At 71.0% G+C, this 54,839-nt stretch carries 54 protein-coding genes and 2 tRNA genes (1 of these 56 running past the window's edge); 28 read left to right on the top strand and 28 right to left on the bottom strand.

The window, feature by feature from the left end; genetic code table 11:
• The 6 genes in view from MKK55_RS12955 to MKK55_RS12930 are tightly spaced (at most 36 nt apart) and all read left to right on the top strand, a layout consistent with a single transcriptional unit that may run on beyond the window.
• Positions 1-343 carry the 3' portion of a DNA cytosine methyltransferase gene (locus tag MKK55_RS12955; RefSeq protein ID WP_243935118.1) on the top strand. Its footprint begins 1,664 nt before the window's first position, so 343 of the gene's 2,007 nt are visible here — the last part of the coding sequence; the start codon falls outside the window, past its left edge; it ends in the stop codon at positions 341-343.
• A gap of 4 nt (positions 344-347) precedes the next feature.
• Positions 348-779, top strand: a complete 432-nt coding sequence (locus MKK55_RS12950) for a hypothetical protein (RefSeq protein ID WP_243935116.1) — start codon at positions 348-350, stop codon at positions 777-779.
• Positions 776-1,147: a DUF4031 domain-containing protein gene (locus MKK55_RS12945; RefSeq protein WP_243935114.1), complete on the top strand. Its 372-nt coding sequence runs from the start codon at positions 776-778 to the stop codon at positions 1,145-1,147. The genes MKK55_RS12950 and MKK55_RS12945 overlap by 4 nt, the downstream gene beginning before the upstream one ends.
• 36 nt (positions 1,148-1,183) lie before the next feature.
• Positions 1,184-1,429 (top strand): hypothetical protein, encoded by a 246-nt coding sequence (locus MKK55_RS12940; RefSeq protein ID WP_243935112.1) that lies wholly within the window; start codon positions 1,184-1,186, stop codon positions 1,427-1,429.
• A complete protein-coding gene (locus MKK55_RS12935) occupies positions 1,419-2,453 on the top strand; it encodes a tyrosine-type recombinase/integrase (protein WP_243935110.1) in 1,035 nt (344 codons plus the stop codon). Before MKK55_RS12940 ends, MKK55_RS12935 begins: the two co-directional genes overlap by 11 nt.
• The gene (locus MKK55_RS12930) at positions 2,453-2,809 is read left to right on the top strand and encodes an HNH endonuclease (RefSeq protein ID WP_243935108.1); all 357 of its coding nucleotides are present in this window, start codon (positions 2,453-2,455) and stop codon (positions 2,807-2,809) included. The genes MKK55_RS12935 and MKK55_RS12930 overlap by 1 nt, the downstream gene beginning before the upstream one ends.
• Before the next feature lie 88 nt (positions 2,810-2,897).
• Here MKK55_RS12930 and MKK55_RS12925 read toward each other — a convergent pair.
• A tRNA-Leu gene (locus MKK55_RS12925) sits at positions 2,898-2,982 on the bottom strand.
• 145 nt (positions 2,983-3,127) lie between these two features.
• On the bottom strand, positions 3,128-3,436 hold the full coding sequence (locus MKK55_RS12920; protein WP_147728794.1) for a FliM/FliN family flagellar motor switch protein: 309 nt from the start codon (positions 3,434-3,436) through the stop codon (positions 3,128-3,130).
• A gap of 76 nt (positions 3,437-3,512) precedes the next feature.
• Here MKK55_RS12920 and lipB point away from each other — a divergent pair, with 76 nt between their 5' ends.
• A complete protein-coding gene (lipB, locus tag MKK55_RS12915) occupies positions 3,513-4,244 on the top strand; it encodes a lipoyl(octanoyl) transferase LipB (RefSeq protein WP_243935105.1) in 732 nt (243 codons plus the stop codon).
• A 3-nt stretch (positions 4,245-4,247) separates the two neighbouring features.
• Here lipB and MKK55_RS12910 read toward each other — a convergent pair whose 3' ends face one another.
• Both MKK55_RS12910 and sseA read right to left on the bottom strand, forming a co-directional pair.
• Complete coding sequence (locus tag MKK55_RS12910) at positions 4,248-6,383, bottom strand: carbohydrate porin (RefSeq protein WP_243935102.1); 2,136 nt, start codon at positions 6,381-6,383, stop codon at positions 4,248-4,250.
• 145 nt (positions 6,384-6,528) lie between these two features.
• Entirely contained in the window at positions 6,529-7,377 is an 849-nt protein-coding gene (gene sseA, locus MKK55_RS12905) for a 3-mercaptopyruvate sulfurtransferase (protein ID WP_243935097.1), read from the bottom strand.
• A 474-nt stretch (positions 7,378-7,851) separates the two neighbouring features.
• Between sseA and MKK55_RS12900 the strand changes: the two genes are divergently transcribed.
• Positions 7,852-8,085 carry a hypothetical protein gene (locus tag MKK55_RS12900; RefSeq protein ID WP_243935092.1) on the top strand — a complete coding sequence of 78 codons (234 nt, stop codon included), beginning with the start codon at positions 7,852-7,854 and terminating at the stop codon, positions 8,083-8,085.
• Between the two features lie 91 nt (positions 8,086-8,176).
• Here MKK55_RS12900 and MKK55_RS12895 read toward each other — a convergent pair whose 3' ends face one another.
• The 4 genes from MKK55_RS12895 to MKK55_RS12880 form a co-directional block, all read right to left on the bottom strand.
• Positions 8,177-8,851, bottom strand: a complete 675-nt coding sequence (locus MKK55_RS12895) for a hypothetical protein (protein WP_243935090.1) — start codon at positions 8,849-8,851, stop codon at positions 8,177-8,179.
• Positions 8,852-9,040: 189 nt separating this feature from the next.
• Complete coding sequence (locus MKK55_RS12890) at positions 9,041-12,211, bottom strand: multidrug efflux RND transporter permease subunit (RefSeq protein ID WP_243935088.1); 3,171 nt, start codon at positions 12,209-12,211, stop codon at positions 9,041-9,043.
• A gap of 63 nt (positions 12,212-12,274) precedes the next feature.
• Positions 12,275-13,624, bottom strand: a complete 1,350-nt coding sequence (locus tag MKK55_RS12885) for an efflux RND transporter periplasmic adaptor subunit (RefSeq protein WP_243935171.1) — start codon at positions 13,622-13,624, stop codon at positions 12,275-12,277.
• 240 nt (positions 13,625-13,864) lie between these two features.
• Positions 13,865-14,179: a hypothetical protein gene (locus tag MKK55_RS12880; RefSeq protein WP_243935087.1), complete on the bottom strand. Its 315-nt coding sequence runs from the start codon at positions 14,177-14,179 to the stop codon at positions 13,865-13,867.
• A gap of 330 nt (positions 14,180-14,509) precedes the next feature.
• Between MKK55_RS12880 and MKK55_RS12875 the strand changes: the two genes are divergently transcribed.
• Both MKK55_RS12875 and MKK55_RS12870 read left to right on the top strand, forming a co-directional pair.
• Positions 14,510-15,073, top strand: a complete 564-nt coding sequence (locus MKK55_RS12875) for a L,D-transpeptidase (protein ID WP_243935086.1) — start codon at positions 14,510-14,512, stop codon at positions 15,071-15,073.
• A gap of 180 nt (positions 15,074-15,253) precedes the next feature.
• The gene (locus MKK55_RS12870) at positions 15,254-17,404 is read left to right on the top strand and encodes a putative bifunctional diguanylate cyclase/phosphodiesterase (RefSeq protein WP_243935085.1); all 2,151 of its coding nucleotides are present in this window, start codon (positions 15,254-15,256) and stop codon (positions 17,402-17,404) included.
• Between the two features lie 31 nt (positions 17,405-17,435).
• On the opposite strand, the gene MKK55_RS12865 is transcribed toward MKK55_RS12870, so the two are convergent.
• Positions 17,436-18,479, bottom strand: a complete 1,044-nt coding sequence (locus MKK55_RS12865) for a MaoC family dehydratase (protein ID WP_243935080.1) — start codon at positions 18,477-18,479, stop codon at positions 17,436-17,438.
• Between the two features lie 108 nt (positions 18,480-18,587).
• The gene (locus tag MKK55_RS12860; protein WP_147751992.1) at positions 18,588-18,890 is read right to left on the bottom strand and encodes a YggT family protein; all 303 of its coding nucleotides are present in this window, start codon (positions 18,888-18,890) and stop codon (positions 18,588-18,590) included.
• A gap of 118 nt (positions 18,891-19,008) precedes the next feature.
• Here MKK55_RS12860 and MKK55_RS12855 point away from each other — a divergent pair.
• Positions 19,009-19,084, top strand: a tRNA-Ala gene (locus MKK55_RS12855).
• A gap of 257 nt (positions 19,085-19,341) precedes the next feature.
• On the opposite strand, the gene MKK55_RS12850 is transcribed toward MKK55_RS12855, so the two are convergent.
• Together MKK55_RS12850 and MKK55_RS12845 are read right to left on the bottom strand one after the other, a co-directional pair.
• A complete protein-coding gene (locus MKK55_RS12850; protein ID WP_243935078.1) occupies positions 19,342-19,971 on the bottom strand; it encodes a class I SAM-dependent methyltransferase in 630 nt (209 codons plus the stop codon).
• Between the two features lie 119 nt (positions 19,972-20,090).
• Positions 20,091-20,336, bottom strand: coding sequence for a DUF6894 family protein (locus MKK55_RS12845; RefSeq protein WP_243935076.1), 246 nt, complete (start codon positions 20,334-20,336; stop codon positions 20,091-20,093).
• Positions 20,337-20,446: 110 nt separating this feature from the next.
• Here MKK55_RS12845 and MKK55_RS12840 point away from each other — a divergent pair, with 110 nt between their 5' ends.
• On the top strand, positions 20,447-21,910 hold the full coding sequence (locus MKK55_RS12840) for an SNF2-related protein (RefSeq protein ID WP_243935072.1): 1,464 nt from the start codon (positions 20,447-20,449) through the stop codon (positions 21,908-21,910).
• 172 nt (positions 21,911-22,082) lie between these two features.
• Positions 22,083-23,216 (top strand): GGDEF domain-containing protein, encoded by a 1,134-nt coding sequence (locus tag MKK55_RS12835; RefSeq protein ID WP_243935071.1) that lies wholly within the window; start codon positions 22,083-22,085, stop codon positions 23,214-23,216.
• Positions 23,217-23,264: 48 nt separating this feature from the next.
• Here the strand turns inward: MKK55_RS12835 and MKK55_RS12830 are convergent, their stop codons facing one another.
• Positions 23,265-24,356, bottom strand: a complete 1,092-nt coding sequence (locus tag MKK55_RS12830; RefSeq protein WP_243935070.1) for a catalase family protein — start codon at positions 24,354-24,356, stop codon at positions 23,265-23,267.
• Between the two features lie 483 nt (positions 24,357-24,839).
• On the opposite strand from MKK55_RS12830, the gene MKK55_RS12825 reads away from it, so the two are divergent.
• From MKK55_RS12825 to MKK55_RS12815, 3 genes are all read left to right on the top strand, one after another.
• Positions 24,840-27,851: a PAS domain-containing protein gene (locus MKK55_RS12825; RefSeq protein ID WP_243935068.1), complete on the top strand. Its 3,012-nt coding sequence runs from the start codon at positions 24,840-24,842 to the stop codon at positions 27,849-27,851.
• Positions 27,852-27,974: 123 nt separating this feature from the next.
• Positions 27,975-29,708, top strand: a complete 1,734-nt coding sequence (locus MKK55_RS12820; RefSeq protein ID WP_243935066.1) for a sensor histidine kinase — start codon at positions 27,975-27,977, stop codon at positions 29,706-29,708.
• 182 nt (positions 29,709-29,890) lie between these two features.
• A complete protein-coding gene (locus tag MKK55_RS12815) occupies positions 29,891-30,457 on the top strand; it encodes a DNA-3-methyladenine glycosylase (protein WP_147842073.1) in 567 nt (188 codons plus the stop codon).
• Between the two features lie 106 nt (positions 30,458-30,563).
• On the opposite strand, the gene MKK55_RS12810 is transcribed toward MKK55_RS12815, so the two are convergent.
• The 4 genes from MKK55_RS12810 to MKK55_RS12795 all read right to left on the bottom strand — a co-directional run bounded on the left by MKK55_RS12810 (position 30,564) and on the right by MKK55_RS12795 (position 34,066).
• Positions 30,564-31,043 (bottom strand): Lrp/AsnC family transcriptional regulator, encoded by a 480-nt coding sequence (locus tag MKK55_RS12810; protein WP_147842072.1) that lies wholly within the window; start codon positions 31,041-31,043, stop codon positions 30,564-30,566.
• A 148-nt stretch (positions 31,044-31,191) separates the two neighbouring features.
• Positions 31,192-31,674, bottom strand: a complete 483-nt coding sequence (locus tag MKK55_RS12805) for a glutathione peroxidase (RefSeq protein ID WP_147842071.1) — start codon at positions 31,672-31,674, stop codon at positions 31,192-31,194.
• Positions 31,671-32,834 (bottom strand): M20 aminoacylase family protein, encoded by a 1,164-nt coding sequence (locus MKK55_RS12800; protein ID WP_147842070.1) that lies wholly within the window; start codon positions 32,832-32,834, stop codon positions 31,671-31,673. Before MKK55_RS12800 ends, MKK55_RS12805 begins: the two co-directional genes overlap by 4 nt.
• Before the next feature lie 5 nt (positions 32,835-32,839).
• Positions 32,840-34,066 carry a GNAT family N-acetyltransferase gene (locus MKK55_RS12795; RefSeq protein ID WP_243935064.1) on the bottom strand — a complete coding sequence of 409 codons (1,227 nt, stop codon included), beginning with the start codon at positions 34,064-34,066 and terminating at the stop codon, positions 32,840-32,842.
• A 125-nt stretch (positions 34,067-34,191) separates the two neighbouring features.
• On the opposite strand from MKK55_RS12795, the gene MKK55_RS12790 reads away from it, so the two are divergent.
• Positions 34,192-34,500, top strand: a complete 309-nt coding sequence (locus tag MKK55_RS12790; RefSeq protein ID WP_313898966.1) for a type II toxin-antitoxin system RelE/ParE family toxin — start codon at positions 34,192-34,194, stop codon at positions 34,498-34,500.
• A gap of 10 nt (positions 34,501-34,510) precedes the next feature.
• Positions 34,511-34,831, top strand: coding sequence for a HigA family addiction module antitoxin (locus tag MKK55_RS12785; RefSeq protein ID WP_243935062.1), 321 nt, complete (start codon positions 34,511-34,513; stop codon positions 34,829-34,831).
• A gap of 16 nt (positions 34,832-34,847) precedes the next feature.
• On the opposite strand, the gene MKK55_RS12780 is transcribed toward MKK55_RS12785, so the two are convergent.
• Both MKK55_RS12780 and MKK55_RS12775 read right to left on the bottom strand, forming a co-directional pair.
• Positions 34,848-35,606, bottom strand: coding sequence for a glycerophosphodiester phosphodiesterase family protein (locus MKK55_RS12780; protein ID WP_243935060.1), 759 nt, complete (start codon positions 35,604-35,606; stop codon positions 34,848-34,850).
• Positions 35,606-36,079 (bottom strand): RidA family protein, encoded by a 474-nt coding sequence (locus MKK55_RS12775; protein ID WP_243935058.1) that lies wholly within the window; start codon positions 36,077-36,079, stop codon positions 35,606-35,608. The genes MKK55_RS12780 and MKK55_RS12775 overlap by 1 nt, the downstream gene beginning before the upstream one ends.
• 302 nt (positions 36,080-36,381) lie before the next feature.
• On the opposite strand from MKK55_RS12775, the gene MKK55_RS12770 reads away from it, so the two are divergent.
• The 6 genes from MKK55_RS12770 to MKK55_RS12745 all read left to right on the top strand — a co-directional run bounded on the left by MKK55_RS12770 (position 36,382) and on the right by MKK55_RS12745 (position 41,897).
• Positions 36,382-37,575: an aspartate aminotransferase family protein gene (locus MKK55_RS12770; protein ID WP_243935054.1), complete on the top strand. Its 1,194-nt coding sequence runs from the start codon at positions 36,382-36,384 to the stop codon at positions 37,573-37,575.
• Between the two features lie 58 nt (positions 37,576-37,633).
• Entirely contained in the window at positions 37,634-38,608 is a 975-nt protein-coding gene (argF, locus tag MKK55_RS12765) for an ornithine carbamoyltransferase (protein WP_243935053.1), read from the top strand.
• Between the two features lie 128 nt (positions 38,609-38,736).
• Positions 38,737-39,033, top strand: coding sequence for a DUF1778 domain-containing protein (locus MKK55_RS12760; RefSeq protein ID WP_243935052.1), 297 nt, complete (start codon positions 38,737-38,739; stop codon positions 39,031-39,033).
• On the top strand, positions 39,030-39,518 hold the full coding sequence (locus MKK55_RS12755) for a GNAT family N-acetyltransferase (protein WP_243935048.1): 489 nt from the start codon (positions 39,030-39,032) through the stop codon (positions 39,516-39,518). The genes MKK55_RS12760 and MKK55_RS12755 overlap by 4 nt, the downstream gene beginning before the upstream one ends.
• 64 nt (positions 39,519-39,582) lie before the next feature.
• Positions 39,583-40,605 (top strand): Hsp33 family molecular chaperone, encoded by a 1,023-nt coding sequence (locus MKK55_RS12750; RefSeq protein WP_147727009.1) that lies wholly within the window; start codon positions 39,583-39,585, stop codon positions 40,603-40,605.
• A 140-nt stretch (positions 40,606-40,745) separates the two neighbouring features.
• A complete protein-coding gene (locus tag MKK55_RS12745) occupies positions 40,746-41,897 on the top strand; it encodes a hypothetical protein (RefSeq protein ID WP_243935046.1) in 1,152 nt (383 codons plus the stop codon).
• Positions 41,898-41,959: 62 nt separating this feature from the next.
• Here MKK55_RS12745 and speG read toward each other — a convergent pair whose 3' ends face one another.
• From speG to apaG, 3 genes are read right to left on the bottom strand one after another with little or no spacing between them, the layout of a single operon-like run.
• Complete coding sequence (gene speG / locus MKK55_RS12740) at positions 41,960-42,526, bottom strand: spermidine N1-acetyltransferase (protein WP_147844564.1); 567 nt, start codon at positions 42,524-42,526, stop codon at positions 41,960-41,962.
• Entirely contained in the window at positions 42,523-43,692 is a 1,170-nt protein-coding gene (argE, locus tag MKK55_RS12735; protein ID WP_147844563.1) for an acetylornithine deacetylase, read from the bottom strand. Before argE ends, speG begins: the two co-directional genes overlap by 4 nt.
• A 42-nt stretch (positions 43,693-43,734) precedes the next feature.
• Positions 43,735-44,127, bottom strand: coding sequence for a Co2+/Mg2+ efflux protein ApaG (gene apaG / locus MKK55_RS12730; protein WP_147729503.1), 393 nt, complete (start codon positions 44,125-44,127; stop codon positions 43,735-43,737).
• Between the two features lie 162 nt (positions 44,128-44,289).
• On the opposite strand from apaG, the gene MKK55_RS12725 reads away from it, so the two are divergent.
• On the top strand, positions 44,290-44,787 hold the full coding sequence (locus tag MKK55_RS12725) for a hypothetical protein (protein WP_243935045.1): 498 nt from the start codon (positions 44,290-44,292) through the stop codon (positions 44,785-44,787).
• Between the two features lie 54 nt (positions 44,788-44,841).
• Positions 44,842-45,993, top strand: a complete 1,152-nt coding sequence (locus MKK55_RS12720) for a 2'-deoxycytidine 5'-triphosphate deaminase (protein WP_243935043.1) — start codon at positions 44,842-44,844, stop codon at positions 45,991-45,993.
• An 11-nt stretch (positions 45,994-46,004) separates the two neighbouring features.
• Here the strand turns inward: MKK55_RS12720 and MKK55_RS12715 are convergent, their stop codons facing one another.
• From MKK55_RS12715 to MKK55_RS12690, 6 genes are all read right to left on the bottom strand, one after another.
• A complete protein-coding gene (locus MKK55_RS12715) occupies positions 46,005-47,600 on the bottom strand; it encodes a gamma-glutamyltransferase family protein (protein WP_243935041.1) in 1,596 nt (531 codons plus the stop codon).
• 9 nt (positions 47,601-47,609) lie between these two features.
• Positions 47,610-48,524, bottom strand: coding sequence for an ABC transporter ATP-binding protein (locus MKK55_RS12710; protein WP_243935039.1), 915 nt, complete (start codon positions 48,522-48,524; stop codon positions 47,610-47,612).
• Entirely contained in the window at positions 48,524-49,555 is a 1,032-nt protein-coding gene (locus MKK55_RS12705) for an ABC transporter ATP-binding protein (RefSeq protein WP_147858752.1), read from the bottom strand. The genes MKK55_RS12710 and MKK55_RS12705 overlap by 1 nt, the downstream gene beginning before the upstream one ends.
• Positions 49,556-49,560: 5 nt before the next feature.
• Entirely contained in the window at positions 49,561-50,394 is an 834-nt protein-coding gene (locus tag MKK55_RS12700; protein WP_243935170.1) for an ABC transporter permease, read from the bottom strand.
• 86 nt (positions 50,395-50,480) lie between these two features.
• Positions 50,481-51,425: an ABC transporter permease gene (locus MKK55_RS12695; RefSeq protein ID WP_147728789.1), complete on the bottom strand. Its 945-nt coding sequence runs from the start codon at positions 51,423-51,425 to the stop codon at positions 50,481-50,483.
• On the bottom strand, positions 51,425-52,930 hold the full coding sequence (locus MKK55_RS12690) for an ABC transporter substrate-binding protein (RefSeq protein ID WP_243935035.1): 1,506 nt from the start codon (positions 52,928-52,930) through the stop codon (positions 51,425-51,427). The genes MKK55_RS12695 and MKK55_RS12690 overlap by 1 nt, the downstream gene beginning before the upstream one ends.
• Positions 52,931-53,557: 627 nt before the next feature.
• Between MKK55_RS12690 and MKK55_RS12685 the strand changes: the two genes are divergently transcribed.
• Positions 53,558-54,523, top strand: coding sequence for a glycosyltransferase family 2 protein (locus tag MKK55_RS12685; RefSeq protein ID WP_243935034.1), 966 nt, complete (start codon positions 53,558-53,560; stop codon positions 54,521-54,523).
• Positions 54,524-54,695: 172 nt separating this feature from the next.
• Positions 54,696-54,839 (top strand): NAD-dependent epimerase/dehydratase family protein (locus tag MKK55_RS12680; RefSeq protein ID WP_243934422.1); only part of this gene is annotated, 144 nt, incomplete at its 3' end.

Raw genomic sequence — 54,839 nt, 5'->3', positions numbered from 1 at the left:
CGACGCGCCGATCGGTGCCGAGACGACCAAGCCCCGGCACGGCGTCGTCACGGTCACGATCCAGGGCCAGCCCTACGCCATCGTCGACATCGGCATGCGGATGCTGACGCCGCGCGAGCGCTTCAACGCGCAGGGCTTCCGGCCCGACTACACGATCGATCGCGGCGAGCTCGCTGACGGCACCATCGTCCCGCTGACGCTCGAAGCCCAAGGCCGGATGTGCGGGAACAGCGTCTGCCCGGACATGGCCCGAGCCCTCGTCGCCGCGAACTACGCCGATCCCATCCAGAACGCTCGCCCACGGCCCGGCCCGGTCGCGATGCCCCTCTTCGCCGCGGAGTAAGGTGATGGTCGCCTACAGCTTCAAGAAGCGGTTCGGCCCGCCGATCCTCGCCGGGACGAAGGCGCAGACGATCCGTGCTGACCGCAAGCGGCACGCCCGTCCGGGCGAGCAGCTGCAGCTCTTCACTGGCATGCGGACGAAGCACTGCCGGCGGTTGGGCGAGACGGTGTGCATCGCGGTGCAGCCGGTGCGCCTCGTGTTCGCCGAGCGCGGCATCCCGGAGGCCTTCCAGGTCGACCACGTGCCGATCGGGCCGATGGCGATGGTGGCGTTCGCGCAGGCCGACGGGTTCGTCGACCTGGACGACATGCGCCGCTTCTGGTGGTCCGAGCACCCGCCCGAGGACGGTGACACCCTCGTCTTCGAGGGCTTCCTGATCCGCTGGCAGCCGCTCGTTCCGACCGACGCGTTCGACATCGCGGCGAGGGCGGCATGAGCGTCTACGTCGATCAGCCCATCTTCCCGTTCGGCCGGATAATGATGTGTCACCTGTGGGCCGACAGCCTCGACGAGCTGCTGGCGATGGTCGATCGCATCGGCGTGCAACGGAAGTGGATCCAGGGTCACCCGACGTTGTCGTTCGGCAAGCACCGCAACGCCTCATGGGTCCACTTCGACATCGCCAAGGGCAAGCGTACCCGCGCGATCGAAGCTGGCGCCATCGAGACCGACACGTACGGCGCCGTTTACTGGCAGGCCCAACGCGAAGGGAACACGGCGAAAATCGCGATGATCGACGGAGTTCGGGCCAGGCGGCGCGAGGTCGAGGTCGCAGCAGCCGAGGAGGCGCGGCTTGATGGATGAGGCGCGCAGGATCATCGACCGTGATGGGGGAGGGCGATGACGACGCTGCCCCTCGGCATGCTGCCGCGCGGCCTCACCCGAGAACAGGCCGCCGAGTACTGCGGGTGCGATTCCCTCGCCGCGTTCGACGATTGGGTGCGCCGGAGCATCGTGCCGAAGGCGATCCCGGGCACCGCTCGCTGGGACCGCAAGGCGATCGACCGCGCCCTTGATCGCCGGTCCGGACTTCTCGAAGCTGCCGACTCATCCTTCGAAGAGTGGGCGGCGAGCCATGCGGGTTAAGCTGAAGGGCATCAACACCGTCCGCTACCCGGCGGCCGATGGGTCGACGGTGACCTACTACTACCACCGCGCGACCGGCCGACGCCTGCAAGGCGAGCCCGGCACCGCGGAGTTCCAGGCGTCGTTCGAGGAGGCGGGGAGGGCGTCGTCCCAGGAGCGCGGCGCCGGCACCGTGTCGTGGCTGATCCGGCAGTACTGCGACTCGCTCCAGTGGAAGAAGCTCGCCGAATCCACCCGCGCGATCGGCGCGCTCAACCTGAAGGCCGCCGAGGCCAAGTGGGGCACGACCCCGCTCAAGCACGTCGAAAACCCGCGGAGCCGGCCGCTCTTCCTGCGCTGGCACGACAGCCTCGCGGAGACGCAGCCGCGGGCGGCCGACAACAAGCTCGCAGCACTCGCCCGCGTCTTCTCGTGGGGCTACGACCGCGGGCACGTCACTCATAATCCGATTGCCACCTTCGAGCGGGCCTACGGCAACAGCCGCGCCGAGCTCATCTGGCTGCCCGAGCACGTCACGGCATTCGAGGCCGCCGCCGGGCCCGAGATCGAGTTGGCGCTGCTGCTCGCACTCCACACCGGCCAGCGGCAAGGCGACCTGCTGCGTCTCCCGTGGTCGGCCTACGACGGACACGCGATCACGATGCGTCAGGGGAAGGGTGGCCGGAAGGTCTGGATCCCGGCGACGATCGCCCTCCGGGACGCTCTCGATACCGCGCCACGTCGAGCGACGATGATGCTGACGAAAGCTGACGGCGTCGCCTGGTCGAAGAGCGCCTTCCATCACGCCTGGAAAGCGACGTTCGCGAAGGCCGGCATCAGCGACGACCTCCACTTCCACGACCTGCGCGGCACGGCCGTGACGATGCTGTCGGAAGCCGGCTGCACGCCGCAGGAGATCGCCACCATCACGGGCCACACGCTGGCCTCGGTGAACAAGATCCTGGAGGTCTACCTGGCGCGGACGAAGGCGCTGGCGCAGAGCGCGATCGTCAAGCTCGATGCCCACCGCAGGAACGCGCGCTGATGGCCGAGGTGGCGCTACGCTGGAAGGCTGAAAAGAACCGTGGGCTGTTCGCGATCGTGGATGACGCGGACCTCCCGCTGGTCATCGGCCATAAGTGGCGCGCGCATCGGGTGAAGGGGTCGCACACGGTCTACGCTAAAACGTGGACGCGCAACGGCACCATCTTCATGCACCACCTGATCGTTGGCCGGCGACGCGGCAAAGAGGTCGACCACCGAGACGGTAATGGGCTGAACAACAGGCGCACGAACCTGCGCCACGTCACCCATCAAGAGAACCTGCAATCGTGCTTCGACATGCGCCGAGAGCGTCAATTTCAGGCGTGGTACGATGAGAAGCTGCAGGAGCTAAGTTGAACTTGGTTTGCAAGAACTTCTGCAAAAGACCGGGTGGCTCGCTGCCAGCATCCGGGACGCTTTGGGGAAAACACCAACAATAACAAGTTGGTGCGGCCAAGAGGACTCGAACCTCCACCCCTTGCAGGACTAGCACCTCAAGCTAGCGCGTCTACCAATTCCGCCATGGCCGCATCGGCACCCGTCGGGTCCCGTTCGCTTCTCCGAGATCCGGGTCCGCTGCGGCGGCCGGCGTCTCGGGTGAGCGGCGCAGCGGATACCAGATCGATCCCGATCCGACAAGCGCCGCAGCGCAGCAATTCGGTGCCGCGGCCGAAGTTATGATGCCGGCTCCAGGCGGCTTTCCAGGAACGGCACGGCGCCGTCGCCGATGGTGACGCCCGGCGTGCGCACCGAATCCGCCTTGCGGATCAGCTCCGTCACCTCGATCGAGATGCGGTTGCCGGTCACCACGATCTGGCCGCGGGCCACGGGATGGTCGTTGGCGAGGATCTCGACCAGGTCGGTCTCGGTCGCCTCCAGCTCGATCACCGCGCCGCGTCCCATGCGCAGCAGCATGTGCAGCGGCATGCGGGAGCGCCCGAGCACCACCGTGAGATCGACCTTGAGGTCTTCCAGAACCGCCACGCGTCCACCGCCCCCATGCGCCTTGCCACCGGCACGGACCGGTGGAAGGAGAGCATTCCCGACGAAGGGTGAAGCCTTGGTAAACGCCGCGCACCGTCTCGCGATCGCGCCCGACACCTTCCTGCCGCGGGCGGGCTCTCCGCCGGTGGGCTGGCGGATCAGCGATGCGCCGGTCGCCTACGACGCGGCCGTCGCGTGGATGGAGGCCCGCGCCGAGGCGATCGCGCGCGGGCTGGCGCCGGAATGCGTCTGGCTGCTGGAGCACCCAGCGCTCTACACCGCCGGCACCTCGGCCCGCGAGGCCGACCTCGTCGCGCCGGCGCGGCTGCCGGTGTACCGGACCGGGCGGGGCGGGCAGTACACCTATCACGGCCCCGGCCAGCGGGTCGCCTACGTGATGCTCGACCTCAACCGCCGCCGCACGGACCTGCGCGCCTACGTCGCCTGCCTGGAAGCCTGGATCATCGCGACGCTCGAGGCCTTCAACGTCCGGGCCGAACGCCGCGAGGACCGCGTCGGCGTGTGGGTGCGGCGGCCGGAGAAGGGCCAGGAGAACGGAGACGCCGTCGAGGACAAGATCGCGGCGATCGGCATCCGCGTGCGGCGCTGGGTCAGCTTCCACGGGATCAGCCTCAACGTCGAGCCCGACCTCGCGGACTTTTCCGGCATCGTCCCCTGCGGCATCCGCGGCCACGGCGTGACCAGCCTGGCCGACCTCGGCCGCATCGTCGCGATGCCGGAGGTCGACATGCAGCTGCGGGCCGGGTTCGAGGCGGTGTTCGGGGCGACTGTGGACGAGGCGGAATAGCGATCAGAAATCCGCGTGCAGCCGGGTGGCGAAGAAGTCCGCCGGGCCCCGGTCGCGGTTGTAGGCGGGGTTGATCACCCGCTGGTAGTCGAAGGTCAGGGTCACGGTCTTGGTCAGGCCGATGGCGTAGTAGGCCTCGAGCGCCCGCTCGGGGGCGTAGTTCAGGCGCCCGTCGCCGATCAGCAGGCCGAGGCCGCCGGTGGCGAAGTAGGCCTGGTGCGCCTCGGTGAGGCCGTTCACCGTGGCGCCGAGGCCGACCGTGTCGCCTGCCCGGCCCCAGGCGGTCCCCTTGAGCGAGACGCCGCCCGACGCGCTCCGGTCGACGTCGGTGAAGGACAGGCTCTCGTTGCGCCCATCCGACAGGCTGACGCGGGCGAAGACGCCGAGATCGGCCGTGACCGCCTGCTCGAGGTTGACGTAGCCGCCGGTCTTGCGCCGCGGGCGGCGGGTGGCGGCAACCGCGTCGTTGACGTCGTCGAAGACGCCCGACTGCGTCAGCGCGACGACCTGCCGATAGCGCGCGGTGTTGCCCTGGTTCGAGAAGAAGCCGATCCGCACCCGGCCCGGCTGCTCCAGCGCGGGCAGGACGTAGCGCCCCTCGAACTCGATGTTGGCGCCCTGGCGGTCGAACACCCGCGGGTCGAGCACGTCGCTCGACGGTTCCTTGGGCACCTGCGTGTAGGCGGCGCGCACCGCGAACTCGGCGCGGTTGTACTCGACGTAGACGCCTTGCGTGAAGCCGGGGAGGTTGGCCGGGAAGTCCCAGGCCGAGGCCGCCCAGAGCGACCAGTTCATGAAGTCGACGCGCGGATCGTGGGCGTAGACGTTGCCGTCGAAGAAGTCGCCGAGCGCGAACTTGCCGGCGACCACCGTGATCCGCTCGACGTCGCGGCGCGTGGCGACCTGGTTCGGGCCGTCGGGCACGTCCTCGGTCTCGCCGCAGAGGCCGAAGGTCTGGCGCACGAAGTAGCGGTTCGAGCGCAGCTTCGGGAACGGGGCGCCGGCCTTCTGCGCCTCGCCGTTGACGAAGCCGGCGACGCCCAGGGTCCGCGACAGGCCGAAGCCCTGGCTGAATTCCGGGTTGTAGTAGAGCTCGGTGCCCTCCCACAGCTTGAAGCCGACGAAGGCGGTCGCCGTCGTAGTCGCCTGGGCCTGGTGCGGCACCAGGCTGTTCGGGCCGAGATAGGGCGAGCGGAACCCGGTCACGCCCTGGTTGATGAAGGTGGTCTGGCCGTGGAGCGAGAACCGGCCGGTGTCGCCGTTGTCGGGGTCGTGCGGGGCCGCCTCGTCAGGCTCGGGCGGCAGCCGCAGCCCCGCCGGATACCAGGACAGCCGCGCCAGCATCTGGTTGGAGGTGACGTGCGCCTGCGTCGACACCGGGCCGAGGCCGGGCACCGCGCCGAGGTCGAACCGCCCGGTGCTGCCGAGATCGATGTAGCGGTAGTCGAGGCCGAGGGCGAGGTGCTCGGTAATCGCGTACTGGACGCCGGCCCCGAGGGTGAACCCGAGGGTTCCCCGGTCGGTCCTGGCCGTCGCGGCGGGACCGCCGGCGCGGTCCGGATAGGTGGCGAGGAACCGCGTCTCGGCGCCGGCGAGGCCGAAGGTCGCGTAGATCAGCGCGCGCTCGAAGGCGAAGCCGAGGCGGGCGCGCAGGGCGCCGTAGAGGTCGGTCTTGGCGCGGATGACGTCGAAGACCGGGTCGAACCCCTCGTAGCCGAAGCCGGCGGCGGTCGAGGCGACCGGGCGCTTGAGGTTGGCGCCGGCGATGTCCGCCTCCAGGCCGTAGAGCCACGGGCCGGCCTGCCAGTTCCAGCCGCCGAACACGCCGCCGACGGCGGTGGTCGCCTCGCGGCTGCGGTCGGCGCGGCCGGTGGCATCCCCGGTCTTGAACGGCGGCACGGGGCGTCCGCCGATCGTGGTCGGTTCGAAGCCGAGGGCGCCGAAGGAGCCGCCGGCACTGCCCTCGAGCCCGAGATAGCCCCCCGACCAGTCGACGAAGGCGGGCGCCGGCGCGCGCGTGACGGCGGGATCGGCGCCGAAGGCCTGCGCCGGAAGGAGGCAGGCACCGATCAGCCAGGCCGCGCGGCGACCGGCGACGCCCATCGATCCGGCGCTGTCCGCCTCGCCCCGATGCCGCATCGCCCTGATCCCCCGCACATTCCGATGCGAGGTATAGCATTGGCTATAACTGCGGCAATCCCGGCCCTGCCGGCCTGCGCATTCCCGATCGCGACGTTGCAAAAATGCCCCGCGCTCGATGACGCGCGGATGACGCCGGTGTCGGTCAGGCCGAGCCCGTCGCGACGGGACGGCTCGGATCGCCCCCCCACTCGGACCACGACCCGTCGTAGAGCGCGCGGGCCGGGCGGCCGAGGCGGTCCAGCGCCAAGGCGACGATCGCCGCGGTGACGCCTGAGCCGCAGGTGGTGACGATCGGCCGGTCGGGGTCGACGCCGTTCTCGGCGAAGACCGCGCGGAGCGCGTCCGGCGCCTTGAGGTGCCCGTCGGTCAGCAGCGCGGCGTAGTGCAGGTTCCGGGCGCCGGGCATGTGGCCGGGGCGGACGCCGGGGCGGGGCTCCGGCTCCTCGCCGCGGAAGCGCGGCGCGGAGCGGGCATCGACCACCTGGGCGGTGCCGCCGGCCAGCGCGCGGGCGACGTCGGCCGCGTCGGCGACGGCGCCGTGGTCGAGCCGGGCGGTGAAATGGCGCCGGTCGCGGACCCGCGGCTCGCCGTCCTCGGTCGGGTAGCCGGCCGCGACCCAGGCCGGCAGGCCGCCGTCGAGCACGCAGACGTCGCGGACGCCGAAGGTGCGCAGCATCCACCACACGCGCGGCGCCGAGAACAGGCCGAGCCCGTCGTAGACGACGATGTGCAGCCCGTCGCCGATGCCGAGCGCCCGCATCCGCGAGGCGAACACCTCCGGGCGCGGCATCATGTGCGGCAGGCCGGATTCGGTGTCGCTCATCGCGTCGATGTCGAAGCGGACCGCGCCCGGGATGTGGGCGGCGCGATACTCTTCCTCCGGGTCGCGCCCGGCGGCGGGCAGGTACCAGGAGGCGTCGAGCACCACGATGTCGGGCGCATCCAGGCGCTGGTGCAGCCATTCGGTCGAGACGAGCGCGGTGTCGGCCATGATGCGTCCGGGAAGTCGTTGCGGGCGATGTCGGCGCCACTCAATCACAGGGTGGAGACGGATGCACGCCCCGCCGAACGGTGCGCGGTCGCTAGGGCGGGCTTCGTTGGGAAGCCGGCCCGGGCGTCGCCGATCCGCCGCAGCCGTCGCGGATCCCGTGCCGATGCTCCATGCTGCAGGGCAAGACATCGTGTCGCGCCGGTGCCGCCGGCTTAGGTCCGCGTCAGACCCTGAAGGCTGTGCGCGGTTGCAAGATGCGCGGGGCGGTCTTGTTTCCGCGGAGAACAAGACCAGTTATAACAACACCATGACACTGTCGCGCCGGCATTTTCGCCGGACCCGTATGGACCGAACGTCTCGACGGCACGGAGCATCGTGCGTTGCGGGATCGCTCGATACGGTGCGGCGTTCTCTCACCATCCCCCTGCCGGGCGGCCGTCGGCGCCAGCATGAGATTCCGCGAGCTTTAGTGCGATGAACCAACTCGTCCGCATGTCCCAGATCGGCGAAGCAGAGACCCTCACCGAGCCGTCCGCCGAGTTGCGCGTGCCGTTCGCGCAGTCGGGCGCCTTCGTGTGCAAGTTCATCATCGGCGAGCCGAACGATCGCGCGATGTGCTGCGGCGCTCCGGTCGCCGAGGGGAAGAGCTGGTGCGCCTTCCACCGCCGCATCGTGTTCGAGCCGACCCGCCCCGGCCGCATCCGCTGAGCCCAGCGGCCGGCATCGAGGACTGCGCGAGCACGGCGCGGTCGTACGCGGATCGTCGGCGCCCTCGTGATCGAACGAGGGCGCCCGCACGCTAGTCCAGCCCGTCATCGTCGTCGTAGGGCCGGTAGCTGCGCACCATCCGCCCATCCGGATACTGCACCGAGCGGGAACGCACGACGAGGTAGCCGGCGGCCTGCGCCGCCGCGATGCGGCGCATCCGGTCGTCGCCCTCGGCGAAGATCGGGTTGCGCTCGCCATCGCCCGGGCCCACCACCCGCCCGACCGGCAGCGGAGCGTACGGGTAGGGCGGCGCTGAAAACGTCCGGGGCGTGTAGGCCCGCGCGGCGACCCGGCGCATCACCGGCCGCGCCGCCTCACGACGCTCGACGACGCGCGGGGTCGCGATCCGGGCACGCGGTGTCGCGGCGATCACCTGCGGATGCGTGCGCCGGACCTCGCGCACCCGCTTGCGCACCGGCACTGCCGCCTGGCGGGTCGGCGAGGACGCCGGTGCCGTGGCCTTGCCCGCCGTCTCCGACCGGTTCGACGCGGCTCGTTCGTCCGCCGATCGGCTCGCGCTCGCTGTCGGCTCCGTCACCGGAGCGGCGGGGATTGCCGCGGCCGGCGGCGCGGCGGGCGTGGTGCTGCGCGCCGGCGGATCGGTCCAGGCGCCGTTGGGGGCGGTCTGCGCGGAGGCGGCCGTCGTGCCGAGCGCCAGGCTCAGCATCAGGGTCGCCCTGAGGATTCCACCGGCTCCGATCGACATCGCGCACTCCCTGGCGGATGGCGGCGGCAGCGCGGACGACGCTGCCTGCCTCGGCACAATTCTTACCGAGATCTTACGACAGCGTCCACGAGGATTGTCCTCGCCCGGTGCCGCGCGGCACGCGATCAACAACGTACCCGCGGCGACCAGTGCACGGCGATCGGGCCTGCGTCCGAATGCCGTCCGGCGCTACTCCGCCGGCACGCCGTGCCCGCCCGGCGCCCGCACCGCCGGGGTCGCGGCATCGGCCTTCTCGCCGGCGAGCACGTCCTTGCGGCGGAAGAGCCGCATCACGACCACGAAGAACACCGGCACGAAGAACACCGCCAGGATGGTCGCCGAGATCATGCCGCCCATCACGCCGGTGCCGATCGCCTGCTGGCTCTTCGAGGCGGCGCCGCTGGCGATGGCGAGCGGCACCACGCCGAAGATGAAGGCGAGCGAGGTCATCACGATCGGGCGGAACCGCAGCGTCGCCGCCTCGATCGTCGCGTCGACGATCGAGGCGCCCGGCTTCCACAAGTCCTTGGCGAACTCCACGATCAGGATCGCGTTCTTGGCCGACAGGCCGATGATCGTGATCAGCCCGATCTTGAAGTAGACGTCGTTGGGCAGGCCGCGCAGGTAGACCGCCGCCACCGAGCCGATGACGCCGAGCGGGATGACCAGCAGCACCGAGACCGGGATTGCCCAGCTCTCGTAGAGCGCGGCCAGGCACAGGAACACGATCAGCACCGAGAGCGCGAGCAGCAGCGAGGCCTGGGAGCCGGCCTGCTTCTCCTGCAGCGACTGGCCGGTCCAGGTGTAGCCGAAGCCCTTGGGCAGCTGGCCCATCAGCCGCTCCATCTCGGCGATCGCGTCGCCCGACGTGTAGCCGGCGTTGGGCTCGCCGGTGATGCGGACCGACTGGTAGCCGTTGAAGCCGACGATCTGCTGCGGCCCGACGCTCCATTTCAGGTCGGCGAAGGAGGACATCGGCACCATCGTGCCGGAGGCGTTCTTCACCCCGTAGTTCAGGATGTCGGTCGCCTGCATCCGCTGGAGATCCTCCGACTGGACGATCACGCGCTGCATCTTGCCCCGGTTCGGGAAGTCATTGGTGTAGACCGAGCCGAGGTTGACCTGGATCGTCGCGTTGATGTCCTCGAACTTCACCCCGAGCGCGGCGGCCTTCTCGCGGTCGATGACGAGCTCGGCCTCGGGCGCCGGCGGCAGGCCCTCGATCTTCATCTTCTGCAGCACCGGGCTCTGCATCGCGAGCTTCAGGAGCTGTTCCTGCGCGGCGAGCAGCGCCGAGTAGCCCTTCTGCGCCCGGTCCTGGAGGCGGAACGAGAAGCCGGCGGCGTTGCCGAGGTTGTCCACCGGCGGCGGCTCCTGCGCGTCGACGATCGCGTCGCGATAGCCGGAGAGCGCCTTGTTGGTTCCGGCCACGAGCGCCGAGGCCGCGTTCGCCGCGTCGCGCTCGCCCCAGGGCTTCAGCGTCACGAAGGCCTGGCTGGTGTTCGAGCCCTGGCCGGAGAACGAGAAGCCGTTCAGCATCGTCACCGTGGCGACGCCGGGCTGGGCCAGCAGATGCTCCTCGACCTTGCGCACGGCGGCCTGCGTCCGGTTGAACGAGGCGCCGGGCGGGGTCTGGATGTCGACGGTGAAGAAACCCTGGTCCTCCAGCGGCAGGAAGCCCTCGGGCAGCCGCGCGAAGGCGAAGGCGACGCCGGCGACGAGCGCGAGGTAGACGATCATCACCCGGCCGGACTTCTTGATGAACCACGCGGTGCCGCGGCCGTAGCGCTTGGTCTCGCGGTCGACGATGCGGTTGAACCAGCCGAACACGCCGCCCTTGGAATGGCCATGGCCCTTCGCGACCGGCTTCAGCAGCGTCGCGCACAGGGCGGGGGTGAGCGAGAGCGCGAGCACCGCCGAGAAGGCGATCGAGGTCACCATCGCGATCGAGAACTGGCGGTAGATGATGCCGACCGAGCCGGGGAAGAACGCCATCGGGATGAACACCGCGATCAGCACCAGGGTGATGCCGATGATCGCCCCGGTGATCTGGTCCATCGCCTTCTTGGTCGCGTCCTTCGGCGACAGGCCCTCCTCGGTCATGATGCGCTCGACGTTCTCGACCACGACGATGGCGTCGTCGACGAGGATGCCGATGGCCAGCACCATGCCGAACATCGTCAGCACGTTGATGGAGAAGCCCGCGAGCAGCATCGTGCAGCAGGTGCCCATCAGGGCGATCGGCACGACGATGGTTGGGATCAGGGTGTAGCGGATGTTCTGCAGGAACAGGAACATCACCACGAAGACGAGCACCACCGCCTCGACGAGGGTGTGCAGCACCTTCTCGATCGAGGCCTTCACCGCGGGGGTGATGTCGTAGGGGATGTCCCACTTCAGGCCCGGCGGGAAGAACTGCGACAGCTCCTCCATCTTCTTGCGGATGGCGCCCGCCGTCTCCAGGGCGTTGCCGTCGGGCGCCAGCGTCACCGAGATGCCCGCGGCCTGGCCGCCGTTGAGGCGGGTCGAGAACTGGTAGGCGTCGCCGCCGAGCTCGATCCGCGCGACGTCGCGCAGGCGCACGTTCGAGCCGTCCGAGTTGGCGCGCAGCACGATCGCGCCGAAGTCGTCGACCGAGGCGAGCTGGCCCTTGACGATGATCGGCGCGGTGATCGCCTGGCTGTACGGGCTCGGCTGCGCGCCGACGGCGCCGGACGCCACCTGGATGTTCTGGTTGCGGATCGCGTCCGTCACGTTCTCGGCGGTGAGCGAGAGCCCGCGCAGCTTGTCCGGGTCGACCCAGATGCGAAGGCTGCGCTCGGTCGAGTACAGCGTCGCGCGCCCGACCCCGGGAATGCGGCGGATCTCGTTGATGACGTTGCGGATGAGGAAGTCGCCGAGCCCGATCTCGTCCATCTTCCCGTCGGTCGAGACCAGGGTGATGATGTTGAGGGTGGCGGCCGACGCCTCCTCGACCAGGATGCCCTGCTGGCGGACTTCGGCCGGGAGGCGCGCCTCGACGCGCTTGAGGCGGTTCTGCACCTCGACCGAGGCCAGCGCCGGGTCGGTGCCGGGCTGGAAGGTGGCGGTGATGTTGACGGCGCCGAACGAGTCGCTCGTCGACTCGAAGCTCATGATGTTGGCCGCGCCGTTCAGCTCGTCCTCGATCAGCCGGGTCGTGCCGGTGTAGAGGCTCTCCACCGAGGCGCCGGGATAGGCGGTCGACAGGGCGATCGCCGGCGGCGCGATCACCGGATACTGCGCCACCGGCAGCAGCGGCAGCGCGAGCGCGCCGCCGAGGATGATGAACAGGGCGACGACCCAGGCGAAGACCGGCCGGTCGATGAAGAAGCGTGCCATGGATGTTCCGGATCAGCCTGTCGGGTGGTCGGTCGTCGGCGCGTCGTGATCAGTGCAACTTGCTCAGCGCGTCTTGGCGGCGGCCTCGGCCTTGCCGTCCGAAGCTTTGCCGTCCGAAGTCTTGCCGTCCGAAGCCTTGATCGCGCCGGCCTTCGCCGCGCTCGCCTTGGCTTCGGCGGCCCGGGCCTCGGCGGCCTTGGCCTCGGCCATCTTGGCTTCGGCGACCTTCGCCTCCGCTTCGGCGACCTCGTCGACGTCGTGCGGCATGGCCTCGGCGGTCTCGTGCGGCGGCGTCTTGTCCACCGGCTTCACCTGCTGGCCGGCGACGATCTTCTGGAAGCCCTCGATCACCACCCGCTCGCCGGCCTTGAGACCGTCGCGGATCAGCCAGTTGGTGCCGACCACCGGGCCGACCTCGACCGGCTGGAGCATGACCTTGTCGTCCGCCTTGACGACCCAGACCTCGGCCTTGCCGTCGTTGGTGCGCTGGATCGCCTGCTGCGGCACCGCGATCGCATCGGAATCGATGCCCTGCTTGATCCGGGCGCGCACGTACATGCCGGGGAACAGCTCGTCGTGCGGGTTGGGGATCTGCACGCGCAGCGTCACCTGGCCGGTGCTCGGGTCGGCGGTGACGTCCGAGAACAGGAGCCGGCCCGCCATCGGGTAGAGGGCGCCGTCGTCCATGATCAGGTGGACGTTGGCGGAATCGCGCTCCAGCCGCGAGAGCTCGCCGCTGGCCAGATCGCGCCGGAGCTTGTTCAGCTCGCCGACCGACTGGGTGATGTCGACGTAGATCGGGTCGAGCTGCTGGATCGTGGCGAGCACGCCGGTGGTGCCGGATTCGATCAGGGTGCCCTCGGTGAGCAGCGCCCGGCCGATGCGGCCCGAGATCGGCGCGCGCACATCCGTCCAGTCGAGGTTGAGCTTGGCCCGGTCGCGGGTCGCCCGGGCGCCGGCGACCTCGGCCTCCGCCTGCTTCTTGCCGGCGAAGGCGGTGTCGTACTGGGCCTGGCTCGCCGACTGGCGGGTGAGCAGCGTCTCGAGGCGCTCGGCCTGCTGGTTGGCGAGGACCAGGGCCGCCTCCTGACGCGCCAGCGCGGCCTCGGCGCTCATCAGATCGACCTGATACGGTGCCGGGTCGATCTTGTAGAGGACGTCGCCCTCCTTGACCTGGCTGCCCTGCTCGAACAGCCGCTTCACCACGAGGCCGGAGACGCGGGACCGCACCTCGGCGATCCGCATCGGCGCGACGCGGCCGGGCAGGTCGCGGACGTAGGGGATCGCCTGGGGCGCCACCGTGACGATGCTGACCTCCGGCGGCGGAGGCGGGACCGGGGCCGAGGCCTGCTTCTGGTTGCAGGCGGAGAGCGCGACGAGAAACACCCCGAAACCGAGCGAGGCAGGGCGCATCCGGCGGGCGGACAGGGAGAAGGTCAAGGTCGGGTCGCTCCTGCGAAACGCATCTCGGGGAAGGCCGAGGCGAGGCTCGGCCGTCCGGTGTGTGTCGGTGGCGCGTGGTGCCGGATCGTTCGGCAACGGTCGCCCGCTCGAGGGGTCGGGGCAACCGCGAGGACAGCGCGAGACCCCCGCTTTCGCAGGACATCTTGGCGATCCCGCGACGACGGGCGGAAAGTCCGCGCCGTCGGCCCTTCAGGCGAGCCGGGGCGGGCGGTCGGGCGGTGCGGAAGCCCGGGCGCGCACGACGGCGCGGCCGCGTGGAACGAAGGCGGATCCGGACAGGCATCGGAGGAGGTGCGGCAGCGGATCGGCGCAGGCCGGGCGTCCGGCCCAATCGTCGGCCTCGACCGCGTGCGGCGCGACCATGTCGACCGAAGCGTCGGCGGCGTCGGCCAGGACCGACCGGGGAGCCGTCAGCGTCGAGCCGCTGCCCGAGACGGCGGCACCGGCCTCCCGAGGGAGACCGACGACGAGCAGCAGCACGCCGACCACGAGAGCGACGAGCACCCGCAGCATCGTGGCACGAGCGGCCACGCGGGCCGGCGCAGCGATTTCGGAGGGGCATGTCACGGCTCCCATAAAGGCTCTGCCCCATCGCGGCACAACCGGCTGCGACATCTTGTCGAGAGGGTCTGCGAGAAATCCGGGAACCAATCGCCCTCCGCCTCCGACCGGGTGGAGGGCTTTCCGGGTCGGCAGGCCGCGATCCGCCCGCAGGAAGTGTTGCGGCGATCCCACAGGCGGCGCGTTCCGGGCCCCCAACGCATCCGACGTCCGCCGCTTGCCGCAATGCCCGCCTATCCGGCGGCGGATCGAACGAACCACCGGAGGACCTGCATGACACGCCGCATCGCCACACTCTGCCTCGCTGCCGGGCTCGCGCTCGGCGCCGGCGCGGCGCACGCGAACCCGTTCGATGCCGGGCCGATCGCCGACTTCATGAACATCTTCCGCACCCAGGCGATCCCGCGCGAGACCATCGCCTGGAAGGGCAAGGAGAAGCCCGGCACCATCGTCGTCTCGACGAGCCAGCGCCGGCTCTTCTACGTGCTCGGCGGCGGCGAAGCGGTGCGCTACGGCGTGGGCGTCGGGCGCGAGGGCTTCTCGTGGTCGGGCGAGAAGAGCGTCACGATGAAGAAGGAATGGCCGTCCTGGCGGCCGCCGTCGCAGATGCTCGCCCGCCGCCCGGACCTGCCCCGCTTCATGGTCGGCGGCCAGGACAACCCGCTCGGGGCCCGGGCGATGTATCTCGGCTCCTCGCTCTATCGCATCCACGGCTCCAACGAGCCCGAGACCATGGGCGCCGCCGTCTCTTCCGGCTGCATCCGGATGACCAACAAGGACGTGGTCGACCTCTACGATCGCGTCCGCGTCGGCACCAAGGTGATCGTTCGCAACTGATGGTTGATGGCGGCGGGATGGGGCGCCGGTCTTCGTCCCGCCGTTACGAAGGGCTTCGCCTGGGCAGCCGTCGCCTCGACCGACAAAATTACAATTCAAGATTGTAATTTTAAGTCTTTGACAGCGTTTGCCGTGAAATCCTGCCGTCCGCGCCCGATCGGGCGTCCGGGACGGTTTCGCATGGCGGATGATCGAGCAGGCTCAGCGGCGATGCGCGACGCGCGGACGGCGTCGGTCGAGGCGTCGCTGCAGGGCCTGATCGACCTGGCCGCGGACCTTCTCGAGGCGCCGATCGCCGCCATCCTCGGCGCCGGGGCGCCGATCGGGCCGCGAGCGGAGGAAGCGAACGCGCTCGCGCCCTTCCGCGACCGTGCGATCGCCCGGGGCGACGTCCTCGTCGTCCCCGACGCGGCGATCGATCCGCAGTTCCGTGCCGACTCCGCCGGCCGCGGCGCGATCCGCTTCTTCGCCGGCGCGCCGCTGATCGACCGCGACGGCACCTGCCTCGGCGTGCTGTGCGTCGCCGACCCGGCGCCGCGGCCGCCCCTGGCCGACCGCACGCGCCGGCGGCTGGCGCGGCTGTCCGACCTCGCCGTCGCGGTGCTGGCGCAGGGGCGGCGGACGATGGCGCAGCGGGACGCGGAAGAGTTCGTCGCCGCCACGAGCTCGGCGCTGATCACCACCGACGCGACCGGCCGGATCACCTTCGCCAACCCCGCCTGCGAGACGCTGCTCGGCTACCCCGCCGGTGCCCTGGCCGGGCGCGACGTGGCCTCGATCGTGCCGCTGCGCCTGCGCGGGCACCACGTCGCCGGCATGGGTGCGCTCACCGCCGGCGGCCCTCCCAAGCTCGCCGGCCGTTCCGTCGAGGTGACGGCTCTGCGCGCCGACGGCAGCGAGGTGCCGATCGAGCTGTCGCTCTGCGCCTGGGGGGAGGGCGCCGCGATGGGCGTCGGCGCGGTGATGCGCGACATCTCGGAGCGCCGCCGCCGCAACGCGCGCCTGCTCCGGCTCGCCCACGAGGACCCCGGCACCGGCCTGCCGAACCGGGTCCGCCTATCCGGAGAGATCGATGCGCGCCTCGCCGCACGCCGACCGGTCGGGCTGCTGACCCTCGGGGTCGACGGCCTGCGGGCCGTGACCGACGGGTTCGGCTCGGGCATCGGGGCGGCCTTGCTGGAGGCGCTGGTGGTGCGGCTGGCCGGACGCCTGCCGCCGGGGGCGCTCCTGGCCCGCCTCGGCGAGGACGAGCTCGCCGTGCTGCTGGCCGCGACCGAGGCGCCCGGCGAGGCGGATCTCGAGGCCGGCACCGAAGCCTGCGCCGAAGCCCTGTTCGCCGCGCTCGCCGAGCCCGTCACCGTCGGCCACCACGTCCTGCATGTCGGCGCGCGGATCGGCGCCGCGCAGGCGCCGCGCGACGGGGCCGACGCGGCCGAACTGATGGCGGCGGCCGACCTCGCCCTCGAGCGCGCCCGCCACATGGGCCCGCGCGGCTACCGCGCCTTCACCCCCGCGATGCGGGATGCGGCCAAGACCCGGCGCGACCTGCAGGATGCGCTCCTCGACGGCCTCGCCGCCGGCGAGGTCGCCCTGCACTACCAGCCGCAGATCGAGCTCGCGACCGGGCGCCTGCGCGGCGTCGAGGCCCTGATCCGCTGGAACCACCCGACCCGCGGGCTGCTCGCGCCGGCCGAGTTCCTGCCGGCGATCGAGGCGAGCACCCTGGCGACCCGCTTCGGCCAGTGGTGCCTCGACGAGGCCTGCCGCCAGGCGGCCGCGTGGCGCAAGGCCGGCCTGCCGCGGATCGGCGTGGCGGTGAACCTGTTCGACGCGCAGATCCGCGCCGGCACCCTGGCCGAGGTGGTGATCCAGGCCCTGGCGCGGCACCGGCTGCCGCCGGAGATCCTGGAGCTGGAGGTGACGGAGATGATCGCGCTGGCCGACGCACCCGCCACGCTGGAGCCGCTGCGGCGCCTGCGGGCCCTCGGCGTCGGCATCGCGCTCGACGATTTCGGCACCGGCTACGCCTCGCTCTCCACCCTCAAGAGCTTCCCGCTCACCAAGCTGAAGATCGACCGCGGCTTCGTCCGCGACGTGCTCCACGACGCCCACGACGCGACCATCGTGAAGGCGGTGCTCGACATCGGCCGCAGCCTCGACCTGATCGTCATCGCCGAGGGGATCGAGACGCCGGAGCAGGAGGCGGCGCTGATGGGCATGGGCTGCCGCTACGCGCAAGGGTACCGCTACGGCCGGCCGGTGCCGGGCGATCTCCTGGGACGTCGCCTCGCCGAGCCCGTTCCCGCCAAAGCCTTCTCCCGCAGCGCCTGAAGCCGGTGCGGGACGCGCCCGGGGCGGGCCGTCACTTCGGCATGAAGGCCCAGTAGTCGAGGTCGAGGATGACGCTCGGGTGGTAGCCGTCGCCCTCGCGGCCGGGATGCGCGGCGCAGGGCTGGTTCTTGGTGGCGACCGTGCGCAGCCGCAGCAGGCCGACGTCGCCGCGACTGGTCTCGGCCGTGTCGAGCACCTCGCTCCAGGCGTAGACCGTGTCCCCGGCAAACAGCGGCGCCACGTGCCGGCCGGCGTTGATGCCCGCGATGGCGAAGGCGTTAGCGAGCCCGTTGAAGCTCAGGGCGCGGGCCAGCGAGATCACGTGGCCGCCGTAGATCAGGCGCCGGCCGAAGCGGGTCTGCTTGCCGCTCAGCGCGTCGAAATGCACCTTGGCCGTGTTCTGGTAGAGGCGCGTCGCGATCTGGTGCTCGGCCTCCTCGACGGTCATGCCGTCGACGTGGTCGATCTTCTCGCCGACCGCGTAATCGGAGAACCGATGCGGGCTGCCGGCGAGGTCGAGATCGTAGGCCGAGACGTCGAGCGGGGGCAGGGCGCCTGCGAGGTCGGCCGGGTCGACCACCTTGGCGAAGCTCGGCACGTGCTCCTCGGCGATCGCGGCTTGCGGGTCGCGCTTGCGCACCAGCACCCAGCGGCAATAGCTCAGCACGGTCTCGCCCTTGGCGTCCGAGCCGGTCGAGCGCACGTAGACGACGCCGGTCTGACGGTTCGAGCTCTCCTTGAGGCCGATCACCTCGGAGACGGTGGACAGGGTCTCGCCCGGATAGACCGGACGGCGGAACCCGCCCTCGGCGTAGCCGAGGTTGGCCAGCGCGTTGAGCGAGATGTCCGGCACGGTCTTGCCGAACACCACGTGGAAGGTGAGCAGGTCGTCGAGCGGGCTGCGCGGGTAGCCGATGCCTTGCGCGAACGCGTCCGACGACTGCACCGCGAAGCGCGGGCCGTAGAGGGCGGTGTAGAGCGCGACGTCGCCGGTGGTCACCGTGCGGGGCGTGGCGTGGCGGATGGTCTCGCCGAGGCGGTAATCCTCGAAGAAGCGGCCGGGATTGGTCTTCATGGGGCTCGGGGATCTCCGCGTCCGGGCGCGACGGTTTCGAGGACGGTGTGCGGCGGGTCGGCCGCCGGCGCGCGGGTCCCACGATCCAGAGGATCGCGGGACCGGCCGTCAGCGGGCGTAGACGTAGGGGTCGGCCGGCACGAACTCGTGCAGCAGGCGGCTCACGAACAGCAGCAGCAGGATCAGGATGATCGGCGAGATGTCGACGCCGCCGAGGTTTGGCAACAGGTTGCGGATCGGGCGCAGCACCGGCTCGGTGATCCGGTAGAGCACCTCGCCGATCTGCGAGACGATCGGGTTGCGCACGTTCACCACGTTGAAGGCGACGAGCCAGCTGAGGATCGCGCTGGCGATGAGGACGTAGATGAAGAGCTGGACGACGGTGTCGAAGAGCCAGATCAAGGAATTCATGCGCGAAACACGTGTCCTCGTGCGCCCGCGCGGGACGCCGGAACGGCGACGCGACGGCAGCAGGAATCGGGAATTGACAGTTCGATCGGCGCAAGCCTAAAAGGCCGGCGCCTTGGACGGGGCTGTAGCTCAGATGGGAGAGCGCCGCAATCGCACTGCGGAGGTCAGCGGTTCGATCCCGCTCAGCTCCACCAGGCTTTCCTGGTGGTCGATCGTCAGGTGAGGTCCGGCCGCGATAACGCCGCCGCGACAACGGGTTGAGGCCCGACATCAGCATTCCTGCGATCCTGCGGATCGGCGTCGCGCACGCGCTCCGAGCCTGTCGGCCGGCGGCGTTCCCGCCGTCCTGCGAGCCTTCGGTCGACGCAAGGTCTGAAGGCGTCGCGACAGCTCCCGTCACGGGCCGCCGAAGCGGGCGGGCGGGACCGAAGCCCGATCCTCGCGCCGCGCTCTACGGCGCGGTCCGGCCGATCACGGCGCGCAGCGGATCGCCCGGGGCCCCCTCCGGCAGGACGACACGGGTTTCGACGGTCGGGAAGCCGGCCTGGCGGAGATAGAGATTGATCAGCCGCGCCTGATCGTCGCCGCCGAGCGCCTGCCAGATCGCCACGGCCTTGGTCGGAAAGCAGCGATTCGAGAAGGTGATGATCACGGGCGCGTCCGGGCGCAGCACCCGCGCGGCCTCGCGCAGCACGGCGACCGGATCCTGCAGGTACTGCACGCCGACGCAGACGAGGACGGCGTCGATGCTGCCCGCCTCCAGCGGCAGGGCCGGGTCGCCGTTGAGGTCCTGCACGAACGAGGCCGTCAGGCGGGGATTGGCCGCGAGCTCGCGCCCGTTGAGGCCGTGCCCGATCACGGCGGCGTAGGCGATCTCCGGAGGCAGGTGGCTGACCCAGCTCGACATCAGGTCGAGGAGGCGGCCGCCGGCCGGGAGCAGGGCGCGGTAGAGGTCCGTCACGGCCGCGATCGCCGCGTCGTCGATGTGGGTGACGAACCGGGGCTGGGCGTAGAACAGGGCGTCCGGCGCCTGGTCCCGCTTGCGGAACGCCTCGGGCGGAAGCTGGGGAAGGCTCGTCATGGCGTCACTCCGTTCGGGATCTCGTCGCGCCTCGCGCCGCCATGCGACGGCGCCATGCGCGGTGGCATCCATCGCCTGGGGCGACGAAGGCCGCTTGCGCGAGAGGCGACGCCGTAAGCTCAGATGTCCTGCCGGAGGTGGTCGCCGGGCGGCCGGAAGGGAAGCGCCAGCACCTTGCGTCCCTTCAGATCGTGCACGCTCACCTGCCACTCCGCCCAATCCGTCTGCCTGTCGAGCGTGACCATCAGGGCTTCGGCGACACCGCGCGCCTTGGCGGCCAGCCTGTCCGGCAAGCGGATGTCCTTGCCGACCGTGTCGACGACGCATTCCAGGCCGTTCGTGCAATGGAAACGGTAGCGTGCCATGGCGGTGCAACTCCCTGAGCGACCGGGTCGAATCTCGTTCATGATATGTTCTGAAATCCGTCGAAGGCAAACGGGTTCCGGTGCGAACAGCGTCGCGCGGTCACGACAGGGTGGATAAGCACCCCGACGGCATCGCCCTCGCCGGCGCGCCGGCGCCCCGCTTCCAGGCGACGCTGGTCCCGCGCCCGCATCAGGCCGCGGCCGCCGACGCGATCCTGGCCGCGCGGGCCGCCGGCCGTCCGGGCTTCCTGCTCGGCGACGCGACGGGCCTGGGCAAGACGCTCTCGATCTGGAGCGCGCTCGCGCGAATGCCCGAGGGCGAGGTGCTGATCGTCTGCCCGAAGGGGGCTATGCCGCAGTGGCGTCGCACGATCGCCGGTTCGGGATTGCCGGAGAAGGCGGTGACCCTCGTGAACTACGAGCGCACCAAGTCCCTGATGGCGCCGCCGCCCGCGAGCACCCGCCGGTCGGCGCGCGCCAGGAACAACGCGCTGGCCAAGAACGGAAGCCTGCGCCGGACCTGGCCCCTCGTCGTGTTCGACGAGAGCCACCGGCTGCGCAATCCCTACAGCCAGCAGAGCCTGGTGTGCCGCCACCTGGCCGACGCGGCGGTGTTCACCGGCTACGTGAGCGCGACGGCCGGGCAGGCGCCCCACGAGCTCTCCTATCTCGGACGCCTCCTCGGCGAGGCGGCCGACGCGCCGACCGCGACCCTCGCCGAGTTCCGGACGCTGATGCAGCGCCTCGGGATCGGCCGGGCCAAGGGCCGTTGGGTGAACTGGTCGTGGACCAGCAATGCGCGCGACTGCGCCGTCATGGCCGACCTGCTCTACACCGGCCCGCGCGCGATCGGGCTGCGGCGGCGCCCGGGCGACATCGCCGGCTGGCCGGAGGTTCAGCGCGCCCTGGCGCCGACGGCCCTGACGGCGGAGGCCCGCCGCCTGTACCAGGCGACGTGGCGCGCGTTCCGCCAGGAATTCGGGTTGCTCGGCGGCAGCCACCGGCGCCCGGCCGGGTGGGCGGCGGATCTGCGCTTCCGGCAGAAGGCGAGCCTGCTGCGCGTGGCGGGAACGTGCGACTTCGCCGAGCTTCTCCTCGGCGCGGGCGAGCAGGTCGCGATCTCCGTGGCGTTCCTCGAGACCGGTGCGGCGCTGCAGGCGGCCCTGGAGCAGCGCGGTTGGCAGGTCGGCACCATCGACGGGCGGCAGGATGCCGAGGCGAACGAGGCGGTGCGCCGGGCCTTCCAGACCGGTCGGCTCGACGTCGTCGTGTTCACGGTGACGGAGTCGATCTCGCTCCATCAGGACGAGCTGCCGGGCGGCGAGCGCACGCGGGCCCTGGTGATCCACGACATGCGCCACAGCGCGATCCAGCTCGCCCAGATCGAGGGACGCTGCCACCGGGACGGGCAGGCGGCGACGATCCACTACGCCTATGCCGAGGGCACGGTCGAGGAGGAGATCACCGCGACCGTGGTCCAGCGCATGGCCGCGATGGGCGCCATGGTGGGCGAGGATACCGGGATGTTCGAGGCGATCGCGCGCCGCCTGGCAGCCGACGGCCCCGGCGCCTGAGGGACCGCCGGGACGCCGCCGACGACGACGCGCCCCACGGGCCGGCGCCGGATTGATGGTCGCCTGATCTATCGCACATCCGACAAATCAGGCCTCTGTAGGCTCGCTTGACGCCTCGCGACTGTCAAATCGCGGCTACCATTTCGAAAGACCTTGCCCGCGATAGTAAGGCATGACACGCAGACTCACGAGCCGCCAGGACCTGCCCGACGACGTGCAGACCGAGCTCGTCTTCCTGCTGTACTCGTCCCTGCTGCAGGTGGCGATCCTCGCGATCACCGTGTCGGCGGCCAGCCTCGCCTTCGCGCTCGCGACCGGCGGCCTCGTCGAGGCGGCGCTGGGCGCGCTCGCATCCGCCGCCACCCTCTGCCGCGTCGCCTCGATCCGGCGGTTCAAGCGCACGCGGACGCAGGACATGACGTTTCGCGTCGCGCGGGCCTGCGGCCGGACCTTCGGCGCGATGATGGTCGGCACCGGGATCTGCCTCGCCCTGCTCGCGCTGCGCGCCGCAGCGATCGACCGCCTGGACTTCTTCATCCTGTTCTTCGGCATCATCCTCAGCTTCTGCGTCGGCGCGGCGACCCGCTCCTCCGTGATCCCGTGGATCCCGGTGACGACCGCCTACATCATGCTGATCGCCTGCATCGTCGCCCTGACCCGGCGGCCGGAATTCGGCTGCTGGTTCGGAGGCTGGTTCCTGATCCTGATGCTGGTGGCCTACGCCGAAGCCTGCCTGCACCTGGAGGGCACCGTCATCGACAAGATCCTGGCACGGCGCGCCGTCGCCTGGACCGCGGCGCATGACGGCCTGACCGGCCTGCCGAACCGCGCCAGCTTCGGCACGCAGCTCGATCGCGCCTGCCGCCGGCCGGGCGGCACGGGCGAGCCCTGCGCGGTGCTCTACCTCGACCTCGATCGCTTCAAGTCCGTGAACGACACGATGGGCCACGCCGCCGGCGATACGCTCTTGGCTCGGGTCGCGGACCGCCTTCGCCAGGCCATCGAAGGGCAGGCGAGCGCCTATCGTCTCGGCGGCGACGAATTCGCCGTGCTGCTGGAGGTCGACGCGACGCCCGAACGGGCGCGCGCCCTGGCGTCTCGGATCGTCGCGGAGGTCGGCCGCCCCTACCGGCTGTCCGGCGGCAGCGCGGAGATCGGGATCTCCGTCGGCATCGCCCATGCGCCGGAGGTCGGGGCCGATCCGCAGGAGGTCCTGAACCGGGCCGACCGCGCGCTGTATGCCGCCAAGGGCGGCGGGCGCGGGCGGTGGATCGCGGCGGATCATCCCGGGGCGCTCGCCGCCTGAGCCGGCCTTCCGTGCCGTCGGCGTGACCGGCCGGCGGAGGGCGAGGCCTCAGGCGACGGGAAAGGCCGTCGGCTCGGCGATCTCGACCCGGTTGCCGCGGGACCGGTATTCGCGGGCGGCGGCGTAGGCCGGGCGCCGGGCTCGCATGATCGAGCCGAGCGGCCGGTGCGCGGCCAGGCCGGTCCACGGATTGAAGGCCAGGCGGTCCTCGACGGCGGCGCGCATCGCGTCCGACCACGTGTCCTGCGGCGCGGCGGTGATGCGGGCGACGGGGCGATAGGGGCTCTCGTCCTCGGACCACATCGCCGCGGCGTCCTCGACCGGCATCGCCTCGATGTCCGTCGCCAGCTGCACCCGCAGCTCCCAGACGGCCGGGCAGGTGCGGAAGAAGTCCCGGACGGCCTCGCGGATCCCGTCGGGACGGCCGGCGAGGTCGAGGGGCCGCTCCGACAGGGCGACGAGGTCGGAGGAGACCGGCGAAAGCGCCACCTTGCCGAAATACGCGCCGTGCAGGAGCGCGGCCTGGGAGAAGAAGCTGTCGCCCAGAAGATGGGTCTTCGCCTGGCCGGCCAGGGTGGTCAGCGTGGCGGACTTACCCCCGACCATCTCGAGCGCGGCCTCCGCGGTGCGCGTCACGGCCGACACCGCCCGCTTGAGGGGCTCGGCACGCCCGGTGGTCGCGGCCAGCGGCCTGAGCTGCCGCAGGAAGCCCTCAGCGGTGCCGATCTGGAACGCGGGCGAGTTGCCGAGCACGTAGTTCTGGGTGGTCTCGCCCTCGCTGCCCCGCAGGCGCGGGCCGGGAACGCCCAGGACCTTGAGGGCGGCCCCCCGCGGGGTGGAGACCCGGTCGTCGAGGATGTCGCCCGGCGTGGTGCTGAACCGCAGGATCGCCTCGTAGCTGGCCGGCGCCGCAAACAGGCCCTGGGCGAGGGCCGGCGGAAGGCCGGGAAGGACCTCGAACCGTGCCTTCAGGTAGCCGTGCGCCTTGGCGTGGACGGCCCGGTGGGCGTAGCCGGTGTCGGCATGCGTCTTCCGCTGGATCGAGAGCATGGCCTCGGTCAGGCCCCGCTGGATCTCGTCCTCGTCCGCCGGGACGGTCTCGAAGGAGGGGTCGAACCGAAGCGGAGGTTGCTGGGTCATGCCCTCAAACGTGGGGCGACTCGCGGAAGTTGCCCGACCGGGCGAGATGCCGCGTCCTCGACCGGGCCGCCTCGGCCTTGGAACGCCGGCCGCCCTCGGTTCGGCCCCGCCCCGATCCGCTCACGGGGCGGGGGAACCCCGGATCTCACCAGCCTGGGCCGAAACGCGACGCGGCCCGGATGCGGGATACCGCGATCGGATTTAAGCGCGCGTAGGATCGGACCATGCCCGGCTGTCCCGTATCGAGATGCCGGGCCGTCTCAGGCCGGGTGGGCGGCCGCCCCGACCGGCGCGTCGGCTTTCGGGGCGGATTGTACCGAAAAGACCGTGCGACGCGGCCGAGCGGGCGTGCGAGTTCGAAGCGTCGAGCGGCGGCGCTCGGCGATCGCCCACCGGTCGGAACGACAGGCGAGCGGTCATATTTCCGCCGTCGCGCACCGACTCTGAGAGACCGACCAGACCGTTCCAGGTAAAATCGGTGACATGAATCGTCCCCCCGCCCGCGAGACGGAGGCCGCGCGTCTCGGCGCCCTCGATCGCTATCGCATGCTCGATACGCCGCGCGAGCAGGATTTCGACGAGATCGCGGAAGCGGCCGCCGAGCTGTGCGAGGTGCCGATCGGGGTCGTCAACCTGATCGGCGACGGGCGCCAGTTCTTCAAGGCCGAGGTCGGGCTCGGCGTCCGCGAAACGCCGCTGGAGAGCTCGTTCTGCCGGCAGGCGATCCTGCAGGAGGACTTCCTCTACGTCCCCGACGCGCGCCACGACCCGCGCTTCGAGGACAACCCGCTCGTCGTCGGGGACCCGGGCCTGCGCTTCTACGCCGGCGCCCTGCTCAAGACCGCCGACGGCCATCCCATCGGCACGGTCTGCGTCCTCGATACCAAGCCGCACCAGCTGACCGAGCGCCAGCGCAAGGGCCTCGCCCGCCTCGCGCGCCAGACCATGGCGCAGATGGAGCTGCGCCGGTCGCTGCGGGCGCAGGAGGAGCAGCGCCTCCTGCACGAGCGCATCGTCGACGGCGCCACGGACTACGCCATCGTCGCGACCGACGCGGCGGGCCGCGTGACCCGCTGGAACACGGGCGCCGAGCGCACCCTCGGCTGGACCCAAGCCGAGATGCTGGGCCGGGCGGTGGACGCGTTCTTCACGCCGGACGATCGCGCGAGCGGGCGGCCGGAGATCGAGATGCGGCTCGCGGAAAAGAACGGCAGCGCGCCCGACGAGCGCTGGCACGTGCGCAAGGACGGCAGCCGGTTCTGGGCCTCGGGCAAGATGATGCCCCTCCGGTCGGACGACGGGCGAACCGTCGGCTTCCTCAAGATCCTGCGCGACCGGACCCGGGAACGCGACGCCGGTGCGGCGCTGGAGGCGAGCGAGCTGCGCTACCGCTCCCTCGTCGAGGTCAGCCCTCAGGTGGTCTGGTTCGGCGACATCGACGGCAACGTCACCTACTGCAACGCCTACTGGTACGCCTATACCGGACTGCCCGCGAACGAGACCGGGGAGACGAGCTGGATGGGCGTGATCCACCCCGACCACCGCGACGCGACCCGTCGCGCCTGGCTCGCCGCCTCCCGCGACGGCCGGGACTACGAGGTGGAGTTCCTGCTGCGGCGGGCCGACGGGATGTACCGCTGGTTCCTGTCCCGCGCACGCCCGATCCGCGATGCGGACGGGACCGTGCGCAGCTGGATCGGCACCTCGCTCGACATCCACGAGCGCAAGGTCGCCGAGGCGCGCTTCCAGACCCTGACCCAGCTCGCGCCGACCGTGATCTGGTTCGGCAATCCCGACGGCAGCCTCAGCTACCTGAACGACCGCTGGTACGCCTATACCGGGCAGACGCCGGAGCACGCGCTGCCGCTCGGGTGGGCCGAAGCGATCCATCCCGACGACCGGCCGGGGCTGTTGGAGACGTGGGCGGCGGCGCGCACCCGCGAGACCGTCTACGACACGGAGGCGCGGCTGCGTCGGGCCGACGGCGCCTATCGCTGGTTCCTGATCCGGGCCGAGCCGATGCGGGACGGCGCCGGATCGGTCGTGGGCTGGCTCGGCAGCACCAGCGACATCCACGACCGCCGCCAGGTGGAGGAGGACCTGCGCCGCGCGCGCGAGCAGCTGCGCCTCGCCGTCGAGGCGACGGGAACCGGGATCTTCGACTACGACCTCGTCGCCGACGTCCTGAAGTGGGATGCCCGCACGCGCTCCTTCTTCGGCCTCGGCCCCGATGCCGCGGTGAACCTCGACGTCTACCTCGCCCGCCTGCACCCGGACGACCGCGCCGCGGCGGACGCGGCGGTCGGCGCCGCGATCGATCCGGCGGGCGACGGGACCTACGACATCACCTACCGCACCGTGGCGCCGGAGGACGGCATCGAGCGCTGGGTGTCCGCCAAGGGGCAGACCCTGTTCGAGGACGGGCGGCCGCTGCGCCTCATCGGGACGGCGCGCGACATCACCGTCGCGCGGCGGGCCGAGCAGGTCCTGCGCGAGACCGAGGAGCGCTATCGGCTGGCATCGCGCGCCACCAACGACGCGATCTGGGATTGGGACCTCGCCAGCAATCACGTGCTGTGGAACGAGGCGCTCCAGGCCGCCTACGGCCACGCCCCGGACGCCGTCGACCCGACGGGGGATTGGTGGATCGGGCAGATCCATCCCGAGGACCGCGGGCGCGTCGACGCCGCCATCCACGCGATCATCGACGGCACCGGCACGGCCTGGACCGACGAGTATCGCTTCCTGCGCGCGGACGGCTCCTACGCCTACGTCCTCGACCGGGGTTACGTCATCCGCGACGCGACCGGCCGGGCGGTTCGGATGATCGGCGCCATGCTCGACATCTCCGAGCGCCGGAAGGCCGAGGAGCACCAGCGCCTGCTGACCGGCGAGCTGCAGCACCGGGTCAAGAACACCCTTGCCCTGGTGCAGGCCATCGCCAGCCAGACCCTGCGCGGCTCGACCGACGTCAACGAGATGCGGGAGGCGTTCGCCGCCCGGCTGATCTCGCTCGGCCGCGCGCACGACATCCTGACCGCCGCGAGCTGGACGGCCGCCCCGATCGGGGACGTCGTGGACGGGGCTCTGAGCGTGCATCTCGGGGCGATGGCCGCGCGCCTGCGCACCAGCGGGCCCAACGTGCTCCTGGCGGCCAAGCCCGCCCTGTCGCTCGCCCTGTCCCTGCACGAGCTCGCCACCAACGCCGCCAAGTACGGCGCGCTCTCGAACGACGCGGGCGTCGTCGACCTGCGCTGGCACGTGGCCCATGCCGGCGACGCCCCGCGGTTCTCCCTGGTCTGGTCCGAGCAGGGCGGCCCGCCGATCCTGGTCCAGCCGGCGCGCCGCGGCTTCGGATCGCGCCTGATCGAGCGCAGCTTCGCCGCCGAGGTCGGCGGCGAGGTCACGCTCACCTACGCGCGGACGGGCCTCGTCTGCCGGCTGGAGGCCCCCCTCGCGTCGATGCAGGAGATCCCCGATGCCGCCGCGGCCTGAGGTGCGGGCGGGCGCGGCCCGCGCGTGCATCGCGCCTTGGCGCGGCGGCCGACCGGCCTATCTGTGCGGTCACCGCGCCGCGATGCCCATCGCGCGCAGCCCGAGCGCTCGGCCGATCCCGTCATGTCGCTGACCAAACGCATCGTCGGCCTCGTCACGCTCGCGCTCGTGCCCGCCCTCGCGATCCAGGGCTACAACGAGTTCGCGTTGCGCGCCGCGCGGGGCGAGGCCGTGCGCGACGAGGCGATGCGCGCCGCCCGCAGCGTCGCCGCCGACCTCGGCCAGTTCGGGCGCGGCACCCGACAGGTTCTCGGCATCCTGGCCGAGGTCCCGGAGATCCAGGGCAAGGACCCCGACACCTGCACGGCCTATCTCAGGACCCTGCTCGGGAAGGTCCCGGGCGCGTTCTTCTTCGGGGTGGCGGATGCCGACGGCACCATCGTCTGCAACACCCTCGGCTCCCCGCGCGGCGCCTACACCCTGGCCGACCGCGGCTACTTCCGGGACGCGATGCGCACGGGCGGCTTCGCGGTCGGCGGGTTCGTGACGGGGCGGATCACCCGTAAGCCGACCTGGCAGTTCGCCCAGGCCATCCCGGGAGCCGGCGGCCGGCCGACCGGCGTCGTGGTGGCCAGCATCGACCTGGACCACCTCGCCGGACACCAGGCCCGGGCCGGGCTGCCTCCCGACGCCGCGCTGATCGTCGCGGATCGGGACGGCGTCATCCTGCTCCGCCTGCCCGACCACGCCGCATGGGTCGGCAAGCCGCTGCCGCAGCCGTTCTGGTCGGCGCTCTCGGAGAACCGCGGCAAGGTGATCGACCTGGCGGGCCTGCGCGGGACGATGCGGATCACCGGAATCGCGGCCGTCACGCCGGACGACCTCGAAGGCGTGACCGTCGCGGTCGGCCTTTCGCCCACGGCCGCCTTCGCCGACATCGACGCGGCGACGCAGCGCGGCGTCATCCTCATCGTCCTCGGCGCCCTCGGCGCCCTCGTCGCGGCGCTGCTGGCGGGGCGCGCCTTCATCCGCCGTCCGGTGCGCCGCCTGCTGCAGGCCGCGTCCGCCTGGCGGCTCGGGGACCTCGGCGCGCGGTCGAGCCTGTCCGGCCCGTCCGAGTTCGGGCAGCTCGGCGAGGCGTTCGACGCCATGGCGATCTCGCTACAGAAGCACGAGGGCGAGCTGCGCTCGGAGATCGCGCGCAGCCATCTCCTGCAGGAACGGCAGACGATGATGCTGCACGAGCTCAACCACCGGGTCCGCAACACCCTCACCACGGTGCAGTCGCTGGCCCGCCAGTCGCGCCGCACCGACGAGACCGGCGAGCGGCTGGAGGGGCGCATCATCGCCCTGTCGAAGACCCACGACCTGCTCTCGCGCGACGACTGGGCGGGCGCCCCGCTCCGGACGGTGCTGGAGAACGAGCTGGCGCCGTTCAGCGAGGGCCAGGCCGACCGCTTCCGGCTCGACGGCCCGGAGGTCGACCTTCCGCCGCGCTACGTGCTGGCGCTCGGCATGGCGCTGCACGAGCTGACCACGAACGCCGCCAAGTACGGCGCCCTGTCCGGCGGGACCGGGCGCGTCGACATCGCGTGGCGGACCGCGACCGCGGAGGGCGGCACGCGCCGGCTCGTGCTGGACTGGCGCGAGAGCGGCGGCCCGCCGGTCGTCGCGCCGCAGCGGCGCGGCTACGGCACGCGGCTGATCAACGGCGGCATCGGCCATGAGCTCGGCGGGACGGTGCAGCTCGAGTTCGACCGCTCGGGGCTTCGCTGCACCCTGGACGTGCCGCTCGACGCGCAGGATCGCTTCACCTCGTTCCACCCGGAATCCGGGATGCCGATGTCGGCGGCCTGACCGCGCGCCCCCGGCCGGGACCGGCCGGAGGCGGCAGACCATGAACGGCCGCGTGCGGGTCCTCCGCGGATCCCCTCGATCGGCGGGGTCGGGTCCGGATCGCGGCTCGGCGACGACGAGCGAGACACCGGGGTGTCCCGCGACAGCGGGCGCGTCGCGGCTCCCCAGAGGATTGCGCATCCATGCTCGAGGCTTTCTTCGACCGCCCCGCGGCCGCCGTCGCGCAGGATCTGATCGGCGCGCGACTCTTCGTCGAGGCGGTCGGCGGCCTCGTCGTCGAGACCGAGGCCTACGACCGCGCCGATCCGGCGTCCCACAGCTTCCGGGGGCCGACGAAGCGCAACGCCAGCATGTTCGGGCCGCCCGGCCACGCCTACGTCTATCGCTCCTACGGCCTGCACTGGTGCCTCAACCTCGTGTGCGAGCCCGGCAGCGCGGTGCTGCTGCGCGCCATCGAGCCCACGCAGGGCATCGCGGCGATGCAGGCGCGCCGTGCCACGGCGGAACCGCGGCTGTTGTGCGCGGGGCCCGGCCGCCTGTGCCAGGCGCTGGGCGTCACCGATGCGCTCGATGGTCGTTCCCTCGCGGGCCCGCCGTTCCGCTTCGCGCCTCGGGGCCGGCCGGTGCCCGTCGTCGTCGACCGGCGCATCGGCATCACGCGCGGCGCCGAGACGCCCTGGCGTTTCCTGCTCGCCGGATCCCGGTACGTCAGCCGCCCCGCACGGCGCATCGCCGCAGCGGACGCCTGACCTCGGGCGCCCCGCACCCCGAAGGCGAGCGGAGGTCCGGCCCGGTCGCGGGCAGGGGAGGCCCACGCTCATAGGCCCCGGCCCGACCGGCATGCGGCGCTCCGCGTCACAGGGCCAGCGGCGCGTTGTCGACGACCTCCTTCATCACGAAGAACGTCCGCGTCTGGCGCACGCCGGGCAGCGCGATCAGCGTGCTGCTGTGCAGGCGGTTGAAATCCGCCATGTCGCGCACCCGGATCTTGAGGAAGTAGTCGAAATCGCCCGCCACCAGGTGGCAGTCGAGCACGGTCGGCATGGCGCGGGCCGCCGCCTCGAAGGCCGCGAAGCTCTCCGGCGTCGAGCGGTCGAGCACCACGCCGACGATCACCAGCGCGCCGAGGCCGACCTTGTCCGGCGCCACCTGGGCGCGGACCGCCTTGACGTAGCCCTCCGCGAACAGCCGCTGCGTCCGACGATGGCAGGTCGCCGCGCTGGTGCTCACGCGCTTGGCGATCTCGGCGTTGCCCATCCGCCCGTCCGCCTGCAGCAGGCGCAGGATCTTCAGGTCGATCCGGTCGAGCCCCGCGTCGGTGGACGAATCTCTCATGACCCCGCCGCCTCACGATCCATCGAGCGCCATATGCCGGCGATCAAGGGAACACGGCGGCAAAGCGCGCGCCACCCTTCGAGAGAACCTTCCGGGACGGCTGACGCCCGCCGCAAACGGCCGAGACCGTTCGCGGCGCGCCGACGTCTCAGGCGGCGAGGGCTGCCGCGATGTCGCGCTCGAGCGACGCGGGCTTGGCGGTCGGCGGATAGCGGCCGATCACCCGGCCGTCGCGGCCGACGAGGAATTTCGTGAAGTTCCACTTGATGCCGGCCGTGCCGAGGAGGCCGGGCTTCTCGCTCTTGAGATGCCGGTAGACCGGGTCGGCGCCCGCCCCGTTGACCTCGACCTTCGCCAGCAGCGGGAAGCTCACGTCGTAGGTCAGGCTGCAGAACTGGGCGATCTCGGTGGCGTTTCCCGGCTCCTGCGCGCCGAACTGGTTGCAGGGGAACCCGAGCACCACGAGCCCGGCCGCGCGGTGCTTCTTCCACAAGGCCTCCAGCCCCTCGTATTGCGGGGTGAACCCGCATTTCGAGGCGGTGTTGACGACGAGCACGACCTTGCCGCGGTACTGCGCGAGGGGATGCGGAGCGCCGTCGGCGCCCTTCGGCGCGAAGTCGAACAGCGTCATCGGGCCGCCGTCCGCCGCTCGACGAGGCGGGCCAGGTACGCGGACCCGATCGGGATGATCGTGTCGTCGAAATTGTAGCCCGGGTTGTGCAGCCCGGCTCCGGTCGAGGCGCCGATCCAGGCATAGGCGCCGGGCACCGCCATCGCCATGTCGGCGAAGTCCTCGCTGCCCATCTTCGGGCTGGAATTGAGGTCGACCCGCTCGGGCCCGAACAGCTCGGTCGCGGTGTCGATCGCGGCCTGGGTCTGGTCGGGGGCGTTCTCCAGCACCGAGAACTTGTCCTGGATGTCGACCGTGATCTCGGCGCCGTAGGCCGCGGCGTAGCCCTTGGCGAGCTCCCGCATCCGGTCGTGGCTGAGCTTGCGCAGGTCGCGGTCGAAGGTGCGGATCGTGCCGGCCATGTGCGCGGTGTCGGGGATGACGTTGTAGGCCGAGCCGGCGTTGAACTGGGTGATCGACAGCACGATCGACTTGAGCGGGTCGGCGTTGCGCGAGACGATCGACTGCAGCGCCTGCGCCAGGGCCGTGCCGACGACGATCGGGTCGATGCCGCTGTGCGGCTGCGCCGCGTGGATGCCGCGGCCCTTCACGTGGATGTCGAAGAAGTCGGCCGCCGCCATGATCGGGCCGGGGCGCAGCTTGATCATGCCGTGCGGGCCGCTCGGCTGGTTGTGCAGGCCGTAGATCTCGTCGCAGGGAAAGCGCTCGAACAGCCCGTCGGCGAGCATGGCGCGGGCGCCGCCCAGCCCCTCTTCCGCCGGCTGGAACACGAACACCGCCGTGCCGTCGAAGTCGCGGGTCTCGGCGAGGTACCGGGCGGCGCCGACGAGCATGGTGGTGTGGCCGTCGTGCCCGCAGGCGTGCATCTTGCCGGGGATGGTCGAGCGATAGGGGAGGTTGGTCTCCTCCTCGATCGGCAGCGCGTCCATGTCGGCGCGCAGGCCGATGCGACGGCCGTTGTCGCTGCGGCCCTTCAGGATGCCGACGACGCCGGTGCCGCCGACGTTGCGATGGACCTCGATGCCGAAGCCCTCGAGCAGGTCGGCGACGATGCCCGAGGTGCGCACCTCCTCGAACCCGATCTCGGGATGGGCGTGCAGGTCGCGGCGGAGCGCGGTCAACGCGTCGGCGTAGGTCGTGATGCGATCAATCGGGCTCATGGGCGTCAGGACTCTTCCGGGCTGGGCCGTCGGAACGGCGTCAGGGTGTCGAGCTCGTCGACCATGGCTTCGACATGGGCGCGCTCGCGCTGCAAGTAGTCGGCCACCGCGCGGCGCAACGACGGGTCGGCGATGTCGTGCGCGGAGTGCATCAGCACCGGCCGGTAGCCGCGGGCGAGCTTGTGCTCGCCCTGCGCCCCGGCCTCGACCCGCTTCAGGCCGCGCGCGATCGCGAAGTCGATCGCCTGATAGTAGCAGACCTCGAAATGCAGGAACGGGTGCTCCTCGATGCAGCCCCAGTTCCGGCCGTAGAGCGCCGTGTCGCCGATCAGGTTGATCGCGCCGGCGACGTAGCAGCCCTCGCGCTTGGCCATGATGAGAAGCACGCGCTCGGGCATCCGCTCGGACAGGAGCGAGAAGAAGCGCCGGTTGAGGTAGGGCCGGCCCCATTTGCGCGCGCCGGTGTCGGTGTAGAATTCGTAGAACGCGTCCCAATGCGCCTCGGTGAGGTCGGCCCCGGTCAGGTGCTCCACCGTGATGCCGGGCGACAGCGCGTCGCGCCGCTCGCGCTTGATGCTCTTGCGCTTGCGCGAGGCGAGCGCCGCGAGGAAGTCGTCGAAGCCCGCGTAGCCGGCGTTCTCCCAGTGGAACTGCTGGTCGGTGCGCTGGAGGAAGCCGGCGGCGCCTGCCCGCTCCCATTCCGGCTCCTGCATGAAGGTGACGTGGATCGAGGAGGCCTTGGTCTCGGACCGCAGCGCCCGCAGGCCGGCGACCAGGGCGGCCGTCGCGGTCTCCGGGTCGGCGCCGGGCGCGATCAGGAAACGCGGGCCGGTGACGGGGGTGAACGGCACGCTCACCTGCAGCTTCGGGTAGTAGCTCCCGCCGGCGCGCTCGAAGGCGTCGGCCCAGCCGTGGTCGAAGATGTATTCGCCCTGGCTGTGGGATTTCAGATAGCACGGCACGACCCCGAGCAGCGTGTCGTCGCGCTCCACCGAGACGTGCAACGGCAGCCACCCGGTCCGGCGCGAGACGCAGCCCGAATCCTCGAGGGCCGAGAGGAAGGCGTGGCTGACGAAGGGGTTGTGGGTCTCGTCGCCCGAGCCCAGCGTCTCGGCCGACGTGGCGCAGGCGTCCCAGGCCGCGGCCCCGATCTCCTTCAGGCCGGCGAGCGCGCGGACCTTGAGCACGGTCTCGGAGGTCGCAGGCTCGTGCGGAGCACCCGGTTTTTCCATGCACGACAATCTAGCCCGCCGGACAGGGGGGACAAGGCGGAGGCGTGCATCCTGCCGTCGCAGCGTGGGGCATCGCGGACCGCTTGCCAAATGGTAACACTCAGTGATACCAAGAACGGTGCGGCATCCGGAAGGCACGCGGGAGGCCGGCCCTGATACAGAGCTTCGCGGATCGAACGACCGAGGCGGTCCATCGCGGCGATCGGCCGAAGGGATTTCCCGCCGCGATCTTTCCCACGGCCCGACGCAAGCTCGCCGTCCTCGATCAGGCTGCCGATCTGAACGACCTGCGGGCGCCCCCCGGCAATCGGCTCCACCCCTTGACCCATGATCGCGCCGGACAGCACGCGATCCGGATCAACGACCAGTATCGAATCTGCTTCCGCTGGACCGACCATGGCCCGGCCGATGTCGAGATCGTCGATTATCACTGAGGATCAGTCGATGGGCACCGCCTTGGAGATCGTTGAGACGCTGCCGCCGCTTCATCCCGGCGAGGTGCTCCGCGAGGAGTTTCTGGTTCCGCTCGGCCTCACGCCCTACGCGGTGGCGAAGGCTTGCGGCGTGCCGCGTACCCGGATCGAGCGGATCGTCCGCGAGGAGATCGGGATCACCGCCGACACCGCGCTCCGGCTCGGGCGCTATCTTGGAACCTCGGCGCAACTCTGGCTCGGCCTGCAGATCCGCTTCGACATCGCGGTCGCGGCGGCCCGGGCGGGTGACGCCTTGGCGCTGATCAAGCCGCTTCCGCGCGAAGCCGCCTGACGCGGAAGCCGGGCTTTCAGGCCGAAAACCCCTCGAACACCATCTGGTCGGCATGCATCTCGGCGAGCCGGCGCTGGTCCGGATTGCGAACCGTCCAGGCCATCACCGGGAGATGGCCGAGCACGCGGGCGAGATGCGTCGCGGCGCAGGGCAGGTCGTCGACCCGCCAGGACACAAAGCCGGGCCGCGTCTCCGCGATGTGCAGCAGGTCCGAGAGCCGGCGCCGCGCCGAATCGGTGAGGCCGGCATAGGCCGGGTCGTCCTGGTTCGTCTCGCCGACGATGCCGCGCGGGATCGTCTCGGGCACCAGCCCGCGCAGCGCCGCGACCACCTGCGGGTCGAAGGATTTCACCGCCACCGGCCCGGCGTATTCGCACAGGATGTCCGCGACCCGGCGGGTCAGGGTGAGGTCGCCGGAATAGGACGACTTGATCTCGACCACGAGCGGCGTCCGCCCGGCGATCTCCGACAGGAAGGCCGGCAGCGTCGGGATGGTCTCCGCCGTGCCCGCGACCGTCAGGCGAGCGAGGTCGGCGCCCCGCATCGCGGCGACGGGGTCGGCGACGCCCGTCAGCCGCCCCAGCGCCGCATCGTGGAACACCATCGCCTCGCCGTCGGCGCTGATCTGCACGTCGCACTCGATGGCGTAGCCGCCGGCGATCGCCGCCCGGGCGGCGGCGACCGTATTCTCGGGGCGGCCCGCCGCGCGGTCGTGCAGGCCGCGATGGGCGATCGGCCGCGCGACGAGCCAGGAGATCCCCGCAGACCGGCCCATCACCGCACCTCGAACATCGCCTCGACCTCGACGGCGGCGTCCAGCGGCAGCTCGGCGACGCCGACCGTGGAGCGGGCATGGCGGCCGCGGTCGCCCAGCACCGCGACCATCAGGTCGGAGGCGCCGTTCATGATGCCGGCGAGACCGGCGAAGCTCGGCACGCAGTTGACGAAGCCCCCGAGGCGGACGCATTGCACCACCCCGCGCTCGAGGTCGCCCACCGCCGCCTCGACCTGCGCCAGCACGTTGAGCGCACAGAGCTTGGCCGCGGCGATGCCGTCCTCCGCCGAGACCTCGGCGCCGAGCTTGCCGACATGCGCCGGCCCGAGCTTGCCGTCCGCCCCGAAGCAGATCTGGCCCGAGATCACCACGAGGTTGCCGGTCCGCACGAACGGCACGTAGTTCGCGACCGGGGCCGCCGCCTTCGGCAGGGCGAGCCCGAGGCTCTCGAGGCGTTCCTTGACCGTGCTCATGAGGCGATTCCTCTGGTTCGTCGTCGGCGATGCGCGGGTTCTGGAGCACGGGCAGCACCTGCCGCGCAAGCGGCCCGTGCGAGGCATGTCGTAGGCAAGCCGGCAAACGACGCCTGTTTTGCAGGCATGTCCGACACGAAGGCCGGCCCCATCATTGACAGCGCGGCCTCGTTTCATAGTAATCGCGCGCGTGCCGCCCCGGTGACGAGGCGGCACTTTCGTTTTTGCACGCAGGGCACTCGTCCTGCACGCAGCCTTCAACGCTGGGTCGTCGCCCGGCACGCCGACACGGAGACGGGATCGTGACATCCGCCCTTCTGCCGACCTATGCCCGGGCCCCCATCGCCTTCGAGCGTGGCGAGGGCGCATGGCTGGTGGCGCGCGGGGGCGAGCGATACCTCGATTTTGGCGCCGGCATCGCGGTGAACGCGCTGGGCCACGCCCACCCGCACCTCGTCGAGGCCCTGACCACCCAGGCGCAGAAGCTCTGGCACACCTCGAACCTGTTCGAGATTCCCGACGGCGAGCGCTTCGGGCAGCGCCTCGTCGACGCGAGCTTCGCCGACGTCGCCTTCTTCTGCAACTCGGGCGCCGAGGCCAACGAGGCCGCGATCAAGATGGCGCGGAAGTACCATGCCGCGGGCGGCCACCCCGAGCGCTACCGCATCGTCACTTTCGAGGGCGCGTTCCACGGGCGCACGCTGGCGACGCTGGCCGCCGGCGGCCAGCAGAAGTACATCGAGGGCTTCGGCCCGAAGGTCGACGGGTTCGACCAGGTGCCCTTCGGCGACCATGCCGCGCTGCGCGCCGCGATCGGCCCGGAGACGGCGGCCGTGATGATCGAGCCGATCCAGGGGGAGGGCGGCGTCCGGCCAGTGCCGCCGCAATGCCTGCGGGGCCTGCGCGAGCTCTGCGACGAGCACGGCCTGATGCTGATCATGGACGAGGTCCAGACCGGCGTCGGCCGCACCGGGCGGCTGTTCGCCCACGAGTGGTCGGGCATCGCCCCGGACATCATGAGCGCGGCCAAGGGCATCGGCGGCGGCTTCCCGATGGGCGTGTGCCTGGCGACGCACGAGGCCGCCCGCGGCATGGTCGCCGGCAGCCACGGCACCACCTTCGGCGGCAACCCGCTCGCGATGGCGGTCGGCAACGCCGTGCTCGACGTGGTGCTGGCCGCCGGTTTCCTCGATCACGTCCGGCAGGTCGCGCGGGTTCTGACGCAGAAGCTCGGGGCCCTTCGCGACCGCTATCCCCACGTCGTCACGGCGATCCGCGGCGACGGCCTGATGCTCGGGCTCAAGCTCGGCGTGCCCAACACCGCGTTCGCGGCCGCCGCGCGGGCCGAGCACCTGCTGGTGATCCCGGCGGGCGACAACGTGGTGCGCCTGCTGCCGCCGCTGATCGTCACCGAGGCCGACGTGACCGAGGCCGTCGCGCGCCTCGAAGCCACCGCCGCCGCGTTCGACGGCGCGATGCGCGGCGCCGCCGAGTGATCCTTCCTCGGCTCCCGAAGGCGGAGCCGCCGACCGAACCCGGACATGATGTGTTGAGATGACTGCCCCAGCGAACGGCCAGAGCAGCGGCCAGACGGCCGGCGCGAGCGCGCCCCGCCACTTCCTCGACCTGTCGGACTTCTCCGGCGCGGACCTGCGCCGGGTGCTCGACGCGGCCGCCGCGATCAAGGCGCGCCGCCGCAAGGGCGAGGTCGCCGTGGAGCGCCCGCTCGCCGGCAAGAACCTCGCGATGGTGTTCGACCGGCCCTCGACCCGCACCCGCGTCTCGTTCGACGTGGCGATGCGTGAGCTCGGCGGCGAGACGCTGATGCTGACCGGCTCCGAGATGCAGCTCGGCCGCGGCGAGACCATCGGCGACACCGCGCAGGTGCTCTCCCGCTTCGTCGACGCGATCATGATCCGCATCCTCGATCACGCGCTGATGCTCGAGCTGGCCGAGAACGCCACGGTGCCGGTGATCAACGCACTGACCAAGCTGTCGCATCCGTGCCAGATCATGGCCGACGTGCTGACCTTCGAGGAGCATCGCGGGCCGATCAATGGCCGCACGGTGGCGTGGTCGGGCGACGCCAACAACGTGCTGACGAGCTGGGCGCACGCGGCCGCGCGCTTCGACTTCACCCTCAACGTCGCCTGCCCGCCCGAGCTGGCGCCCCCGCCCGCGCTGATGGCCTGGGCGCGCGCCGAGGGCGCCCGCGTCAACGTCACCACCGACGCGTTCGCCGCCGTCGAGGGAGCCGACGCGGTCGTGACCGATTGCTGGGTCTCGATGGGCGACGAGGACGAGAGCCACCGCCACAACCTGCTCAACCCCTACCAGGTGAACGCCGAGCTGATGCGCGCCGCCGCCAAGGACGCGGTGTTCATGCACTGCCTGCCGGCCCATCGCGGCGAAGAGGTCACCGCCGAGGTGATGGACGGCCCGCAATCGGTGGTGTTCGACGAGGCGGAGAACCGCCTCCACGCCCAGAAGGGCATTCTGGCGTGGTGCCTGCGGGCGAACGGGCTCTGAGCGGACGGATCGCCGAGGCCGTTCGGACGCAGGACCCGTGAGGTCCGCGGGCCTTGACCGTATGAACATCGTGTATACGTTCACGGCGTGAGATACCGATCCCGACCCGGTTGTGAGAGGCTGTCGCCGTGAGCATCGATGGGCTGAGCAACGTCCCGGTGCGGCGCGGGACGACGATCAACCTGCGCGTCGAGGCCGAGACGCGGGACCTGATCGATGACGCCGCATCGGTGCTCGGCAAGACGCGGACCGAGTTCATGATCGACACCGCGCGTCATCACGCCATCGACGTGCTGCTCGATCAGCGCCTGTTCGCCCTGGACGACGCGCGGCATGCCGCGTTCGTCGCGGCCCTCGACGCGCCGCCGGTTGCGAGACCGAGGCTGAGCGCGCTCATGGAGAGGAAGCCGGCCTGGGAGCGATGATCGGCCCGCCGGTTCCGCTGGGTTCGGAGCACGGCCTCGATGGGTTCTCGTGCGGCAAGCCGGTGCTCGACGATTGGCTGAAGCGGCAAGCACGCCGCAGCGAGGGCCGGTTCGCCCGGACCTATGTGATCTGTGCGAACGGCACGGTGGTGGGTTATTACTGCATCTCCGCGGGAACGGTCGCCCGGGCGGATGCTCCGGGACGGATTCGACGCAACGCGCCGGAGCCGATCCCGGTCTCGATTCTGGGTCGGCTGGCCTTGGATCGGCGTTGGGCCGGGCGTGGGCTCGGTGCCGACCTCCTGGCCGATGCACTGCGCCGGATCGCCAATGCCGCCGAGGTGATCGGCATCGGCGCCGTCCTGATCCACGCGCTCGACGACCAGGCGCTGACATTCTACCGCAGCCGGGTGGAATTCCTCGCGTTCCCAGACAACTCGCGCACCCTGTTCCTGCCGATCGGCGCGCTGACAGACAGACGATGACGACCCGAACGCTTCCAAGCCGAACGTTTCCAGGCCAATTGCTTCCAGGATCGAATTGAGCACCATGACCGCCGGACACGACACCACCCCGATCAACGAAGGCAACGGTCACGACGGCGCCGACGACTGCGTGCTGCCGTTCTCCGTCGAGGCGCTCGACGTGCGCGGGCGCGTCGTCCGGCTCGGGCCGTCCGTCGACACGATCCTGCGGCGGCACGGCTACCCGGATGCGGTGGCGCGCCTGCTCGGCGAGGCGGCGGCGCTCACCGTGCTCCTCGGCTCGTCCCTGAAGTTCGAGGGCCGGTTCCAGCTCCAAACCAAGACCGACGGCCCGGTCGGGATGATCGTCGTCGACTTCGAGGCGCCCGACCGCCTGCGCGCCACCGCCCGCTTCGAGGCGGAGGCGATCGCGGCTCTGGGCACCGGTCCGCACAAGGCCGCCGAGTTGATCGGGCAGGGGCACCTGGCCATGACCATCGACCAGGGCTCGGCGGCGAGCCGCTACCAGGGCGTCGTCGCGCTGGAGGGACAGAGCCTGGAGGAGGCGGCGCACCAGTATTTCCGCCAGTCCGAGCAGATCCCGACGCAGGTGCGCCTCGCCGTGGCCGAAGCCTTCGAGGACGGGCAGAGCCGCTGGCGCGCCGGCGGGCTGCTGGTCCAGTTCCTGCCGCAGTCGATCGACCGGGCCCGCCTGGCCGACCTGCCGCCGGGCGACATCCCGGAGGGCCGCGTCCACCTCGACGAGAACGGCACCCAAGAGGACGACGCCTGGGTCGAGGCGCGCGCCCTGGTCGGCACGGTCGAGGACCACGAGCTCGTCGACCCGGCGGTCTCGAGCGAGCGGCTGCTCTACCGGCTGTTCCACGAGCGCGGCGTGCGGGTGTTCGAGGCGCAAGCGGTGCACGAGCAGTGCCGCTGCTCGCGCGAGCGGGTGATGGGCATGATCCGCTCGTTCTCGCCCGAGGAGCGCCGCGAGATGGTGGCCGACGACGGCCGCGTCGTCATCACCTGCGAGTTCTGCTCGCGCCGCTACGACCTCGACCCGGCGGAGGTCGAGGCGGAGGTGGGCGGCACGCCGAAGCAATAGAACGCCGCGCCGACGCGACGACGGCCAAGCTTGATCGAGCGATAGACTGAACTTCGGTTCATAAAAATCAGTTTCTAGGTGTGAAACGGTTTTCGAACCTTCGGCGTTTCGATGCTTCCAAGAACGTCGGAGGAAGCATCATGAAAAGGATCGCCATCGGGCTCGCAGCCCTGCTGCTCAGCACGTCGGTCTACGCCCAGGGCGCGGCCGGAAACGCGGCCGGCGCCGGGCCGGGCCGCGCGAATACAGGTTCGACGGACGCGACCGGCGGACGGCCGGGCAGCGACCGCGCATCGGGCGCGTCGTCCGGCGGCCGGATGTCGGACACGCGGGGCGAGGCCCGGAACACGACCGCGGGGAACGGAACCGGCGGCCGCGAGAGCGGCCTGCAGGCCGGGCGGTCCGATCGCCAGGGCGCCGATCGTGCAGGAGCCGATCGTGGAGGAGCCGATCGTCAGGCCGCCGGCCGCGACGACCGGCGCGGCGCGGATCGGGCCGAGGGCCGCGGCGGCAACCGTGACGGGATGCACGAGAGCCGCGACCGGGCGGAGCGGAGCGGGCGCGAGGCGCGCAGCGAGCGGCGCGAGACCCGCACCGACTTCCGGTCCGAGCGGGTCGGCGGCGGCTTCCGGCGCGAGGGCCGGTTCGTGGTCGTCGGCGGCCAGCGCGTGGTGTACGGCTCGCCGGAGTATCGCCGCCTCGTCACGGTCGAGCGCCGGGGCGGCCCGCGGGTCCGCTACGTCACCATCCGCGGCCACCGCGTGCTGTACGGATCGCCGGAATACCGTCGCCTCGTCACGGTCCGCGAGACCGGTCCGCGCGAGCGCTACGTCACCATCCGCGGGCAGCGGGTGCTGTACGGATCGCCCGAGTACCGTCGCCTCAGCGTGACCACGACCGAGCGTCGCGGCGGCAGCGTCGACGTCGGCTTCCGCGGACAGGATCGCACGGACGTGCGGACCCGCTCCACCCGGACCGAGACCCGCGACGATCGCGGCTTCCGCAATGCCGACCGGCGCAACGCCGGCGAGCGCAACACGGGCGCCGACCGGGGATCCGAGCGCAACGCCGACCTGCGTCGGGGCCAGGATGCGCGCGGCGGCCAGGACAGGGGCGGCATCCGCAACGCTTCGGAGACGATGGGCGGCGGCAAGAGCGAAGACAGGGGTGGCGCCAACGGTGGCGTCAGGAGCGGGCGCGATGCCGGCATGACCGGCGGCTCGCCCGAGCGCGGCGGCGCGGGTGCCGCCACCCGCAACGGCCGCGACGGGGGCGGCGCCGGTCGCAATTGATCGGTCCAGTCGTGCGAACGGGGAGGGGCCGGCGACGGCGCCTCCCCGACCCGCCGCGCCGGTCAGCTCTTGAGCACCGGCTCGGCGATGTCGACGGCATGGCGGCCGGCGAGGTATTCCGGCTGGAACAGGCACATCCGCACGGCATCGCGGTAGCGGCCGTTCATGAAGAACTCGTCCCGCAGGATGCCCTCGGGGCGGAAGCCGCAGCTCTCGTAGATCCGCACGGCGCGGGCATTGTCCTTGTCCACGTGCAGGTAGAGCTTGTGGATGTTGAGCACGCTGAAGGCGTAGTCCATTGCGATCCGCGTCGCCTGGCGGGCGAAGCCCCGGCCCTGGAAGCCCGGATGGATCGCGATCTGGAACTCGCAGCGCCGGTGCAGGTGGTTGATCTCAACGAGCTCGACGAGGCCGGCCGGATGCCCGTTCAGCGTCGCGATGATGAAGCGCCGCTCGGTCTGGTTGTGGATGTTGCGCTCGTAGAGCTGCGCCAGCTCGGCGAAGGACTCGTAGGCCTCCTCGAACCAGTAGCGCATGATGCTGTCGTTGTTGTTGAGCTGATGCACGAACATCAGGTCCTCGCGCTCCAGCGGGCGGAGCTTGACCCTGTCGGGGACGGTCTCGTTCATGCGGCGCAGGCCTCGATCAAGCGGCGGAGGAACGCCTCGCCCTGGCCGAGCGCGGCCAGCGTGATGAACTCGTCCGGCTGGTGGGCCTGGTCGATCGAGCCCGGCCCGCAGACCACGGTCGGGATGCCCGCCTGCTGGAAGCGCCCGGCCTCGGTGGCGTAGGGCATCGACACGGTGCGGTTGCGGTTGGCCAGCCGCAGCGCCAGCCGCTCGGCCTCGGAGCCGGGCTCCGGCAGCAGGCCGGGGATCGCGATCTCCTCGACGGTCTCGATCCGGCCGAACGCGCCGTAGCGGTTCAGGCGCTCGCGGGTCACCGCCTCGGCCTTGGCCTGGAATAGGCGCGGGATCTCCGCCATGTCGAGGTCGGGCAGGCCGCGGAACTCCCAGTGGAAGGCGCATTCCTTGGGCAGGATGTTGCGGGCGGTGCCGCCGTGGATCGTGCCGACATGCACGGTGGTGCTGGGCGGATCGAACCGGCCCGACGCGTCGCCCCGGGCGATCATCCGGTCGGCGATGGCGTTCAGCCCGGAGACGAGGTCGCAGGCCGCCATCACGGCGTTGGCCCCGAGCATCGGCTTGGCCGAATGCGCCTCGTGGCCGTGCACCGTGGTGTGGAAGGTGACGATGCTCTTGTGCGCATCGGCGACCTCGAGGTCGGTCGGCTCGCCGACGATCACCGCGCCCGGCCGCGGCAGGTCGACGCCGAAGCGGGCGATCGCGTCCATCACGCCGAGGCAGGTGGTCTCCTCGTCGTAGGAGAGCAGGATGTGGATCGGGCGCTTGAGGCCGGCCGCGAGGCAGTCCGGCACCAGCGCCAGGGCGGTGGCGCAGAACCCCTTCATGTCGACCGCGCCGCGGCCGTAGGCCCGGCCGTCGGCGACGCGCAGGGTGAACGGGTCGGCGGTCCAGGCCTGTCCCGCGACCGGGACGACGTCGGTGTGCCCCGACAGCACGACGCCGCCGTCGACCTGCGGCCCGATCGTGGCGAAGAGCGCGGCACGGTCGCCGGCCGCGTTCGGGATGCGGAGGTGCGGGACGCCCCAGCCGTCGAGATAGGCGGCGACCCAGTCGATCAGGTCGAGATTCGGCTTCGAGCTTTCGGTGTCGAAGCCGACGAGGTGGGCGAGGATGTCGAGCGGGGTCAGCCGCTCGCCGGAACCGGGCATCGCTTGGTGTCCTGGGCGGGCCGCCGGCCTGCCCGGCTCGAATCAGTGCAGGCTGCGGCGGATATGCGGGCTGTCGAGCGAGAAGGCCGGGATCTCGGCCTCGAAGCTCTCGCCCGCGACCGTGGCCATGGTGTAGCTCCCCGCCATCAGCCCGTCCGGCGTGGTGAGCGGGCAGCCGCTGGTGTAGCAGAACGACTCGCCCGGCTCCAGCACCGGCTGCTTGCCGACGACGCCGGCGCCGCGCACCTCCTGGCACTCGCCGCGCCCGTCGATGATGCGCCAATGGCGGGAGCGGAGCTGCACCTGCTCGGCGCCGTTGTTCACGATCTCAACGGTGTAGGCGAAGAAGTACCGGCTCTCTCCCGGCGAGGATTCCTCCTCGACGAAGCGCGGATTGACGGTCACGCTGATTCCGCGCGTCTCGGCCTTGTACATCGTCCCTAATTGTCCTCTTCAGCGGCGCTCGAGTTCGGTCTAGCTCGGGTCTAGACGGCTCGAAGCCGCTTTTCGATGCGTCATTCAACGTGGTAGTTGCCGGAAGAATTCCCGTCAATTGCGGCGGAGTACGTCGCGGCTGGCGGCAGGAACGGGGCCGGCATGGTCGAAGCGTGGGTGTGCCATCTGAGGTCGCTTCGGCGCGGGGGGGACGTTCGGCTCTCGGCAGCGGCGCTCGCCCACGTGGCGGCCTGGGCGACGCTGCTCGCCCTTGCGGGCTTTTCCGCGTGGCGCGATCCGGCCGCCAACCTCCTGCCCGCGGCGGCGCTCGCGGCCGCGCTGATCCTCGACGGGACCGGGCGGATCGCGGCGGCCGTCATCGCCGGCCGGGCGGGACCCGATCCGCGGCTCGCCGGCCTGCCCTCGCTGGTGCTCGGCGTCGGCGGCACGGTCGGCCTCGTCGCCGGCGCGGCCGCGCTGCTCGTGTTTCCGCGCGCGGTCCCGGTGCTGGCGAGCGCGCTCGCCGGCCTGGTCGCGATCGGCGCCCTGGCCCGGCTCGCCCTGATCCGGATCGTCCTCGCCCTGCCCGGCGACGAGCCCGCCGCCCTCCCGGCGGAGGCGCGCGCGACCTCGGTCCGCCCCCCCTTAAGCCGACGTTAGGCGCTTTGCTCGAAAACGGCCGATGGTGACGGCCGGACGGGACGCGCGAGAGACATGAGCACGACGCCGAGCCCTTCGGTCGAGACCGGCCCTTCGGTCGCGGCAGGCACCGCCACGGGGCAGGGCGCCCCGCGCGACGGCATCCTGTCGGGCGAGGGCATCGCCGCCCTGGCGCGGGCGGGCGGCATCCTGCCGGCCTCGGCCTTCGCCGCCGACCAGATCCAGCCGGCGAGCCTCGACCTGCGCCTCGGGGCGCGGGCCTGGCGCGTGCGCACCAGCTTCCTGCCGGGCGCGGCGCGGGCGGTCTCGGCCTGCGTCGAGCGGCTGGCGTTCCACGAGATCGACCTGCGGCCCGGCGCGGTCCTGGAGACCGGCTGCGTCTACATCGCCGAGCTGCAGGAATCCCTGGCGCTGCCCGAGGACCTCGCGGCGGCGGCCAACCCCAAGAGCTCCACCGGGCGGATCGACGTGTTCACCCGCGTCATCACCGACCGGGCGGAAGCGTTCGACCAGGTCGGGGCCGGCTATCGCGGGCCGCTCTACGCCGAGATCTCGCCGCGCACCTTCCCGGTCCTGGTCCGCACCGGCTCGCGCCTGTCGCAGATCCGCTTCCGACGCGGCATCGTGCGGCTGCGCGACGACGAGCTGGTCGCGCTGCACGCGCGCGCGCCGCTGGTGACCGCGGCGGCGCCGTCCTTCCAGGGGGGCGTCGCCGTCTCGGTCGATCTCGCCGGGTTCGACGGGCTGATCGGCTACCGGGCCAAGCGCCATACCGGCCTCGTGGACGTCGACGCGCCCGGGCGCCACGCGGCGGCCGAGTTCTGGGAGCCGCTGCCGGCCGACGGGTCCGGGTCGCTGATCCTCGATCCCGGCCAGTTCTACATCCTGGCCTCGAAGGAATCGGTGCAGGTGCCGCCCGACCACGCCGCCGAGATGGTGCCGTTCGACCCGCTCGTCGGCGAGTTCCGGGTGCATTACGCCGGCTTCTTCGATCCCGGCTTCGGCTATGCCGGCGCCGGCGGCACTGGCGCGCGCGCGGTGCTGGAGGTCCGCTCCCGCGACGTGCCGTTCCTGCTCGAGGACGGCCAGATCGTCGGCCGGCTCGTCTACGAGCGCATGGAGGCGGTGCCGCTGATGCTCTACGGCGCCGGCGCCGGCTCGAACTATCAGGCGCAAGGGCTGAAGCTGTCCAAGCACTTCGCCTGAAGCGCCCGGACTCAGTATCCCAGCGCGCTGCCGTCCTTGCGCGGGTCCGAGCCGGCCGACAGCATGCCGGCTGCGCGGTCGATCCAGATCACCTGCCCGCCGCCGAGGGGGAGGGGAGCGGCGACCGCGTCGTGGCCGCGGTCCCTCAGGCCGCCGACGAGGCCGGAAAGGCCGCCCTCGACCTCGAGCGTGCCGCCGTAGGCGAAGCTGCGCGGCGCATCGAGCGCCTCCTGCGGATCGAGGCCGCGGTCGATCAGGCCGGTCAGCAGCTCGACATGGCCCATCGCCTGGTAGTGCCCGCCCATCACGCCGAAGGGCGCGACCGCGCGGCCGTCCCGCATCAGCATGCCGGGGATGATCGTGTGCATCGGGCGCTTGGACGGGCCGATCGTGTTGGGGTGGCCGGCCTCCGTGCGGAACGACAGGCCGCGGTTGTGCAGCAGCACGCCGCTCGACGGCCCGAGGATGCCCGAGCCGAAGCCCTGGAAGATCGAGTTGATCAGCGAGATCGCGTTGCCGTCCCGGTCGACCACGCAGAGGTAGACCGTGTCCTTGTGCGCGCGGGCCGCGAGCTCGGCGCGGATCTCGGGATAGAGCACCGGCGCCTGCGCGCGGGCCATGTCGATCGCCCCGTGGGCGGCCGCCTGCCACGCGTCGGAGAGCAGGTGCTCGACCGGGATCGCCTGGAGTTCGGGATCGCCGAACAGGGCGTCGCGGTGGTGGTAGCCCTGCTTGCACGCCTCCGCGAACAGGTGGACCCGGTCGAGGTCGGAGAGCCCGGCGACGTCGAAGGGCTTCAGCACGTTGAGCATCATCAGCGCCGCCAGACCCTGCCCGGCGGGCGGGCATTCGTAGACGTCGTAGCCGCGGTAGCGGGTGCTGATCGGGGTGACGACGTCCGGCGCGGCGCTCGCGAAATCCTCCAGGGTGTGGAGGCCGCCGCGCTCGCGCAGGCGGCTCACGAGGTCCTCGGCCACCGGCCCCTCGTAGAAGCCGCGCGCGCCCTCGCCGGCGATCCGCCGGAGGGTGGCGGCCAGCTTCTCGAGCCGCACCACGGTGCCGACCGCCGGCGCCCGGCCGTCGATCAGGTAGGTCGCCGCCGCGTGCGGATCGCTGGCGACCCGGCCGATGCTGCGCGCCCAGTCCCACCCGACCCGCGGCTGAACGGGAAAGCCGTCCTCGGCCAGCCGGATCGCCGGCTGCAGCAGCTCGCCGAGGGAGCGGGTGCCGTGGTCCTCGACGAGCCTCTGCCACGCCGCCACCGCGCCGGGCACGGTCACCGCATGCGCGGAATCGGGCTCGATCGCGACGCCGTTCTCGCGGTACCACGCGTCGTCGGCGGCCGCCGGGCTGCGGCCGGAGCCGTCGATCGCGATCGGCACCGACGCGCCGTTGGGCGCATACAGGGCGAAGCAGTCGCCGCCGATGCCGGTCATCAGCGGGTCGACGACGCATTGCACCGCCACCGCGGCGATCGCCGCGTCGACGGCGTTGCCGCCCGCGCGCAGAGTCTCGATCGCCACCAGCGTCGAGGCCGGGTGCGAGGTCGCGACCGCGGCGTTGGCGGCGTAGACGGGCGAGCGGCCCGGTCCCTCGAAGTTCCTCATGGGCGATCCTCAGCTTCTCGTGGCGACCCAGTGGCCGGGCGCGACCTCGACGAGGTCGCCGCCCTCGGCGATGGGGGAGGCGGGCCGGGCCTGCTCCGCGGCGAGGCGGGCGCGCTCGGCGGCCGGGTCGGGCACCGGCACGGCGCCGAGCAGGCGCCGCGTGTAGGGATGGCGCGGGTCGTCGTAGAGCGCGTCGCTCTCGGCCAGCTCGACGATGCGGCCGCGCCAGAGCACGGCGACCCGGTGGCAGAGATAGCGCACCATGCGCAGGTCGTGGGAGATGAACAGGTAGGACAGCCCCAGCTCGGCCTGCAGGTCCTGCAGCAGGTTGACCACCTGCGCCTGGATCGAGACGTCGAGCGCCGCGATCGGCTCGTCGGCGACGATGAAGCTCGGCTTGAGCGCGATGGCGCGGGCGATGCAGATGCGCTGGCGCTGGCCGCCGGAGAACTGGTGCGGGAACCGCCCGGCGAAGCGCGGCTCCAGCCCGACCCGCTCGAACAGCCCGGCCACCGCCGCGCGGCGCTCGGCCCGGCCCATCTCGGGCCGGTGCAGCTTGAACGCCTCGGAGACGTAGTCGCCGACGCTCATCCGCGGGTTGAGCGCGGCGTAGGGGTCCTGGAACACGGTCTGGATGCGGGCGCGCATGCCGCGCATCGCTCGCGGCGAGAGCTTGGCGAGGTCCGTGCCCTCGAAGGCGACGGTGCCCGCGGTCGGCGGGTTCAGCATCGTCACGGCACGGCCGATGGTCGACTTGCCCGAGCCGGATTCGCCGACGAGCCCCAGCGTCTCGCCGGCGCGGATGTCGAAGCTGACGTCCTCGACCGCCCGGAACACCGAGGCCTTGCCGCCCCACCACGAGCGCAGGGGATAGTGCTTCGAGAGGTTGCGCACCGAGACGATCGGATAGTCCGGGGCCCGCATCACCGTGCCTCCTCCGCTTCGCGCGCCAGGATCGCCGGAAGGTCGTACCAGGCCGCGACGAGGTGGCCGGGCGCGGCGCCGGCGGCCTGGACGAGCGGCGGCGCCTCGGTGCGGCAGCGGGGGGTGGCGTAGGCGTTGCGCGGCGCGAACGGGTCGCCGGGCGGGGGGGCGCGCATGTCGGGCGGCGCGCCCTCGATCTGGCGCAGGCGCCCGCGCCCGGCCCGGCCGCGGGTGAGGTCGGGGAGCGAGCGCAGCAGGCCGAGGGTGTAGGCGCTGCGCGGGTCGGCGAAGATGTCGTCCACCGGCCCGCGCTCGAGGATGCGGCCGGCATACATCACCTGCACCGTGTCGCTGATGCCGGCGACCACCCCGAGGTCGTGGGTGATCCAGATGATCGCCATGCCGATCTCGCGCTTCAGCTCCTGCACCAGGGCGACGATCTCGGCCTGCACCGTGACGTCGAGCGCCGTCGTCGCCTCGTCCGCGATGAGGAGCTTCGGGCGGCAGGCGATCCCGATGGCGATCATCACGCGCTGGCGCTGGCCGCCGGAGAACTCGTGCGGGTACTGGTCGAGGCGGCCGGCCGCGTTCGGGATGCGGACGAGGTCGAGCAGCTCCCGCGCACGCCGGCGCGCCGCGCGGGCGTCGAGGCCGAGATGGATGCGCAGCGGCTCGACGATCTGCGCCGCCACGGTCATGCCGGGGTTGAGCGAGCTCATCGGGTCCTGGAACACGAACCCGATCTCGCCGCCGCGGACTTTTCGGAGCGCCTTCTCGGGCAGGGTGAGCAGGTCGCGGCCCCGGAACAGCACCTGACCGCCGGTGATCCGGCCGGGGGGCCGCGGGATCAGGCCGAGCATGGCCAGCACGTGCACGCTCTTGCCGGAGCCCGATTCGCCGACGATGCCGAGCGTCTCGCCCTCGCGGAGCGCGTACGAGACGCCGTTGACGGCGTGGACCGCGCCGCCGTCGGTGTCGAAGGCGACGGCGAGGTCGCGGACCTCGAGCAGGGGCGTTTCGAGACGCGGCATGTCGCTCATGTGCGGCCCCGCGGATCCAGCGCGTCGCGCAGCCCGTCGCCGAGCAGGTTGAAGCCGAGCACGGCGAGGAAGATCGACAGGCCGGGCCAGATCGCCATCCACGGCGCCTGGTCGAGGAAGTTCTTGGCGACGTTGAGCATCGCGCCCCAGCTCGGCTCGGGGGGCTGCTGGCCGAGCCCGAGGAAGGACAGGCTCGCCTCGGCGATGATCGCCGCGGCGATGGTCAGCGTCGCCTGGACCAGGATCGCCGGCACGATGTTGGGCAGGATGTGCACCAGCGCGATCCGCCAGGGCGGGTTGCCGACCGAGCGCGCCGCCTCGACGAACTCCTCCGCCGCCACCGCCTGGACCTGCACGCGGGTGAGCCGGACGAAGGTCGAGGTCGCCGAGAGGCCGATCGCCACCATCGCGTTGGTCAGGCTCGGGCCGAGGAAGGCCGCGAGCGCGATCGCCAGGATCAGGAACGGGATCGCCAGGAGCGCATCGGTGAGCCGCATGATCGCGCCGTCGACCCAGCCGCCGGCATAGCCGGCGACGAGCCCGAGCGGCAGGCCGAGCGAGACCGCGAGCGCCACCGAGACGAGGCCGGCGCCGAGCGAGGCCCGCGCCCCGTAGACGATGCGGGCCAGCACGTCGCGCCCGACCTCGTCGCCGCCGAACGGGTGGGCCAGCGACGGCGCGGCGCGCACCGCGCCCCAATCGGTCGCCGTCGGGTCGTAGGGCGCGATCCATCCGGCGAACGCCGCCATCAGCACCAGCCCGACGACGATGGCGAGCCCGACGACCGCGCTCCGCCGCGCCCGCAGCCGGCGCCAGAAGGCGCCGAGCATGCCGGGCTCGCGCGGGAGGGGCACCGCTCGTCCCCCCGCCACGGAGGGGGACGGCAACAGCGCGGCGGCGTCGCGATCCATCCCGCTCATGCCCGCCTCAGCTTCGGGTTGACCACGGCCGCCAGCACATCCGCCGCGAGGTTGAGGCCGACATAGGTGGCGGCGGTGCAGATCACGACGCCCTGCACGGTGGCGAAGTCGCGGTTGAACACCGCGTCGACCATCAGCTTGCCGAAGCCCGGCACCGAGAAGATCTGCTCGGTGAGCACCGCGCCGGACAGGAGCTGCCCGAACTCGAGGGCGCCGAGCGTGATGATCGGGATCGCGGCGTTGGGCAGCGCGTGGCGCAGCACCAGGCGCAGCGGCGAGACGCCCTTGGCGCGGGCCGTGCGGACGTAGTCGGAGCCGAGCACGCCGAGCATCGCCGCCCGGGTGTGGCGCATCATCACCGCGCTGATCGCGTTGCCGAGCACGAAGGCCGGCATCGCCATCGCCTTGAGGTTCTCCCACAGGCTCTCCGAGGGCGGGACGTAGCCGGAGGCCGGCAGCCATCCGAGCTGCACCGAGAACAGCAGGATCATCAGGATGCCGAGCCAGAAGTTCGGGATCGACAGGCCCCAGAGCGCGACGCCGTTGGCCAAGGTGTCGGCCCAGGTGCCGCGGCGGGCGGCCGAGACGATGCCCATCGGCACGCCGATGGCCAGGGCCACCAGCATGGCGAGGCAGGCGAGCTCGAGCGTCACCGGCAGCTTCTCGAGGACGAGTTCCGAGACCGGCTTCTGCAGGCGGATCGACTCGCCGAGGTCGCCGGTCAGGACGCCCGCCGCCCAGTAGCCGTAGCGGACGGGGAGCGCCCGATCGAGGTGATACTTCTCGCGGATGAACGCGATCACCTCCGGGTCGCGCTCCTCGCCGGAGAGCGCGGTCGCGGTGTCGCCCGGCAGCAATTGCTGCAGGGCGAAGATGATCATGGAGGCGAGGACGAGCGTCGGGACCGCGAGCGCCAGGCGGCGGGCGAGGAAGCGCAGCATCAGTTCAGCTTGAGCCCGGTGAAGCGCGCCAGCCCGTCCGGGTAGGCGACGAAGCCCGAGAGCTTCTTGGTGTAGGCCCAGAGCAGCTTGCGGTGCAGCAGGTAGAGGCCCGGGCGGTCGTTCAGGACCCGGTCGGCAAGCTGCTTCCAGGCGGCCTGCCGCTTCTGTGGGTCGACGGTGCCGCGCTCGGCCTGGAGCGCCGCGTCGGCCTCGGCGTTGCAGTAGCGGCTGTAGTTCAGCGGCGTCTTGCAGCCGAGGAAGCTGAAGGTGTTGCCGTCGGGGTCCGGTCGCCCGGACCAGGAATACAGGTAGGCCTCGAAGTTGCCCTTGTCGGCCATGTCGAGCAGCGTGGTGAAGTCGGCGGCCTGGATCCGGATGTCGAAGCCGGCCTCCCTGGCCATCGCCTGGATCACCTGCCCGACCTGCGGCGCCTCGCTGTTGGCGTAGACCGAGAGCGTGATCTGGGGTTTCGGCTGCCCGGCCTCGGCGAGCAGGGCCTTCGCCTTGGCGACGTCGCGCTTGGGCACCGGGTATTCGGACACGTAGCTCGGGTGCTTGGGCGAGACCCACTGGTTGCCGGGCAGGAACTCGCCGTTGAACACCACTTGGTTGAGGGCGTTGCGGTCGATCGACAGGTCGAGCGCGTGGCGCACCTTCGGGTCGGCAAGCGGCGAGCCGGCCTTGGCGGGGTTCAACAGGATCTCCTGGAAGCCGAGCTCGTAAACCGATCCGAGCGCGAGCTTGGCGTCGCGGCTGACCTGGGGGACGTCGGTCGGCGCCAGGCGCTCGAGCAGGTCGAGCTGGCCGGCGCGCAGGTTGGTCAGCCGCACGGTGGCGTCGGGGATCGGGCGGAACTCGATCCGCTGGATCTGGATCTGGTCCTTGTTCCAGTAATCGGGAAAGCGCTCGACCACGATCCGGTCCTGCGGCACCCGCTCGACGAACCTGAAGGGGCCCGCGCAGACCGGCGCCGTCGAGAACTTGTCGCCGAGCCGCTCGGCGGCCTTGGGCGAGACCATCATCCCGGCCCGATCCGTGAACTGGGCGATCAGCGGCGCGAACGGCGTCTTCAGGTTGATCTTGAAGGTCAGGTCGTCGACCACCTCGACGGTGTCGATCGGCGCGATCTCGCCGCGGCGCTGCGAGCCCGGCATCTTGAGGTGCCGCTCGATCGAGAACTTCGCCGCCGCCGCGTTCAGCGGCTCGCCGTCATGGAACCTCACCCCCGGCCGCAGGTGCATGGTCAGGGTCTTCTCGTCGGGCGAAAGCTCCCATTGCGTGGCGAGCTGCGGCACCGGCTTCAGGTCGGGCCCGATGTCGACGAGCTTGTCGCAGAGCGCGGCGAAGACCATGCGGCTGGCGAACGTCCGCGCCAGCGTCGGATCGAGGGCGTCGGGGTCCTCCATCATGCCGTAGCGCAGGGTCTGCGCCGAGAGGACCGTGGACGAGAGCGGCAGGGAGACGAGCAGGCCCGCGATCAGGCAGGCGGCCGACAGACGCGACATCAGGACTTCCCGGGACGGACCAGAGTTTCGAGGCGGATGAGCGGAGCGTGGGCCGATGCACGGGATCAGGCAACCCCAAGCTGGCATTTCGCATTCCAGGCACCATCCGTGCCACCAACCGTTGCCGGTCGTTTCCGGGCGGCCGATCGGAGGCCGTATCGATCTCGATCCGCACGGCCTCGTCCTCGTCGACCAGACGGCGGCCGCCACCGACAGGCTCCGAGGCTCCGGTCGACGCCTCCGCGTGGTGCGCTGCCGCATCTGCGTGCCGCACGGGCACGACGAGACCGCCACCGCCGCCCTCCCAAAGACTCTGAAAGCCCTTCCACCTAGCATGGCCGGAAACGACCTTGGGAGGTCTCTGGATCGGTGCACGCGGTTTGCCGGATCGCAGGATCGCAGCGCTTCGATCGACCCGTATCCTTCGGGCTAGATCGAAAGGCGTACGCGGCCTCTCCTGAAAATCTGTCATCTCGTCGAGGATTCAGCCTACCGTCAGGCTGGAAGATCGACGTGACCCATTGCAAATCTTGATCTGCTTTATTTCATGGTCACGCAATATAGAGCGATTATATTTCTTTCAAGATTGTCTTTCGTCTGCTCGAAGATGCGGACTCGGAGGTATCGATGTCGGTGACAGTCATAGTGCCAACCCATAACCGCGCCAAGTACATAGAGGCGTGCATCGGAAGCGTGTTGGCGCAATCCCACGAGGACTTCGAGCTGATCGTCGTCGATGACGCGTCGACCGATGGGACCCATGAGATCCTCGCGGCTCTCGCCAAGAAGGATGCGAGGATCCGTTTGTTGCGTCACCCGACGAACAGGGGCGGTCCTGCCGCCAGGAACTTGGGGCTGTCGCTTGCGAAATACGATCTGATTGCCTGCATGGACGACGACGACATCATGCTTCCGGACAGGCTGAAATCGCAAATCCGATTCATGGAAGAAAACCCGGACGTCAGCGTTCTGAGCTCGGCAGCATACATGATCGATGTCGACAACAAGATCATCGGAAAGAGCGTCCCGACCATTGATATGGAACGTGGGCTTGCAAGAAAAGACCCGGGCCTCATCGTCAATATCATCCATCCGACCGCGATGTATCGGCGCGATGTCGTTCTCGGCTTGGGCGGCTATCGGAACCATCTTCTCGATGATCGAGACTTGTGGGGGCGAATGGCGACCGCGGGCTTCAAGATCGCCGTGTCGCCCGAGCCTGTCTTGATGCATCGCCGGCATAGCAGCATCATGACGACGCGGATCAACGAGATCTTCGAAAACGGAGATTTCATCGATTTCAACATGATCAGGCGCCTGAACGGCAACACGGAAATAAGCTTGGAACAATATAGGGAAATGCTTCGCTCGCAATCGATCTGGAAAAAATGCCGCAATTGGAGATTGAAGAGATCCGCTATCGCTTACAGAATAGCGACCCTGCACTACAGCAGCGGAAATTGGCTTCCGTTCATGAAAAACCTGGCCGTAGCGATTTCGCTCAGCCCGTCAAAGTACGTCGTGCGAACGATCGCGAAAAAGGGAAAATACCTGCTCAGAAAATCGACCCCCAAGCATATTCTACCGGCTTGAGATAATCTTTGTCATAAGAATCTACGACGCCGGATCATGATGCATCGTTGTTCTTTGCGCATCGCGCGGCGTCATTTCAGACTCATATCTCAGTGCAAGCTACCGAAGATGAAATCGGTGCTGCCGACGCGCTATTTCACCTGAAGCGTCGGAGCAGCTGACGGAGGCCGACATCCGCATCCTGGTGACCGGCGGCTGCGGCTTCATCGGCTCCGCCCTCGTGCTCCACCTGGTGCGCGACCTCGGCCACGACGTGCTGACGCTGGACGCGCTGACCTACGCGGCCAACCCGGTGTCGCTGGCGCCCCTCGCCGAG

Origin of the sequence: Methylobacterium sp. J-059, assembly GCF_022829485.1 — a bacterium.
Classification (GTDB): domain Bacteria; phylum Pseudomonadota; class Alphaproteobacteria; order Rhizobiales; family Beijerinckiaceae; genus Methylobacterium.
Note: the sequence above shows the minus strand (reverse complement) of the source record. Positions and strands in the feature narration are given on the sequence as shown.

What these genes read in the sequence shown, in the direction of transcription:
- argE (WP_147844563.1), bottom strand. Translation starts at nt 43,692, where the DNA reads ATGCCCGGTTCCGGCGAGCGGCTGACCCCGCTCGACATCCTCGCCCAC.
- MKK55_RS12940 (WP_243935112.1), top strand. Translation starts at nt 1,184, where the DNA reads ATGACGACGCTGCCCCTCGGCATGCTGCCGCGCGGCCTCACCCGAGAA.
- MKK55_RS12685 (WP_243935034.1), top strand. Translation starts at nt 53,558, where the DNA reads ATGTCGGTGACAGTCATAGTGCCAACCCATAACCGCGCCAAGTACATA.
- MKK55_RS12775 (WP_243935058.1), bottom strand. Translation starts at nt 36,079, where the DNA reads ATGAGCACGGTCAAGGAACGCCTCGAGAGCCTCGGGCTCGCCCTGCCG.
- MKK55_RS12850 (WP_243935078.1), bottom strand. Translation starts at nt 19,971, where the DNA reads ATGACGAGCCTTCCCCAGCTTCCGCCCGAGGCGTTCCGCAAGCGGGAC.
- MKK55_RS12745 (WP_243935046.1), top strand. Translation starts at nt 40,746, where the DNA reads ATGAAAAGGATCGCCATCGGGCTCGCAGCCCTGCTGCTCAGCACGTCG.
- MKK55_RS12935 (WP_243935110.1), top strand. Translation starts at nt 1,419, where the DNA reads ATGCGGGTTAAGCTGAAGGGCATCAACACCGTCCGCTACCCGGCGGCC.
- MKK55_RS12800 (WP_147842070.1), bottom strand. Translation starts at nt 32,834, where the DNA reads ATGAGCCCGATTGATCGCATCACGACCTACGCCGACGCGTTGACCGCG.
- MKK55_RS12890 (WP_243935088.1), bottom strand. Translation starts at nt 12,211, where the DNA reads ATGGCACGCTTCTTCATCGACCGGCCGGTCTTCGCCTGGGTCGTCGCC.
- MKK55_RS12795 (WP_243935064.1), bottom strand. Translation starts at nt 34,066, where the DNA reads ATGGAAAAACCGGGTGCTCCGCACGAGCCTGCGACCTCCGAGACCGTG.
- MKK55_RS12785 (WP_243935062.1), top strand. Translation starts at nt 34,511, where the DNA reads ATGGGCACCGCCTTGGAGATCGTTGAGACGCTGCCGCCGCTTCATCCC.
- MKK55_RS12895 (WP_243935090.1), bottom strand. Translation starts at nt 8,851, where the DNA reads ATGTCGATCGGAGCCGGTGGAATCCTCAGGGCGACCCTGATGCTGAGC.
- MKK55_RS12805 (WP_147842071.1), bottom strand. Translation starts at nt 31,674, where the DNA reads ATGACGCTGTTCGACTTCGCGCCGAAGGGCGCCGACGGCGCTCCGCAT.
- MKK55_RS12835 (WP_243935071.1), top strand. Translation starts at nt 22,083, where the DNA reads ATGACACGCAGACTCACGAGCCGCCAGGACCTGCCCGACGACGTGCAG.
- MKK55_RS12875 (WP_243935086.1), top strand. Translation starts at nt 14,510, where the DNA reads ATGACACGCCGCATCGCCACACTCTGCCTCGCTGCCGGGCTCGCGCTC.
- MKK55_RS12830 (WP_243935070.1), bottom strand. Translation starts at nt 24,356, where the DNA reads ATGACCCAGCAACCTCCGCTTCGGTTCGACCCCTCCTTCGAGACCGTC.
- MKK55_RS12820 (WP_243935066.1), top strand. Translation starts at nt 27,975, where the DNA reads ATGTCGCTGACCAAACGCATCGTCGGCCTCGTCACGCTCGCGCTCGTG.
- MKK55_RS12780 (WP_243935060.1), bottom strand. Translation starts at nt 35,606, where the DNA reads ATGGGCCGGTCTGCGGGGATCTCCTGGCTCGTCGCGCGGCCGATCGCC.
- MKK55_RS12695 (WP_147728789.1), bottom strand. Translation starts at nt 51,425, where the DNA reads ATGCTGCGCTTCCTCGCCCGCCGCCTGGCGCTCGCGGTCCCGACGCTC.
- speG (WP_147844564.1), bottom strand. Translation starts at nt 42,526, where the DNA reads ATGAACGAGACCGTCCCCGACAGGGTCAAGCTCCGCCCGCTGGAGCGC.
- MKK55_RS12710 (WP_243935039.1), bottom strand. Translation starts at nt 48,524, where the DNA reads ATGCGGGCCCCGGACTATCCGATCGTCTCGGTGCGCAACCTCTCGAAG.
- MKK55_RS12900 (WP_243935092.1), top strand. Translation starts at nt 7,852, where the DNA reads ATGAACCAACTCGTCCGCATGTCCCAGATCGGCGAAGCAGAGACCCTC.
- MKK55_RS12700 (WP_243935170.1), bottom strand. Translation starts at nt 50,394, where the DNA reads ATGCTCGGCGCCTTCTGGCGCCGGCTGCGGGCGCGGCGGAGCGCGGTC.
- MKK55_RS12720 (WP_243935043.1), top strand. Translation starts at nt 44,842, where the DNA reads ATGAGCACGACGCCGAGCCCTTCGGTCGAGACCGGCCCTTCGGTCGCG.
- MKK55_RS12750 (WP_147727009.1), top strand. Translation starts at nt 39,583, where the DNA reads ATGACCGCCGGACACGACACCACCCCGATCAACGAAGGCAACGGTCAC.
- argF (WP_243935053.1), top strand. Translation starts at nt 37,634, where the DNA reads ATGACTGCCCCAGCGAACGGCCAGAGCAGCGGCCAGACGGCCGGCGCG.
- MKK55_RS12815 (WP_147842073.1), top strand. Translation starts at nt 29,891, where the DNA reads ATGCTCGAGGCTTTCTTCGACCGCCCCGCGGCCGCCGTCGCGCAGGAT.
- MKK55_RS12885 (WP_243935171.1), bottom strand. Translation starts at nt 13,624, where the DNA reads ATGCGCCCTGCCTCGCTCGGTTTCGGGGTGTTTCTCGTCGCGCTCTCC.
- MKK55_RS12810 (WP_147842072.1), bottom strand. Translation starts at nt 31,043, where the DNA reads ATGAGAGATTCGTCCACCGACGCGGGGCTCGACCGGATCGACCTGAAG.
- MKK55_RS12945 (WP_243935114.1), top strand. Translation starts at nt 776, where the DNA reads ATGAGCGTCTACGTCGATCAGCCCATCTTCCCGTTCGGCCGGATAATG.
- MKK55_RS12825 (WP_243935068.1), top strand. Translation starts at nt 24,840, where the DNA reads ATGAATCGTCCCCCCGCCCGCGAGACGGAGGCCGCGCGTCTCGGCGCC.
- MKK55_RS12870 (WP_243935085.1), top strand. Translation starts at nt 15,254, where the DNA reads ATGGCGGATGATCGAGCAGGCTCAGCGGCGATGCGCGACGCGCGGACG.
- sseA (WP_243935097.1), bottom strand. Translation starts at nt 7,377, where the DNA reads ATGGCCGACACCGCGCTCGTCTCGACCGAATGGCTGCACCAGCGCCTG.
- MKK55_RS12845 (WP_243935076.1), bottom strand. Translation starts at nt 20,336, where the DNA reads ATGGCACGCTACCGTTTCCATTGCACGAACGGCCTGGAATGCGTCGTC.
- MKK55_RS12725 (WP_243935045.1), top strand. Translation starts at nt 44,290, where the DNA reads ATGGTCGAAGCGTGGGTGTGCCATCTGAGGTCGCTTCGGCGCGGGGGG.
- MKK55_RS12910 (WP_243935102.1), bottom strand. Translation starts at nt 6,383, where the DNA reads ATGCGGCATCGGGGCGAGGCGGACAGCGCCGGATCGATGGGCGTCGCC.
- MKK55_RS12705 (WP_147858752.1), bottom strand. Translation starts at nt 49,555, where the DNA reads ATGCCGCGTCTCGAAACGCCCCTGCTCGAGGTCCGCGACCTCGCCGTC.
- MKK55_RS12690 (WP_243935035.1), bottom strand. Translation starts at nt 52,930, where the DNA reads ATGTCGCGTCTGTCGGCCGCCTGCCTGATCGCGGGCCTGCTCGTCTCC.
- MKK55_RS12930 (WP_243935108.1), top strand. Translation starts at nt 2,453, where the DNA reads ATGGCCGAGGTGGCGCTACGCTGGAAGGCTGAAAAGAACCGTGGGCTG.
- MKK55_RS12865 (WP_243935080.1), bottom strand. Translation starts at nt 18,479, where the DNA reads ATGAAGACCAATCCCGGCCGCTTCTTCGAGGATTACCGCCTCGGCGAG.
- MKK55_RS12715 (WP_243935041.1), bottom strand. Translation starts at nt 47,600, where the DNA reads ATGAGGAACTTCGAGGGACCGGGCCGCTCGCCCGTCTACGCCGCCAAC.
- apaG (WP_147729503.1), bottom strand. Translation starts at nt 44,127, where the DNA reads ATGTACAAGGCCGAGACGCGCGGAATCAGCGTGACCGTCAATCCGCGC.
- MKK55_RS12860 (WP_147751992.1), bottom strand. Translation starts at nt 18,890, where the DNA reads ATGAATTCCTTGATCTGGCTCTTCGACACCGTCGTCCAGCTCTTCATC.
- MKK55_RS12950 (WP_243935116.1), top strand. Translation starts at nt 348, where the DNA reads ATGGTCGCCTACAGCTTCAAGAAGCGGTTCGGCCCGCCGATCCTCGCC.
- MKK55_RS12755 (WP_243935048.1), top strand. Translation starts at nt 39,030, where the DNA reads ATGATCGGCCCGCCGGTTCCGCTGGGTTCGGAGCACGGCCTCGATGGG.